A 57671-nucleotide genomic window follows, 5' to 3' on the forward strand; every position below is an offset into this window, starting at 1 on the left:
TCCGTGGAATCCAGCTGGATTGCATCGGCCGCCGGCTTGAGCGGGGCCACTGCACGCTGGGTGTCGCGCTCATCACGCGCACGGATCTCATCTAGCAGACTCGACAGACTAACATCTTCGCCCTTGCCCTTCAACTGCAGGTAACGGCGACGGGCACGCTCCTCGGCACTGGCGGTAAGGAACACCTTCAACGGCGCGTCCGGGAATACCACAGTGCCCATGTCGCGACCGTCGGCAATCAGCCCGGGGGCTTCACGGAAAGCACGCTGGCGCTGCAGCAGCGCCTCGCGCACCGCCGGCAGCGAGGCGACCATCGAGGCCCCGGCACCGACTGTCTCGGTGCGAATGGCATTGCTGACATCCTCACCCTCGAGAATGATCTGCTGCAGCTTGCCCGGCTCCGCCGCAACGAACTGCACGTCCAGATGCGCGGCCAGCGCCTTGAGCAGCTCTTCGTTGGTCAGGTCGACGCCATGGTTAGTGGCGTTGAACGCCAGCAGGCGGTACAGGGCACCGGAATCGAGCAGGCGCCAGCCCAGCTCGCGGGCCAGCAGGCCCGCCACGGTACCCTTGCCCGAGCCGCTCGGCCCGTCGATGGTGATGACCGGTGCTTGCAAATTCACGACTTGCCCTCTTCGGCGACGCGGATGCCGACTTCCTTGCACAGCGCCAGGAAGTTGGGGAACGACGTGGCGACGTTGGCGCAGTCATGGATCACGATCGGCGCGCTGGCGCGCAGCGAGGCGATGCTGAAGGCCATGGCGATGCGATGGTCGCCGTGGCCGTGCACTTCGCCGCCGCCGATCTGGCCGCCATCGATGATGATGCCGTCCGGGGTCGGCTCACACTTCACGCCCAGGGCGATCAGGCCGTCAGCCATCACCTGGATGCGGTCCGACTCCTTGACCCGCAGCTCTTCGGCGCCACGCAGCACGGTACGCCCTTCGGCGCAGGCGGCAGCGACGAACAGCACCGGGAACTCGTCGATGGCCAGCGGCACCAGCTCTTGCGGGATGTCGATGCCCTTGAGCTTGGCGCCACGCACGCGCAGGTCGGCCACCGGCTCGCCGCCGACTTCACGCTGGTTTTCCAAGGTGATGTCGCCGCCCATCAGGCGCAGGATGTCGATAACGCCGGTGCGGGTCGGGTTGATGCCAACGTGCTCCAGGACCAGTTCGGAACCCTCGGCGATGGACGCCGCCACCAGAAAGAACGCCGAGGAGGAAATATCCGCCGGCACTTCGATGCGGGTGGCCTTGAGTTTGCCACCGGACTGCAGGGAGGCCACTGGACCGTTCGACTCGACCGCGTAGCCGAAGCCGCGCAGCATGCGCTCGGTGTGGTCACGGGTAGGCGCAGGCTCGGTGACGGTGGTGGTGCCTTCGGCGTACAGGCCGGCCAGCAGCAGGCAGGACTTGACCTGGGCACTGGCCATCGGCAGCGTGTAGTTCAGCGCCTTGAGCTTGTGCCCACCGCGGATGGTCAACGGCGGACGACCTTCAGGGCCGGTCTCGACCACAGCACCCATTTCACGCAGCGGATTGGCCACGCGATTCATCGGGCGCTTGGACAGCGAGGCGTCGCCGGTCATGGTGGTGTCGAACGACTGCGCTGCCAGCAGGCCGGACAGCAGGCGCATCGAGGTGCCGGAGTTACCCACGTACAGCGGGCCGGGCGGCGGCTTCAGGCCATGCAGGCCAACACCGTGAATGGTCACGCGACCATGGTGCGGCCCTTCGATGACCACGCCCATGTCGCGGAAGGCCTGCAAGGTCGCCAGGGCGTCTTCACCCTCGAGGAAACCTTCGACCTCGGTCGTGCCCTCGGCCAGCGAGCCGAGCATGATCGAGCGGTGGGAAATCGATTTGTCGCCAGGTACGCGGATCCGTCCGGACACGCGGCCACCCGGTTGGGCCAGGAAAATCAGATCGTTGGCGTTCATAGCGTCCACATAGGCCCGACGGGCAAGGATTTTACTGAAATGCTCGCGGGCAACCCGGGCGCGGGTGAACACGCCCAGCAGTTGGTGCCCGTCCCCAGCATCGACCGCGTCGCGCAGAGCGTCGAGGTCGCTGCGAAATGTATCGAGAGTGCGCAGGACCGCCTCGCGGTTGGCGAGGAAGATGTCATGCCACATGATTGGGTCGCTGCCGGCGATTCTCGTGAAATCGCGGAAGCCTCCCGCAGCGTACCGGAAGATCTCCAGGTTTTCATTGCGCTTGGCCAGCGAGTCGACCAGGCCGAAGGCCAGCAGGTGCGGCAGGTGGCTGGTGGCGGCCAGCACTTCGTCATGGCGCTCCACCGACATGTGCTCGACATCGGCATCCAGCGCTCGCCAGAGGCGATCAACCAGGGCGAGCGCGCCCGGCTCGGTTTCCGCCAGCGGAGTGAGGATCACCTTGTGCCGACGGAACAACGCCGCATTGGAGGCCTCCACCCCACTCTGCTCGGACCCGGCGATCGGGTGCCCCGGCACGAATCGCGGCAGGCGCTCGGCAAACGCCTCGCGCGCGGCACGCACCACATTGCCCTTGGCACTGCCCACGTCGGTGATCACCGCATTACCCAGGTCGAGCTGGGCCAGGCGAGCCAGGACTTTCTCCATCGCCAGGATCGGCACAGCCAACTGGATGACGTCGGCGCCAACACAAGCGGCCGCAAGGTCTGCCTCGCAGCGATCGACCACGCCCAGCGCCACGGCTTGTTTGCGCGACTCGGCGTCGAGGTCGACGCCGACCACTTCGCGGCACAGGCCACTTTCGCGCAGGCCCTTGGCGAAGGAGCCTCCGATCAGACCGAGGCCGACCACGACCAGGCGACCGACAACCGGTGCGGATTTGTTTGTTACAGCATCAACCACGAGTGCAAACCCTGTTCAGAAATCAAGACAGCCTGTAAGTCCATCGCGGGACAAGCCCACTCCCACGAGACCCGCGATGAACCTTGAAACATACGTCAGAGCACCGCTTTCGGATAAGAGCCCAACACCTTCAGCGCCACAGCCTCCTGGCTGATCTGCTCCAGCACCGCCTTGATCAGCGGATCACGGTGATGGCCGACAAAGTCGATGAAGAACACGTAGGTCCACTTGCCGCTGCGCGACGGACGGGTCTCGATGCGCGTCAGGTCGATGCCGTTTTCGTGGAACGGCACCAGCAGCTCATGCAGAGCACCCGGTTTGTTGCTCATGGAGACGATGATCGAAGTCTTGTCATCGCCGGTCGGCGGCACTTCCTGGTTACCGATCATGAGGAAACGCGTGGAGTTGTCCGGGCGGTCCTCGATCTTTTCGGCCAGACGGGTCAAACCATACAAGTTGGCCGCCATGTCACCGGCAATCGCCGCCGAGTTCCACTCGCCCTTGACCCGCTTGGCCGCCTCGGCGTTGCTCGACACAGCCACGCGCTCGACGTTCGGGTAGTGGGCGTCCAGCCACTTGCGGCACTGGGCCAGCGACTGGGCGTGGGAGTAGATGCGGGTGATGCTGTCGGTCTTGGTGTTCTCGCCCACCAGCAGGTGATGGTGGATACGCAGCTCGACCTCGCCGCAGATCACCATGTCATGCTCGAGGAAGCTGTCCAGCGTGTGGCTGACGGCGCCCTCGGTGGAGTTCTCCACCGGCACCACGCCAAAATTGACCGCACCGGCCGCCACCTCGCGGAACACCTCGTCGATGGCCGCCATCGGGCGGCTCACCACAGCATGACCGAAGTGCTTCATGGCCGCCGCCTGGGTGAAGGTCCCCTCAGGACCGAGGTAGGCCACTTTCAGCGGCTCTTCGAGCGCCAGGCAGGAAGACATGATCTCGCGGAACAGCCGCGCCATCTCTTCGTTATCCAGCGGTCCCTGGTTACGCTGCATGACGCGCTTGAGTACCGCGGCCTCGCGCTCGGGACGGTAGAACACCGGTGCCTCGCCTTCCGGCAACGATGCAGTCTTGACCTTGGCCACTTCCTGGGCGCAACGGGCGCGTTCGCTGATCAGCTCGAGGATCTTCTCGTCGAGGCTGTCGATGCGCACGCGCAGGGCCTTGAGCTCCTGATCGGACATCAGCCGTGCTCCTTCTCGAATTCACCCATGTACTGCACCAGCGCCTCGACAGCCTCCAGGCCCAGGGCGTTGTAGATCGAGGCACGCATGCCACCGACCGAACGATGACCCTTGAGGTTGAGCAGGCCACGGGCATCGGCACCGGCCAGGAAGGCCTTGTCCAGACGTTCGTCGGCCAGACGGAACGGCACGTTCATCCACGAGCGGGCGTTGACGCTGATCGGGTTGGTGTAGAACTCGCTGGCATCGATGAAGCCGTAAAGGCGCTCTTTCTTGGCGCGGTTGCGCTGCTCCATTGCCTCGACGCCGCCCTGCTCCTTGAGCCACTCGAACACCAGGCCCGAGAGGTACCAGGAATAGGTGGCCGGAGTGTTGTACATCGAGCCGTTGTCGGCCGACACCTTGTAGTCGAGCATGGTTGGGCAGCTGCTGCGAGCGCGACCCAGCAGGTCTTCGCGCACGATCACCACCACCAGGCCGCTCGGGCCGATGTTCTTCTGCGCGCCGGCATAAATCAGGCCGTACTGCGACACGTCGATCGGGCGCGACAGGATGTCCGAGGACATGTCGACCACCAGCGGGACGTCACCGGTTTCGGGCACCCAGTCGAACTGCAGGCCACCAATGGTCTCGTTGGACGCATAGTGAACATACGCGGCGTTGCGGGTCAGCTGCCACTCGTTCTGGCCCGGGATGGCCAGGTAGTCGTAGGGCTTGGCGCTGGCAGCAACGTTGACAGTGCCGAAGCGGCGCGCTTCCTCGATGGCCTTCTTCGACCAGATACCGGTCTCGACGTAGTCGGCGGTGCCGTTTTCTGGCAGCAGGTTCAACGGAATCTCGGCGAACTGCTGGCTGGCGCCGCCCTGCAGGAACAGCACCTTGTAGTTGGAGGGGACGGACAGCAGGTCGCGCAGGTCCTGCTCGGCCTTTTCGGCGATGGCCACATAGTCGTCGCTGCGATGGCTCATTTCCATCACCGACAGACCCTTGCCGCGCCAGTCCAGCATCTCGGCCTGGGCGCGCTGCAGCACGGCATCAGGAAGCGCGGCAGGGCCTGCGCAGAAGTTAAAGGCTCGTTTGCTCACATCCACTCTCGCTCTGCCAAATAGAACAAAATCGTAATTCGCTGCCGACCAGTCAAGACTGCGTCGCCGGCACCGGGGCTGCCTTGCAGCGCCAATGCCCCACCTTCATCAGTCAAACGGGGCGACCTTGGTCGCCCCGCTCGGGTTGTTGCATCGATTATTCCTGAGGCGCCTCTTCGGTGCCGGCATCGTCGTCGCCCACCGCATCGAGCGGGGCGCCCTCCTCGTCCGTCTCGATCAGTTCATCGAGCTCTTCCTCGGAGGGTTCCTGGACGCGCTCAAGCCCCACCAGCGTCTCGTCGGTGGCCAGCTTGATCAGCGTGACACCCTGGGTGTTACGGCCCAGGCTGGACACCTCGCCGACCCGGGTACGCACCAGCGTGCCCTGGTCGGAGATCAGCATGATTTCCTCGCCTTCCTGCACCTGGATAGCGCCGATCAGCAGGCCATTGCGCCCCTTGGTACCCATGGCGATCACGCCCTGGCCGCCACGGCCGCGACGCGGGAACTTGGACAGCGGGGTGCGCTTGCCAAAACCACGCTCGGAAGCGGTGAGGATCTGCGCGCCGGACTCCGGAATCAGCATGGAAATGATCTGCTGCCCCTTGCCCAGCTTCATGCCGCGCACGCCACGGGCGGTACGGCCCATCTCGCGCACCACGCTCTCGGCGAAGCGGATCACCTTGCCGGCGTCGGAGAACATCATGACTTCCTTGGCGCCATCGGTAATGGCGGCGGCGATCAGGGTGTCACCTTCCTTGAGCTTCAGGGCAATCAGGCCATTGGAACGCGGACGGGCGAACTGCACCAGCGGAGTCTTCTTGACGGTACCGGCAGCAGTGGCCATGAAGATGTAGGCGCCGGTCGCTTCGGCGACCCACTCAGGAGTGTCGCCGTCTTCCTCGTCGATCTCCTCGGCCTCCACCAGCTCGCCTTCGATCACGCTGTCGTCGCTGTCTTCCAGTTCTTCCTCTGGATCTGCGTGCTGCTGCAGCGCCTCCAGGTCGATCTGCAGCATGGCGGTGATGCGCTCACCCTCCTCCAGCGGCAGCAGGTTGACCAGTGGGCGGCCGCGGGCGGCGCGGGAGGCCTCGGGAATCTCGTAGGTCTTCTTCCAGTACACCTTGCCCTTGCTGGAGAACAGCAACAGGGTGGCATGGCTGTTGGCGACCAGCAGGTGCTCGATGTAGTCCTCGTCCTTGACGCCTGTGGCCGACTTGCCCTTGCCACCACGGCGCTGGGCCTGGTACGCGGACAATGGCTGGGTCTTGGCGTAGCCACCGTGGGAGATGGTCACCACACGCTCTTCTTCCGGGATCATGTCACCGTAGTTGAGGTCGTGGCTGGCATTGAGGATTTCGGTGCGACGGGCATCGCCGTACTCGGCGCGGATCGCTTCAAGCTCCTCGCGGATCACTTCCATCAGGCGCTCGGCGCTGCTGAGGATGCGAATCAGCTCGCCGATCTGCTCGAGGATCTCCTGGTACTCGGCCAGCAGCTTCTCGTGCTCCAGGCCGGTCAGGCGGTGCAGGCGCAGCTCCAGGATCGCCTGGGCCTGTTCCGGCGACAGATAGTACTTGCCTTCGCGCAGGCCGTATTGCTCCGGCAGGTCTTCCGGACGGCACGACTCGGCACCGGCACGCTCGACCATGACCTGCACCGCGCTGGACTCCCAGGCCGTGCTGATCAGTGCTTCCTTGGCTTCGGACGGCGTCGGCGAGGCCTTGATCAGGGCAATGACCGGGTCGATGTTGGACAGCGCGACCGCCTGGCCTTCAAGGATATGGCCACGCTCGCGGGCCTTGCGCAGCTCGAACACGGTGCGGCGGGTGACCACCTCGCGACGGTGGCGAACGAACGCCTCGAGCAGGTCCTTGAGGTTCAGCAGGCGCGGGCGACCGTCGATCAGGGCAACGATGTTGATGCCGAACACGCTCTGCAGCTGGGTCTGCTGGTAGAGGTTGTTGAGCACCACCTCCGGCACCTCGCCGCGGCGCAGCTCGATGACGATACGCATGCCGTCCTTGTCGGACTCGTCGCGCAGCTCGGTGATGCCTTCGATCTTCTTCTCTTTGACCAGCTCGGCGATCTTTTCGATCAGGCGCGCCTTGTTCAGCTGGTACGGCAGCTCGGTGACCACGATCTGCTGGCGGCCGCCGACCTTGTCGATGTCCTCGATCTCGGAGCGGGCACGCATATAGATGCGGCCACGGCCGGTGCGATAGGCCTCGATGATGCCCTGGCGACCATTGATCAGGCCCGCTGTCGGGAAGTCCGGCCCCGGGATGAACTGCATCAGTTCATCGACCGTGATGTCGGAGTTGTCGATCAGCGCCAGGCAGCCGTCGATCACTTCGCCGAGGTTGTGCGGCGGAATGTTCGTCGCCATGCCCACGGCGATACCGCTGGAACCGTTGACCAGCAGGTTGGGGATCCTGGTCGGCATGACCGCCGGGATCTGCTCGGTACCATCGTAGTTCGGCACCCAGTCGACAGTTTCTTTGTGCAGGTCGGCCAGCAGCTCATGGGCCAGCTTGGACATGCGCACTTCGGTGTATCGCATGGCCGCGGCGTTGTCGCCGTCCACCGAACCGAAGTTGCCCTGGCCATCGACCAGCAAATAGCGCAGCGAGAATGGCTGGGCCATGCGCACAATGGTGTCGTACACGGCGATGTCGCCGTGCGGGTGGTACTTACCGATCACGTCACCGACCACACGGGCGGATTTCTTGTACGGCTTGTTCCAGTCGTTGCCCAGTTCGCTCATCGCATACAGAACGCGGCGATGCACGGGCTTCAAGCCGTCACGCGCATCGGGCAGCGCTCGCCCGACAATAACGCTCATCGCGTAGTCGAGGTAAGACTGTCTCAGTTCGTCTTCGATATTGACCGGGAGGATTTCTTTGGCCAGTTCGCCCATGAGAAGCCTGATTCCTTTTTCTGGTGAAACTTCGCCTGATCCCTCGAAGGACGAACGAAGCTCGCCGCCGCAGCGCAATTGGGGTGCGACGACTTACGACAAATCAATGAGTTGTGCCATGGATCTGCGCAATGAAGACCGCGGTAAAGAGCGGCCTTGGAAACTGCCGGATGGTATCACAAACGCTGCGCGCATGGGAGATATGGCAGGTTGCCGTACAGTACCATCCGCACGGATGGAAAAACGCCTCAATGGAGGCGTTTGCGGCACATCAACTGGGCAATTTTTGCGGTATCCGGGCGCTCGACCACGCCCTTCTCGGTGACGATCACGTCGATGAGGTCGGCCGGCGTGACATCGACCACCGGGTTATAGGCTTCGACATCAGCGGTTACCTGGATCCCAGACACCTCCAACAGCTCTTCCTCGCCGCGCGTCTCCAGCGGGATATCGTCCCCGGTGGGCAGGTTCAGATCGATGCTGGTGCTAGGCGCCACCACCATGAAGCGCAGCCCGTGGTGCATGGCCGCCACCGCCATCTGGTAGGTGCCGATCTTCGCCGCCACATCGCCATTGGCGGCAATGCAGTCGGCGCCGACCACCACCCAGGTGATGCCCTTGATCTTCATCAGGTGCCCCGCCGCCGCGTCAGCGACCACAGTCACCGGCACACCGTCGGCGGCCAGCTCCCAGGCGGTCAGGCGCGAACCCTGCAGCCACGGCCGCGACTCGCAGGCATAGACCTGCTCGACCATGCCCTCCAGGGTGGCGGCGCGGATCACCCCCAGGGCAGTGCCGAAGCCTCCAGTGGCCAACGCCCCGGCGTTGCCATGGGTAAGCAGGGCCTGCTCGCTGCCCTGGTGCCTGCGGATCTGCTCGACACCGAACTGGGCCATGGTCAGGTTGGCCTCGCGATCACTCTGGTGAATCGCCACCGCCTCGGCCTCCATCACCTTCAGCACGTCCTCATCCGGGCGCATGCGCTGCAGACGCTCACGCATGCGGTTGAGCGCCCAGAACAGGTTGGCCGGAGTAGGCCGCGCCTCGCCGAGCATCATGAAGTCTTCTTCGAGGCTCTCTTCCCAGCTCTCGCCTTCCGCCAGGCGATGGCGCAGCGCGAGCACCAGGCCGTAGGCGGCGCAGATGCCGATCGCCGGAGCGCCACGCACGGCCATGTCGCTGATCGCCTCAGCCACCTCGGCCGCCTCGGTACAGGCCAGCCAGCACTGCTCAAGCGGCAGCAGGCGCTGGTCGAGCAGGTGCAGCACGCCGTCGCGCCACTCGATGCCCGTTACCGTCTCCGCCGCCATCAGTTGCTCGCGCATCGCCTCTCCCCGTCGCCCTGGCATCAAAAGCCGGCGATTATAGCGAGCCTGCGTCGCGGACGCTCGGGTATACTGCGCGTTTAGCCGAACCGATCCAGGTATATATCGCGCATGCCCATCGCCACTCCCCTCCTCGACCTGCTGCTTGTGCCGGACTGGCTGGTCCCCGTCGAGCCGGCCGGTGTCGTGCTGGAGGGCCATGCGCTGGGCATCCGCGACGGTCAGATCGCCTGGCTCGGCCCACGCGAGCGGGCGCCACAAGCGCGGGAAGTGCGAACGCTGCCCGACTGCCTGCTGACGCCCGGGCTGATCAACGCCCACGGCCACGCTGCCATGACCCTGTTCCGCGGCTTGGCCGACGACCTGCCACTGATGACCTGGCTGCAGGAACACATCTGGCCCGCCGAGGGTCGCTGGGTGACCGAGGCCTTCGTAGCCGACGGCACCGACCTGGCCATTGCCGAACAGCTCAAGGGCGGCATCACCTGCTTCGCCGACATGTATTTCTATCCACGCGAGGCCTGCGACCGTGTGCACCGCAGCGGCATCCGCGCGCAGATCGCCGTGCCGCTGCTGGATTTCCCCATCCCCGGCGCACGCACCCCGGACGAGGCCCTGCACCTGGCCATCGAACTGTTCGGCGAGCTGCGCCACCACCCGCGCATCACCATTGCCCTGGGCCCGCACGCCCCCTACACGGTGAGCGACGAGAACCTGGAGAAGATCCGGGTAATCGCCGATCAGCTGGACGCACCGCTGCACATGCACATCCACGAGACCGCCAGCGAAGTCGAGCAAGCGCTCAAGGACAACGGCGAGCGGCCACTGGCGCGCCTTGCGCGCCTGGGCCTGCTGGGCCCGAACCTGCAAGCGGTGCACATGACCCAGATCAGCGACGAAGACCTGGCGCTGCTGGTAGAAAGCAACACCAGTGTGGTCCACTGCCCCGAATCCAACCTCAAGCTGGCCAGCGGTTTCTGCCCGGTGGAGCGCCTGTGGCAGGCCGGGGTGAACGTGGCCGTCGGCACCGATGGCGCCGCCAGCAACAATGACCTCGACCTGCTCGGTGAAACCCGCACCGCCGCGCTGCTGGCCAAGGCCGTCGCTGGCTCGGCCACCGCTCTGGACGCACACAGGGCGCTGCGCATGGCCACGCTCAATGGCGCCCGTGCCCTAGACCTGGAAGCGATCACCGGCTCGCTCGAGGTGGGCAAGGCCGCCGACCTGACCGTCTTCGACCTGTCGGGGCTGGCGCAGCAACCGGTGCACGACCCGGTCTCGCAACTGATCTACGCCACCGGGCGCGACTGCGTGAAGGATGTCTGGGTCGCCGGACAGCAACTGGTCGAGGACCGCCGCCTGAGCCAAATGGACGAAGCCGCGCTGGCCGCCAACGCCCGCGCTTGGGGAGCCCGCATCGGTGGGCGCAACGAATGAATGGCCGGCAGTTGCGGCTGCCGCCCCGCGACACTATTTATCGAAGATTCAGAGGACTGTTCCCATGAGCAACGTCGACCACGCCGAAATCGCCAAGTTCGAAGCCCTGGCCCACCGCTGGTGGGACCGCGAGAGCGAGTTCAAGCCGCTGCACGACATCAACCCGCTGCGGGTCAACTGGATTGACGAGCGTGTCGGCCTGGCCGGCAAGAAGGTGCTGGACGTCGGCTGCGGCGGCGGCATCCTCAGCGAGGCAATGGCCCAGCGTGGCGCCACCGTCACCGGCATCGACATGGGCGAGGCACCGCTGGCGGTGGCCCAGTTGCACCAGCTGGAGTCGGGCGTTGCGGTGGAGTACCGGCAGATCACCGCCGAAGCCCTGGCCGAAGAGATGCCTGGCCAGTTCGACGTGGTCACCTGCCTGGAAATGCTCGAGCATGTGCCCGACCCTTCCTCGGTGATCCGTGCCTGCTACCGCATGGTCAAGCCCGGCGGCCAAGTGTTCTTCTCGACCATCAACCGCAACCCCAAGGCCTACCTGCTGGCCATTATCGGCGCAGAATACGTGCTGAAGATGCTGCCGCGCGGCACCCACGACTTCAAGAAGTTCATCCGCCCTTCCGAGCTGGGCGCCTGGAGCCGTGCCGCAGGCCTCGAGGTCAAGGACATCATCGGCCTGACCTACAACCCGCTGACCAAGCACTACAAGCTGTGCAACGACGTCGACGTCAACTACATGATCCAGACCCTGCGCGAGGAATGAGCATGCGCCTGCGAGCAGTACTCTTCGACATGGACGGCACCCTGCTGGACACGGCGCCGGACTTCATTGCCATCTGCCAGGCGATGCTCGCCGATCGCGGCTTGCCGGCCATTGACGACGCGCGTATCCGCGAGGTGATCTCCGGCGGCGCCCGCGCCATGGTCGCAGCAACCTTCGCCATGGACCCCGATACCGACGGCTTCGAGCCCCTGCGCCTGGAGTTCCTCGAGCGCTACCAGCGCGACTGCGCGGTGCACAGCAAGCTGTTCGACGGCATGCCGGAGCTGCTGGCCGACATCGAGAAAGGCAACCTGCTGTGGGGCGTGGTCACCAATAAACCGGTGCGCTTCGCCGAGCCGATCATGCAGCGACTCGGGCTGGCCGAGCGTTCGGCGCTGCTGATCTGCCCGGATCATGTGAAGAACAGCAAGCCCGACCCCGAGCCACTGATCCTGGCATGCAAGACGCTCGATCTGGATCCGGCCAGCGTTCTGTTCGTCGGCGACGACCTGCGTGATATCGAGTCCGGCCGTGATGCCGGCACCCGCACTGCGGCGGTGCGCTATGGCTATATACATCCAGAGGACAACCCCAACAACTGGGGTGCCGACGTGGTGGTGGACCACCCGCTGGAGCTGCGCAAGGTGATCGACAGCGCGCTGTGCGGCTGCTGATTTCAAGTCGCAAGCGTCAAGCTTCAAGCTTCAGGAAAGAGCAGCCCCAACACTGATCCGCTCTCTCATGTCGCTTGCTGCTTACAGCTTGCAGCTCATATCCAAGGACAGACCTATGTTCGACTACACCGCCCGCCCCGACCTGCTCAAGGGCCGAATCATCCTGGTCACCGGCGCCGGCCGCGGCATCGGCGCCGCTGCCGCCAAGGCCTATGCCGCCCTGGGCGCCACGGTGCTGCTGCTGGGCAAGACCGAAGCCAACCTGAACGAGGTCTACGACCAGATCGAAGCCGCGGGCCACCCACAACCGGTGGTAATCCCGTTCAACCTGGAAACCGCCCTGCCCCACCAGTACGACGAACTGGCGGCGATGATCGAAGACCAGTTCGGCCGCCTCGACGGCCTGCTCAACAACGCCTCGATCATTGGCCCGCGCACGCCGCTGGAACAGCTGTCGGGCGACAATTTCATGCGCGTAATGCATATCAACGTCAACGCCACCTTCATGCTGACCAGCACCTTGCTGCCGCTGCTCAAGCTGTCTGAAGACGCCTCGGTGGTGTTCACTTCCAGCAGCGTCGGACGCAAGGGCCGGGCGTACTGGGGCGCCTACGGGGTGTCGAAATTCGCCACCGAAGGATTGATGCAGACCCTGGCGGACGAGCTGGAAGGCGTCGCGCCGGTGCGCTCCAACAGCATCAACCCAGGCGCCACCCGCACGGCAATGCGCGCCCAGGCGTATCCGAGCGAGAACCCGCAGAACAACCCGCTGCCCGAGGACATCATGCCGGTGTACCTGTACCTGATGGGTCCGGACAGCAAGGATGTGAACGGGCAGGCGCTGAACGCGCAGTAATCTTCAGGTAGCCGGGGCCGCCTTGCGGCCCTTTCGCCGCATCGACAAACCGCGGCGAAAGAACCAGCAAACGATGATTTCAGCCCGCCGCCAAGGCCGGGCGCAAACGCCCCTGCTGGCGCCCTTCGAGCTGCATGCAACGCTCCAGGAACAGGAACATGCAGTCGTAGCTCTTGCAGATCGCCCGGCGCAGCTCGGTGCGCAACCCCAGGGTCGGGTTCTCGCCCGCCAGAGTGCAGATGATTTCCAGCGCTTCCCACGGGTGCGCGTCATCATACTGCGCATGCATCTTCAACCATTTCATGGCGCGCTTGCGGCTGTCTTCGGGGAAGCCCTGGGCGTAGGTATCTTCGGCGCAGACCACTGCCGACCATTCGCCGGTGGCACCTTCGATGGCGTAGTTGGTGGCCGCCATCGCGATGGCCAGCGACTCGGTGGCGCATACCCGCCAACACCAGTCGTTCAAGCCATTGAGCTCGGGCGGCACTTCCTGAGACTGCAATTCATGCAAGTGGATGCCATGGGCCTGGCACCAGTGCACCCAGTAGTCGGCATGATTGAGCTCGACGCGGATGTTGCGCATCAGCCAGCGGCGCGCCATGTCCTCCCCGGGGTGCCGGGCGTAACGGGTCTTGGTGAGGTTGTGGGCCATGTAGAGGGAGAACTGCTCGACCACCGGCCAGCCACCGATCAGGTACTGGCGGATGGTCGACTGCTTGAGCCGGCCATCGCGCAGGCGCTGGTAGAACTCATGCTCCACCACCCGACGCTTGCTTTCGCGGCAATCGTCGATCAGTTGTTGGGCCCACTGTGGATAACTGGCCGGATCCATCAATGGTCCGATCCTTACGAACGCGTCGATCACTGTCAGCTCCTTGATTCCCTGTGATTTCCGGGCGTTGTTCAGCGAAAGGTCCCCGGCGCCCGGTGCAGAAGGGGCCTCGCGGCAATCCGTTGGCGCTGCAGGCTGTCGCAGGTGAACACCTGCGGACGTTCGATGAGATACCCCTGGGCGTAGTCCACGCCGATTTCCTGCAAAGCCTGCTCGATCAGTGGCGTTTCGACGAACTCAGCAATGGTCCGCTTGCCCATGACGTGGCCAATGTGATTGATCACTTCGACCATCGCCCGGTTGATCGGGTCATCAAGCATGTCCTTGACGAAACTTCCGTCGATCTTCAGGAAGTCTACAGGTAAATGCTTCAAATAGGCGAATGACGACATTCCGGCGCAGAAGTCGTCCAGCGAGAATTTGCAGCCCAATCCTTTCAATTCATTGATGAACCGGATTGCACTACCCAAATTGGCGATGGCGCTGGTTTCAGTAATTTCAAAACAGATCAACCGGGGCGGGATGTCGTACTCGCCAAACAGGCGCTGCAGGTACTCGAGGAATTTGTCGTCGCCAATGCTCGAGCCCGAGAGATTGATGGCGCACATGGCCAACGGCCCCTCCCGGCCCTCGTCAAGGCATTGGCGAATCACCTGGAACACGCTGCGTACCACCCAACGATCTAGTGCGGTCATCAGGCCATAGCGCTCGGCTGCGGGAATGAAGCTGTCGGGCAGGATGGTACGCCCGCTTTCATCGTGCAGGCGCAGGAGGATCTCGATATGCCCCAGCCCATCGTGGGGGTGCAGCGGAGCGATTTCCTGGGCGTATAGGCAGAAGCGATTCTCCTCCAGCGCTACGTGCAGGCGCTGGATCCAGGCCATTTCACCAAAGCGCATGGACAGCTCGCTGTCGTCGGCGTGATAGACCTGGACGCGATTGCGCCCTTTCTCCTTGGCCATGTAGCAAGCCATGTCCGCCGCGCGCAACGATGCCTCCAAGGTACTGGGCACCTGGGCGATATGCACCAGGCCGATGCTGACCGTGGTGACGAAGGGCCTACCCTTCCACACGAAATGCAGGCTCTGCACGGCTTGGCGCAATTGCTCGGCAATGCGCTCGGCCTGCTCCGGCGGGCAGTTCTCGAGCAGCACGCCGAATTCGTCCCCCCCCAGGCGCGCCAAGGTGTCACCTTCGCGAAGGCCCGACTGCAACACCGCGCAGATATGGCGCAGTAACTCGTCGCCGGCGGCATGCCCACACGTGTCATTGACCAGCTTGAACTGATCGAGGTCGAGGAACATCAATGAATGCCGGCCGGCCTGGCGCGCCAGGGCATTGAGCGCCTGCTCCAGGCGGTATTCGAACTCGCGGCGGTTGGCCAGACCGGTCAGCGCGTCGTGAGTGGCCTGCCAGGACAGGTTGGCGATGTACTGGCGCTCCTGGGTCATGTCGTGCAGTACCACGACGATGCCGCTGACCTGCCCTTCTGTAAGAATGGGCGAGCCCACCAGGTTGACCGACACCGTACTACCATCCAGGCGCTGGATCAGCCGGGCGTGCTCGGCGCCGCCCTTGAGGCTGCCGCTGAGCACCTGCTCGACCAGCGTCAGGCTGTCGCCTTCGGCATTCTCGTCGAGCAGGCTGAACAGCGCCGCCAGCGGCAGCCCCTGGGCCTGCATCGCCTGCCAGTGCGTCAGCTGTTCGGCAGCCGGGTTCATGTAGCTGATGCAACCATCGACATCGGCGGTGATCACCGCGTCGCCGATCGACTCCAGGGTGATCTGCGCCCGCTCCTTCTCCTCCTGCAACGCACTGGCGAATGCCTGGCGCTGGGCCAGCAGCTTGCTCGAGCGCCGCCAGGCCATGGCGATAAGGAACAGCGCGGTGGCCAGGTTGGTGAGCATCAGCACCTTGAGCAGCATCCGCGAACCTTCACCCAGGGCATCGCTGAATGCCTTGGCGGCGGGCGTCACGCCATCATTGATGGCCACGATCCGCGCCTTCCAGTTGGCTACCTGATGGGCATCGGCCTTGCCGCCGGCAAACCCCTCGCGCATCTGCTGGGCCAGCACGTCGAGCTGGCGCAGGTAGTCGTCACCGATGTCCCAGTAATCGATGGCGGTTTCCATATAGCTGATATGGCGAAAGTTGCGGTAGAACCAGATGATCCGGGCGACATCCTCGGGGTGATTGCCGCCTTGCAGCACGCCCTGGCGCGCCGCCTCCAGGTCCGGCTCGGGCCGATCCAGGGCCAGGCGCAGGTTGTGATCGCCCTGGGGCACCAGGATGGCCCGGCGGTAGCGGGCATAGGTCAGCGGATCGCGATCATCGGCATAGAGGTTGAGGTAGTAGATGGCGTCCTTCTGCGCCTTGGACCACAGGCTCTCGCCCGCCACATAGGCGCGCACGGCGGACAATGCATAAAGACTCAGACTGCCAAGCAGTACCTGGAAAACCACAACGGCAACGAAGGGCCAGATGATGCCCAGCAGCCTTGGCGCTTCGAGAGTCCGATTTCCCTTCATGTAATCCCTGTCATGGCGGCAGATAAGGCACGAATCGACCTAGACAAGCACAGCGTAGGCCATTTGCCATGAAGGAGCGACAAGCTACAAGCGGCAAACGACAAGAAAAAGTGCGCTAACCCCAACTTGCCGCTTGCAGCTCGAACCTTGAGGCTGTTTTCAGGTTTGCTGCAGGTGTCCGTAGAGCTTGGCGTACAGGCCACCTTCGGCGATCAGCTGCTGGTGGTCGCCATCTTCGGCGACATGACCGCCATCGAACACCAGCACCCGGTCCGCCTGCTTCACCGCCGACAGGCGGTGGGCGATGATCAGCGTAGTGCGCCCGCTGAGGAAACGCGCCAGGGCCAGGTGCAGGTTGTATTCGGTGGCCGCGTCCAGCGCGGAGGTGGCCTCGTCGAGGATGACCACCTTGGGTTCGGCCAACACCATTCGGGCGATCGCCAGGCGCTGGCGCTGGCCACCGGACAGGCGCACGCCTGAACGCCCGACGATGCTGTCCAGGCCCTGGGGCAGCGCGGCGATGGTGGCGTCCAACTGGGCGATGCGCAGCGCCTGCCAGCAGGCGTCGTCGCTGCAGTCACGACCCATGGTCAGGTTGGCGCGCACACTGTCGTTGAACAGTGACGGGTGCTGCAGCACCACCGCGACATTTTCGCGCAGGGTCTCCAGGCCGATCTCCTGCAGGCTGGCGCCTGCGAAGCGGATGGTCCCGGCCTGGGCGCTGTACAGCCCAAGCAACAACTGCACCAGGGTACTCTTGCCGCCGCCGCTGGCGCCAACGATGGCGACCTTCTCGCCCGGGGCGATGGTCAGGTTGAGCTGGTCGAGCACCGGCTCGTCGGCATAGGCGAAGCGCAGGTCGCGCACCTCGATACCGACCGTGTCGCGCCCAGCGAACGGGTCGGCGGCCGCCGGATACTGCGGCTCGTCGGCCCGCGCCAGCAGCTCGTTCAAGCGGCTCAGCGCGCCGCCGGCGGCGTAGTAGGCATATTGCAGGTTCAGCAACTGCTCCACCGGCCCGATCATGAACCACAAGTAGCTGAACACCGCCAGCATCTGGCCGATCGACAGGTCGGAGAACAACACCGTGAGCATGGCAGCGGCACGGAAGATATCGATGCCGAACTGGAACAACAGGCCACTGGCGCGGCCACTGGCGTCGCTCTTCCACTGCGAGGCCACCGCGTAGTCACGCACCTCGCGGGCGCGCAGCCCCAGGCGGCCGAGGAAGTAGCCCTGGCGGTTGCCGGCGCGGATCTCCTGGATCGCGTCGAGGGTCTCGGTCAATGCCTGGGTGAAACGTGCGGTGCTGTCGTTCTCGAGCTTCTTCAGGTGCTTGACGCGCTTGCCCAGCTGCACGGTGAAATAGATCACCAGCGGGTTGAACAGCAGGATCAGCAACGCCAGCTGCCAGTGCATCCAGATCAGGATGGCGGCAGTGCCGGTCAGGGTGAGCACGGCCACCAGGAAGCGGCTCAGGGTTTCACCGACGAACTTGTCCAGGGTGTCCAGATCAGTGACCAGGTGGGTGGTCACCGTGCCGCTGCCCAGGCTTTCGTATTCCTTGAGCGAAATGCGCTTGAGTCGCTCGATCAGACGGATGCGCAGGCGGTAGACGATATCCTTGGCCAGGCCGGCGAACAGCTTGGCCTGGACCACGTTGAACGCCAGCGCCGCCAGGCGCAGGCCGAGGGTGGCGCACAGCATCAGCCCAATGTAACCGGCGGCCACCTGCCAGCCTGTGGGCAGAAAATTGTTCATCCACTTCAGCGCTGCGTCGCCATGCCCCAGCAGCACTTCGTCCACCAGCAGCGGCAGCAGCAAGGGAATCGGTACGCTGCACAGGGCGGCGAGCACGGCCACCAGGTTGGCGGTCCACAGGGCTTGCTTGTGGTGCAGGGCCAGGCGGCGGATCTCCGCCCAGCTCAGGCGATCGGGCACAGCGGGGGACTTCCCTGGCACAGGGTCTGGCGACCCTGGCAGGTCAAGCACAGGCGGCCTGCTGCAGCCAGCGGCCGAGCAAGGGTTGCAGGCTGTCCAGCGGCTGGTAGCCATTGGTCAGCAGGGCCAGCTGGCCATTGCGCTCGGCCAGCAGCGTGGGGAAGCCAGCGATGCCCAGGTCCTGCACCCAGGCGAAATCGGCACTGGTGGCGACACGGGTGTCAGGGAGGGTGAAGCGCTGGGAGAACTGCTCGCGGTCGAAGCCGGCCTGCTCGGCCAGCTCCACCAGTTGCGGGGCGCGGGTGACATCCACGCCCTGCTGGTAGAACGATGCCTGGATCAGTTGCAGCAGGCGCCAGGCCTGCTTTTCATCCAGCTCGCGTGCGGCCACCAGGGCGCGGCACGCCGGCTCCGTGTCATAGACGAAACCGTCCGGCATCGCATCGTCGAAACGAAACGGTTGCCCGGTGGCATCATGCACCGCCTGCCAGTGCTCGAGGATGTACTTGCGGGTCGAGGCGTCCAGGGCGCTGCCACCGGTGCGCAGGCCGCCCGGCACCAGGCGGGTCCCTACACCCGCCTCACGGGCCTGGGCGATCAGCGCCTCGGCCACCGGGGCAAAGCCCCAGCACCAGGAGCACATCGGGTCCATCACATAGAGCAGGCGTGCGGACATGCATCAGGCCTCGGCTTTGTAGTTGAAACCGATCGGGTGCGGCTGGTTGCGCGCCTTGGCCAGCTCGATCTGCTTCTGGCGATCGATGGCGCTGCGCCGGGTCTTCTCGCTCAGGCTGTCCCAGCAATGTGGGCAGCTCACGCCTGGCGAATAGTGCTCCGACTCCCGGTCCTTCACGTCGATCGGGTGGCGGCAGGCATGGCACTGGTCGTACTCGCCCTCGGTCAGGTCGTGGCGCACCGTGACCCGGTTGTCGAAGACGAAGCAGTCGCCGTCCCAGAGGCTTTCTTCCTGGGGTACTTCCTCGAAGTATTTCAGGATGCCACCCTTAAGATGATAGACCGCTTCGTAGCCCTCACCGAGCATGTAGCTGGAGGCCTTTTCGCAACGGATGCCACCAGTGCAGAACATGGCGACCTTCTTATGCTTGCTCGGGTCGAAGTGGGCCTTGATGTAGTCGGGGAACTCGCGGAAGGTCTCGGTCTTCGGGTCGATGGCGCCCTTGAAAGTGCCGATGGCCACTTCATAGTCATTGCGGGTGTCGATCAGCAGCACTTCCGGGTCGCTGATCAGGGCGTTCCAGTCTTTCGGATCGACGTAGGTGCCGACCGCCTTGTTCGGATCCACGCCAGGCACGCCGAGGGTGACGATCTCTTTCTTGAGCTTGACCTTGGTGCGGTAGAACGGCTGCTCGTCGCAGTATGACTCTTTATGGTCGACGTCCACCAGGCGTGGGTCGTTGCGCAGCCAGGCCAGCAGCGCGTCGATGCCTTCGCGGGTGGCCGAGACGGTGCCGTTGATACCTTCGTTGGCCAGCAGCAGGGTGCCTTTGACGCCGTTGTCGAGCATGGCCTTGAGCAGCGGCTCGCGCAGTTCGACGTAGTCTTCGAGGGTGACGAACTTGTACAGCGCCGCCACGACGATCGGTTGGGTCATTGCGTTGAATCTCCAGGTGGTTGCCCTCGTAAGGGGCGGACCGGGTTTGGCAAAAGCATGGGGCCGCTGCGCAGCCCATCGCCGGCAAGCCGGCTCCCACACGCTCAGCGCAAGACTCGAAATTTGCGCAGGACCTGTGGGAGCCGGCTTGCCGGCGATGGGCCGCAAAGCGGCCCCGAGGGAATAACGCGAATTGTATCAGAACGACGGAAAGGATTCAGTGCTTGCCGCCGCCGGCGCACACCGGCGAGGCCGGCGCCACACCGACCACAGCCCATTCCTCGGGCGTGTAGGTGTGAATCGCCAGGGCGTGGATCTGGCCCATCAGCTCACCCATGGTGGCGTAGACCCTCTGGTGGCGCTTGACGCTGTTCAGCCCGGCGAACTGCTCGCTGACCAGCACCGCCTTGTAGTGCGTTTCCTGGCCACGGCTGTGCATGTGGCTTTCGTTGTGCACTTCGAGGTGTTGCGTGCCCAGCGGCGCCAGCTGCTGTTCGATGCGTTGCTGCATGCTCATCGCGTCACGCTCACTTCTTCGCCGGGGCCTTGCCGGCGCTTGGGTCGAGTTCCTTGGTCATGTCGTCGAGCAGCTTGTTGACCACCGGTACCGCCGGCTCCAGGCTCTGCTGGGTCAGCTGGGCGGACTGCTGGGTGACCTTGGGCATTTCACGCAGGACTTTCTTGCCCAGGGGCGATTCGTAGAACTTGACCAGGTCGTTCAGCTCGGCCTCGGTGAAGGTCGCGGTGTAGAGGTCGACCATCTTCGGCTTGAGCTTCTTCCAGCCGATGGCGTTGTCCAGGGCGGCGTTGGCCTTGGCCTGGTAGCTGTCGAGCACGGTTTTCTTGGAGGCCGGCGCCTTGGTTTGCTCGAAGCGCTGGGCGAACATCTGCTGGACCTGCATGTACACCGGGGTGCCCAGCTTGTCGGCATTGGCCAGGGTCAGGAATTTCTCGGCGGCAGCGTTGTGCGCTGGAGTGGCAGCGAGTACCTGGCCGCTGGCGCAAACCAGGGCAACGGCGGCACAGAGGACACGGAGACGGGTCATTGCATTTCCTTCAAGAAAGGGAGGCGGGTACCTCAGAGTAGAGCATTCTGCGCTGTGATGGCGAAGTGCTCAAGTGGCACGACGAGCGACGGAACCGCTCTATCGAATCAGGGCCTAAACTGCGATTTCGAACTACAAAGGAGTGAGCGCAGCATGAGCCGTATCGAGACAGACAGCCTGGGCCCGGTCGAAGTTCCGGAGGACGCCTACTGGGGTGCGCAGACCCAGCGTTCGCTGATCAACTTCGCCATCGGCAAAGAGCGCATGCCGCTCGCGGTACTGCATGCCCTGGCGCTGGTCAAGAAAGCCGCTGCCCGGGTCAACGACCGCAACGGCGACCTGCCCGCCGATATCGCCCGCCTGATTGAGCAGGCCGCCGACGAAGTGCTCGACGGCGAGCACGACGACCAATTTCCGCTGGTGGTGTGGCAGACCGGCAGCGGCACCCAGAGCAACATGAACGTCAACGAGGTGATCGCCGGGCGCGCCAACGAACTGGCCGGCAAGGGCCGTGGCGGCAAGGTGCCAGTGCACCCCAACGATCACGTCAACCGCTCGCAGAGCTCCAACGACTGTTTCCCCACCGCCATGCACATCGCCGCGGCTCAGGCGGTGCATGACAAACTGCTGCCGGCGATCGCCGAACTGTCGGCCGGGCTGGCCGAGCTGTCGGCGCGCCACACCCACCTGGTCAAGACCGGGCGCACGCACATGATGGACGCAACGCCCATCACCTTCGGCCAGGAGGTCTCGGCCTTCGTTGCCCAACTCGACTACGCCCAGCGCGCCATTCGCGCGACCTTGCCGGCGGTTTGCGAGCTGGCCCAGGGCGGCACCGCCGTGGGCACCGGGCTCAATGCCCCGCACGGTTTCGCCGAAGCCATCGCCGCTGAGCTGGCGGCCTTGTCCGGCCTGCCGTTCGTCACCGCGCCGAACAAGTTCGCCGCCCTGGCCGGCCATGAGCCGCTGACCAGCCTGGCCGGCGCGCTGAAGACCCTGGCCGTGGCCCTGATGAAGATCGCTAACGACCTGCGCCTGCTGGGTTCCGGCCCGCGCGCGGGGATTGCCGAGGTACGCCTGCCAGCCAACGAGCCAGGGAGCTCGATCATGCCCGGCAAGGTCAACCCGACACAGTGCGAGGCCTTGTCGATGCTGGCCTGCCAGGTGCTGGGCAATGACGCGGCGATCGGTTTTGCCGCCAGCCAAGGGCATCTGCAATTGAACGTGTTCAAGCCAGTGATCATTCACAACCTGCTGCAGTCGATCGAACTGCTGGCCGATGGTTGCAGCAACTTCCAGCAGCACTGCGTGGCCGGCATCGAGCCGGATGCCGAACAGATGGCGGCGCACCTGGAGCGTGGGTTGATGCTGGTAACCGCGCTGAACCCGCACATTGGCTACGACAAGGCGGCGGAAATCGCCAAGAAAGCCTACGCCGAGGGCAAGACCCTGCGCGAGGCGGCGCTGGAGCTCAAGTACCTGACCAACGAGCAGTTCGACCAGTGGGTGCGGCCAGAGAACATGCTGGCGCCCGGCGGCAAGGGCTGATCCGGCGGCCTCATCGCAATGCGACTTGCACCGCGATGAGGCCATCAATCAACCTGTACCCGACGCGCTTTCCAGCCAGCCATCAGCGATGGCCCCAGCGCCACCAGCGCCGAGCCCAGTACCACGGTCACCGCCCCGACATACCCCAGGCCATTGATCTGCTCGGCATGCACGTAGTCCGGCCAAAGCCAGGCAGCCAGCGCTACCGCGACGAACGTCACCAGCGGCGTCAGCGCCAGGGTCGCGCTCACCCGCGAGGCCTCCCAATGCGCCAATGCCTCGGCGAACGCGCCATAGGCCACCAGTGTGTTCAGGCAGCAGGCCAGCAACAGCCAGCCCTGCAACGGGCTGAGCTGCAACGCCTCCAGCGGATGCACCCAAGGCGTCAGCAGCAGCGCGCAGCAGACGTAGATCACCATCATCACCTGCTGCGAGTTCCACACCGTCAGCAATTGCTTCTGGCTCAGGGCATAGAACACCCAGATACTGGTCGCCAGGATGATGGTCAGCACACCGGTGGTGTAGTGCCGAGTGACGTGAGCAGTTCTTCCAGGCGCTGGTTGAAGAACAACGCGAAGCCCAACAGCAGCACCAACAGGCCCAGGCCCTGCCCCAGGCTGAAGCGCTCCTTGAAGACGAAGACACTGGCCACCAGCAACAGCACCGGCCCCAGCTGTACGACCAGTTGCGCGGTGCCAGGGCTGAGCAGGTTGAGCCCGACCAGGTACAGCACGTAGTTGCCGACCAGCCCCGCCACCGCGACGGCTACCAGGCCCTTGCCCTTGACACCGAGACCGCTGAAAGACGGCAGCCGCCGATTGGCCGCCAGCCAGGCGAACAGCAGGCCGCCGGAAACGCTCAGGCGGTACCAGGTGACGGTCACCGGATCCATCACCTGCAGCACCTGCTTGAGCTTGATCGGCAGGATGCCCCAGAGAAACGCGGTCAGCAGCGCCAGCAGCAGGCCCTGGACCCAGCGTCCGGAAGAAATGTGCATGGTGTCCTCGAATCAGGCCTTGGCGGGGGAAGCTGCAGTCTAAAGGCTTGCCGGGAAGGATGTGGTGGGAAAAGATTTCATCAGGTCATTCCCTGGATGCATGCTCAATGCATGGGCGGGCTTTCGTGGGAGCGGCGGTGCGCCGATGCGACTTGCCCCGGCATAGGGCCAAGCCAACACCCATGCACGATCCGCCTACTTCTTGTCCTTGGCGAACGCCGCCTCCAGCGCCTGGTTGATTGTGCGCAGTACCTTCACCCGCGCCCAGCGCTTGTCGTTGGCCTCCACCAGGGTCCACGGCGCGATCTCGGTGCTGGTGCGGTCGACCATGTCGCCCACCGCTTCGGAATAGACATCCCACTTGTCGCGGTTGCGCCAGTCTTCCTCGGTGATCTTGTAGCGCTTGAACGGGATCTGCTCACGCTCCTCGAAACGCTCCAGCTGGGTCTGTTGGTCGATTGCCAGCCAGAACTTGACCACCACCACCCCGGCGTTGCTCAGTTGCTCCTCGAAGTCGTTGATCTCGCCGTAGGCGCGCATCCAGTCCGCCGGGCTGCAGAAGCCCTCGACCCGCTCCACCAGCACGCGGCCATACCAGGAGCGGTCGAAAATGGTGAACTTGCCACGGGCCGGGATATGGCGCCAGAAGCGCCACAGGTACGGCTGGGCACGTTCTTCCTCGGTGGGTGCGGCAATCGGTACGATGCGGTACTGGCGCGGGTCCAGCGCCGCCGCCACCCGACGAATGGCCCCGCCCTTGCCGGCCGCGTCATTGCCTTCGAACACCGCCACCAGGGCGTGCCGGCGCATGCGCTTGTCGCGCAAAAGGCCGGCCAGGCGTGCCTGTTCGGTGACCAGTTGTTCCTGGTAGTCGTGCTTGTCCAGGCGCAGGGTCATGTCCAGGGCGCCGAGCAGGCTCTTCTGGTCGATGCTGCGCCCCAGGGGCGCGACATTGCCCTGGTGCTTGCCCTTGGGATTATTGGCCAGCGCGGCCTGCAGGCTTTCGAGCAGGATGCGCCCGACCGCCAGGCTGCGGTAGTGCGGATCGACGCCTTCGACGACATGCCAGGGCGCATAGTCGCGACTGGTACGGCGCAGCACCCGCTCGCCGAAGCGCACGAAGCGATCGTAGGTTTGCGACTGCTGCCAGTCCAGCGGGCTGATGCGCCAGTTGTGCAACGGGTCGTCCTTGAGCGCCTTGAGCCGCGCCTTCATCTGCTTCTTGGACAGGTGGAACCAGAACTTGATGATCAGCGCGCCCTCATCGCACAGCATCTGCTCCAGGCGCTCGGCCCCGGCGATGGCCTGGTCGAGCACGGCGTCCTTGAACTGGCCGTGCACCCGCCCTTCGAGCATCTGGCTGTACCAATTGCCGAAGAACACGCCCATGCGTCCCTTCGGTGGCAGCGCCCGCCAGTAGCGCCAGGCCGGCGGGCGGGCCAGCTCTTCGTCGGTCTGCTGGTCGAAGGTGCGGACCTCGATCAGCCGTGGGTCCATCCACTCGTTGAGCAGCTTGACCGTCTCGCCTTTACCGGCGCCCTCGATGCCGTTGATCAGCACGATCACCGGGAAGCGCGCCTGCTGCTTGAGTTCGTACTGGGCTTCAAGCAAGGCCTCGCGCAGGGCGGGCACTTCGGCTTCGTAGGTGTCCTTGTCGATGCTGTGACCGATTTCGGCGGATTCGAACATGGCGGGCTCCTTCAATGGATAAGCAAGATTAGCGGATCGAGCAGGATTTTTGCGCCCTTTGCGCTCACCATCGCGACACCAGGCCGCTGCCAAGAACGACGCAAGCGTCTGCAGATCGCTTAAGATCCCCCCTTTGCTGCAACCGAGCCGACCATGTCCTACACCCTCCTCCCTACACAGGCCCAGATCGACTGGGATGACCAGGGCCGCCCCCACTCCCGGCAATACGACGATGTCTACTTCGCCATCAACGAAGGCATCGACGAGACCCTGCATGTGTTCATCGAGCAGAATCACCTGCGCCAGCGCTTCGCCGAGCTGCAGCCGCATGCCTGCCTGGTGATCGGTGAGACGGGCTTTGGCACCGGCATGAACTTCTTCTGTGCCTGGCAACTGTTCGCGGAGCTTGCGCCCGCCGACGCACGCCTGCATTTCGTCAGCGTCGAGAAGTACCCGCTGGCCCGCGACGACCTGGCCCGCGCCATGCAACTATGGCCGGAACTGGCCGCCTTCACCCAGCCGTTGCTGGAGCAGTACGTGGCGGTCCATCCGGGCTTCCAGCAATTCAGCCTCGACGGTGGCCGCGTCACCCTGACCCTGATGATCGGCGACGCGCTGGAACAGTTGCCTCAGCTCGACGCCCGCATCGACGCCTGGTTCCTCGATGGCTTCGCCCCGGCGAAGAACCCCGACATGTGGACGCCGGAACTGTTCGCCCAGCTGGCGCGGCTATCTCACCCCGGCACCACCCTGGGTACCTTCACCACCACCGGCTGGGTGCGTCGCTCGCTGATCGAGGCCGGCTTCGCCATGAAGAAAGTGCCGGGCATCGGCAAGAAGTGGGAAGTGATGCACGGGGTCTACAGCGGTGCGCCCGTCGCTCGCGCAGCGCCCTGGTACGCCCACCCGGCACCCGCATCGGGGCCACGCGAAGCGCTGGTGATCGGCGCCGGCCTGGCCGGCAGCGCCACGGCCCAGAGCCTGGCAGCACGGGGCTGGCAGGTCAGCGTGCTGGAACGCCACGACGGCCCGGCCCGGGAGGCCTCGGGCAATCCACAAGGCGTTCTGTACCTCAAGCTTTCCGCCCACGGCACCGCCCTTTCGCAGATGATCCTGGCCGGCTTCGGCTACACCCGCCGCTGGCTCGAGCACCTGCAGCGTGGCCAGGACTGGGATGCCTGCGGCGTGTTGCAACTGGCTTTTGATGATCAGGAAAATGCACGCCAGGCCAAGCTGGCAGCAGCCTTCGACAACAGCCTGCTGCAGCGCCTGGAACGCGCCCAGGCCGAAGCCATCGCCGGGGTCGCGTTGCCCAGCGGCGGCCTGTACTACCCCGAAGGTGGCTGGGTGCACCCGCCTGCGCTGTGCCGGGCCCAACTGGACCACCCGCGCATCCGCCTGCTTACCCACGCCGATGTGCTCGAGCTGCGCCGTACCGATGGCTTGTGGCAGGCCTGGGAGGGTGAGCGGCTGCTGGCCAGCGCACCGCTGGTAGTGCTGGCCGGCGCCGCCGATATCCGCCGTTTCCCGGCGTGCGCCGGGCTGCCGCTCAAGCGCATTCGTGGGCAGATCACCCGCCTGCCCGTGACCGAAAGCAGCCGTGCGCTGCGCACCGTGGTCTGTGCCGACGGCTACGTGGCGCCCCCGCGCGGGGACGAGCACACCCTTGGCGCCAGCTTCGACTTCAACAGCGAAGACCTGACGCCAACCGTGGCCGAGCATCAGGGTAACCTGGCACTGCTCGATGACATCTCCACAGACCTCGCCGCCCGCCTGCGCACCGCCGAGCTGGACCCGGCGCAGTTGCAGGGCCGGGCGGCGTTTCGCTGCACCAGCCCGGATTACCTGCCCATCGTCGGGCCGATGGCCGATGTCGAAGCGTTCAACGAGGCCTACGCCATGTTGGGCAAGGATGCGCGGCAGGTACCGGATGTGGCCTGCCCGTGGCTGGAGGGGCTGTATGTGAACAGTGGGCACGGCTCACGAGGCCTGATCACAGCGCCGCTGTCTGGCGAACTGATTGCGGCGTGGGTCAGTGGTGAGCCGCTGCCGGTGCCCAGGGCGGTGGCCGAGGCGTGCCATCCCAACCGCTTCGCGCTGCGTCGGCTTATCCGCGGCAAGTAGCACCGGGATTGGGCGCTGCGCTCCCGAAAGCGCGCCCCTTGAACGCAAAAGGCCGCCGCATCGATTGGATGCGGCGGCCTTTTGCCTTGTGGTCAGCGTCGACGCGGCTGGCGCTTGCGCTGTTCTTCGTCGGTCGGGATCGGCACCGGCTGCAACGGTGGCGGGAGCAGGCCCAGGGCGACGGCGAGGTCATGGAGCCAGTTGTACATGCGTTCGTTCATATTGCCCCCTTGACGGGTCAGCCTCACGGTCAATCAATCTTGCGATGCGTCATACAGATCATAGTCCGATGTCTTGTATTGCGCATGCCTCTGTTCTTACAGATATGGGCGATTCTGACCCGGATCAAGCGCAGATGGCAGCTTCCGACGGTCGGTCAATCGTTTCGCTTTGTTGCAAATCGATCCAGGCCTGTAGATTGGCCCCGCGTTTGCCCTGGCGCCACATCAACCAGGTCATCGCATGATCGAACGGTGACTGCAAGCGGTGGGCACGCACCTGGTCGCGCCCCGGCAGGCTGTCGAGCATCGACTGCGCCATGAGTGCCACACCTGCCCCGGCGATCACGCAGGCCAGCATGCTCTGGTAGGACTCGATCTCCATCACCCGGCACATGGGCGTGTGGGCATGGGCATACCAGGCTTCCAGGCGCATGCGGTACGAGCAGCCCTGGCGGAAGGTGAACACCGCCTTGCCGGCAACGTCACTGGCGCTGTGCACCACCGGGTGTTCAGGGCTCGTGATCAGTACCAGCGTTTCCTCGCACAGTGGCACGCCATCCAGCCCGGCCAGGTTGAGCGGGCCGTCGACCAACGCCGCATCCAGCCGATGGCTGAGCACGCCTTCGAGCAGTTCCGCACTAGGCGCCGCCTGGACCTGCAGGTTCACGGCTGGATAAGCCTGGTGATAACGCGCCAGTAGCGCTGGCAAATGAATGGCCGCAGTGCTGTACATGGTGCCCAGCACGAAATCCCCCGCTGGCTGGCCGCCCTGCACCGCCGCGAGCGCTTCGTCGCGCAGGTTGGCAAGGCGGTTGGCGTAATCGAGCAGCACCTTGCCGGCCGGCGACAGCTGCAAGCGCTGGCGCTCGCGCAGGAACAGCTCCACCCCCAGTTGCTCCTCGAGCTGACGCAGGCGCGTCGACAGGTTCGACGGCACCCGGTGCAAGCGCTCGGCGGCGCGGGTAACCGAGCCCTCCTCGGCCACGGCCTGGAAGATGCGCAGTTGGCTGAACTCCATGAGATTCTCCAAAACAGAACCACTTCATCATCATTATTCAATTTTATTGAAAGTCAATGCGCCCTACCCTGCCATCCATCGCATCCCTTCGTGCAGGAGACTTACCATGTCGCCCTTCGTACAACTGCTGGCCAGTGCCGTGGCACTGATGATGGCCATGGGCATCGGCCGCTTCGCCCTGACCCCACAACTGCCCCGTCTGATCGCCGAGGGCCAGTTCGACCTGACCGCTGGCGGCCTGGTCGCCGCCGCCAACTATCTGGGCTACTTCCTTGGCGCGGTGGACGCCATGTTCGCCCGCCAGCCACGCCAGGTACGCCTGCGCCTGCAGGGCGGGCTGTGGCTGTGCGTATTGCTGACCCTGGCGTCGTGGGCGGCCGACGGGTTCTGGAGCCATTTGCTGCTGCGCTTCGGCACCGGCGTGGCCAGCGCCTGGGTGCTGGTGATGATCGCCAGCCTCAGCCAGCAACTGGCCAGTGCCCATGGCCGCCAGCGCCTCGGCGCACTGGTGTTCGCCGGGCCCGGTGTCGGGATTGCGGTGACAGGCTTGCTGGCCTTGGCTGCGCACCTGCTGGGGCTGGATTCGGCGGCCCTGTGGCTGGTTTATGGGGTCGCCGCACTGGTCATGCTGCTTGCGGTGCTGCCGTGGCTACCGCGAGCGCTCGAACCCGTCACCTTGCCCCTTGGCAGCGACCGCGGCCCCAACAATGGCATCGGCCGCCTGGGCCTGGTCTACGCGCTCTACGGGATCGGCTACATCCTGCCGGCCACCTTCCTGTCGCAGATGGCCTGCCAGCAGTTCCATGGGCAATGGCTGGCCGACCTGTTCTGGCCGGCGTTCGGCCTGGCCTCGGCGCTGGGTGTGATGATCGTCAGCCTGCGCCGCCCGGGCCGCACCTCGACCTGGCTGAGCATCACCCTGTGGTTGCAAGGGCTGGGTGTACTGGCCTGCCTGCTCGACGGCGGGGTTGGCCTGGCATTGGGCGTGCTGCTGTGCGGCGGGCCGTTCCTGGCCTGCATGCAACTGGTGATGCAGCGCTCGCGGGAGCTGGCGCCCCATGCCACGCAGCGCAATGCCGGGATGTTGACCGCTTGTTTCGCCCTTGGGCAATTGAGTGGGCCGCTTTTGGCGGCGTTGAGCAGCCATTTCAGTGGGGGACTACAGCCCGCACTGGTACTGGCTGCGATAGGGATGGGATTGGCCGGGATGTTGGCCGGGGGCTTCTCGGGTCCACCAACCTGTGCCAGCCTGAGACAGGCAGGCTGACCCTGTGATGAGGCAAGCCCTTATGGGAGCTGACTTGCCTCGCGATAGGGCCGCAACTGCAGACCGCTTACCCCACCAGTTTGCGCAACTGCTGCCGCACCCACGCCTCGGCGCTGACCATGATCACCCCGAGCAGCACCATCACCGCGCCGATCACGAAGTTCAGGCTCAGCGGCTCGTCCAGCAGCAGCACGCCAAAGGTCACCCCGAACAGCGGCGTGATGAAGGAAAACACCGCCAGGTTCGACGCCAGGTACTTACGCAGCAACCAGAACCAGGTCAGGTAACTCACGAACGACACCACGATCCCCTGAAACAGCACGCTGCCCACCGCCAGCGGGGTCAGCGAAAAGTCGGCGATCTGTCCGCTCACCAAGGCGATCAGCACCAGCCCGACAAACCCCACGGCCAGCTGGTAGAACAGGGTCAGGGTCGCCGGCGCCTCGGACAACCGCGAGCCGCGCACCACTACCGTGGTAGCGCCCCAGGCCAGGCCCGCCAGGATCGCCATGGCGTCGCCCAGCAACATGCGCCCATCGAGGTGCTCCAGGGAAACACCGCCCGCGAAGGCCAGGGCAATCCCTGCAAATGCCAGCAGTATGCCCAGCCACTGCAACAGCCGCAGCCGCTCGCTGGGCATCATGAAATGCAGCCCCAGGGCGGTGAAGATCGGCGCGGTGTAGAGGAACACCGACATGTGTGCCGCCGAGGTCAGCTTCAGACCCTCGGCGATGAACAGGAACTCCAGCCCGAACAACGCGCCGGCCAGCAGCCCGGCACGCCAAGTGCTGCCCACCAGGCTCCAGCCCCCGCGGAAGCAGACCAGCAGCCCCACCAGCACCGCGGCGATACCATTGCGAAACGCCGCCTGCATCACTGGCGCGATATCCACCGCGGCGGATTTGATCAGCACCTGCTGGCAGCCCCAGATCAGGCACAGCCCCAGCATGACCTGGAAAGCAAAAGCGTCGGGGTTCTTGCGGACCGCGGTCATGGGCGGCCCCTCTGCGGGTTGAACGACATGGCAAGGCTCGGCGGTGAGAATGGATCCCGATTATCGGGGGACCGGCCTTGCCGATGCCAGTCTAAATTGCCCCACCGGCGATCTGCGCCTTGGCCGAGACGTGCTCGAAGGTGGCTTCATCCAGGGCATCGGGCTGTTCATCGAGCACCTGGCGTGGGTGTTCGAAGCCCGGAATGCTACTGTCGATCAGGCTGAGCAGGCGCGAACCGCGCGGGCTGAGGACGAAATTCTCGCCGTTGCCGCCTTCCGCTTCAGGGCGGCTCTCGATGAACCCCCGTTTCAAGAGGATCTTTTCGTACTCGCAGGCCTGGGCCTTGAGCTGGTTCAGATCGCCCGGCGCCTCGCCATCGGCGGCCAGCGCGGCGGCATGCTGCTCGGCATAGGGGCGCGGCGTAAAACTGTGACCGGCGCCGTTCTGCACTTCGTGCAGCAAGCGTTCGATCAGGTCCCAGTCGTATGTGCTCATGGGGTAAGCCTCCTGCTGTGGACAAGTAGGTACACAGCGTGGGACTGACAGAGGTTGCCAGGTGTTCAATCAGAAACCGAAGGGCCACCCCATTGCTCCTCGCAGGCTACAAGTCGTTCAGCATTTCACGAATGTACTCGGAAAAACTGTCCGCCACTTGATGCGCCTCACGGCTTACCGGGTCGATATCGACAACCACCCAGCCATTGTTCGTATCGAACCCCGAGCAGTACCCCTGCATGTCATCCCCGAACAGCAGGATGCCGTCCAGGGGACGTTCATCATCTTCATCGTAGACCTGGTCTGGGGTCAGCAGGCCCTCATACAACATGTAGGCAGCCTCACCCACTTCACCCCAGCCAAGCTCCTTCATGAAGGCAACATAATCGGCCGGCACTTGCGAATGATCGGCAGTCAGTTCAGCGAGCACCTGCGCATTGGCTATCTCCAGTTTTGCAAGCAGGCCGGATGCCTTGTCCGGCTGCAGATCTTCATACCTGTCCACGACTGCTCCTTCCATGTCACGAATCAGCCGAAACTCGATCACGACAACGCCGGGGTGGCGAACATACTTTTTGCCCCAAGCTTAGCGCCTATACAAATCGCAAAAATACTCGTTGATACATTTCCCACTCAACACTTGTTTCGAATTGAAATCCAAGGTTTGAGAGACGACAACTCCTGGTCTCAGGCTCTCTGGAAAATCTTCAATCGATGCATACTCCCCTGGCACCAGAAACCTGAAGTAGTCGCCCATACTCGTAGGCCCATCAAACCCAACGGGGAAATCCTCTCCCTCTCGAGAACCTTCGACAGCGTGATAGACAAAGAACCCTTTGTTGAAGGCAAGGCTGGCTTCACTGTAGATTCCTCGCACTTCGAGATCGCGCAACAGCTCATCCAGCACGAAAGCCTTGTCTCTTCCTTGCCAGCGCCATGCCGAATACAAGTCCACCGTAAAGCCACATTTCTTCAAAGGTGGGTACGACCGAAAGACCTCAGACTCCTCCCACATGAATTCACTGAGGGTGTCCAGCATTTCCTCCGCTCCGTTCAGTGCCAGGAGCACTTTCGGAATATCACCAAAACAATTGTTCACCATGACCGCAATTCGACCAACTCTATCCATGGCCAACCATGTGTATATGGTACCGAAGCCAGGTTCCCATTGTTCATCAAGGCTCATTACCGGCTCCCCTTAGGCCATGTCACCGCGCAATTTTCGCAAGTTTTTATGATGGCGCCGGGAGGAACATCGTCTCGCCGCCAGACATCACGGGGCCTGACAGCTTCAGTAAACTTGATGTTCCCAGGCACAGCACCCTGCCTTACCAGTTGATCCGCCGCCGAAATTTCGGCGCAGGCACCCACCTTATTCTTGCAGAAGTCCGTAAACTCACCAACCTTCACTCCCAACTGCGTTTCTATATAAGCAACCGTGGCAGGATGCAGTGAATCGGCAGTAATCGACGCGTTACTGCTTCCCACCGCAACTTTTCCTGTCAGCGGATCGAAAGCACCTACCATCGTGGCACTTTTCGTCGCCTGGGTCTTGGATGGAATACTATTGATTGCCGTCAGGAGATCATGGGCGGCCTGGTTTTCAAGAGGGTTCTCGGAAAATACAAGCCCGATATCCTGCTGGTGGCTCGGGGTCACATAGACATCTCGCCCGTGCTGCCCATCAAGCTGACTTCCGCCGGTATGCGGCGTCGTGACGACCTGCCCGCCCTCGCCATACCCACCACTGCTAGGGTTCTGCGTCCCGCTCTCAACCAGCAATCCTTCGTACTTCTTCAGCCTCGGATCAAGTATGTGAATAGGCAGCCCTTCATTCTGCAGGGACACCTCGACGATCAGCTTGATCATCTGCGCGCGCTTGTTGAGATCGCTGACATTAGCCTCGATCTCGTCAATCGCCCTCGACACCGCAGCCTGCATTTCCGCCTGACGCTCTGGTGGAAGCTGGCTGGCAGCCAAAGTGGCTGCGAGCGCGCTGATCACTACATACCCAGCATACGCGACCGGGACAAAATTCATCTGGCCAGGCGCTCGATCATCTAGCGCCGCCATACTGGTCAGTACATCACGCGCCTTGACAGGATCCTGGCCTGCCAGATCAGTCAAGTACCGAGCAACAACATCAAAGTCCTTGGTAACTTTCCCCCCAAAAATCTGGACAAGGACTGTACTGACGAGCGCCGCACGGGTCTCTTCATTGCGGCTTCCCAGTTGCCGCATAAACTGACGCATCGCTTCACGCTTATACTGAACGAAGCCTACTGCCTTGCTGACTTCATCCCAATTTTCCCCTTTGCCCACTGCCCGTGCGGTCAGGAAGAGATCACCCAGTTTCTGCAAGGCCTCTTCACTGTTCTCGCCATATTCAGCTGCACTTTGCTGCCACTGCTCCAACGTCTTCTTCGGGCTCAGAACCGCCTTGACAGAGGTATCCGACACATACAAATCAGTCCGCGATTCTCGGTCCCGAGTGATCTCGTAAGCCTTGTCCAGATCCCGATTCAGCCCGGCTACCGAGTCCTTGCCAGTCTCTGCATCCTGGCGCACGGTAACCTCACCAGCACCCACCGTGGCACGGACGATCTGCTCGCGGTCCTTTTCATACTCCCAGCCACTGAGGTTGCCGTGGGTTTCGGACTTGCCGCCGCTTGGCTGCGACCAACTGCCGCCGACGTTGAGGTAATAACCGTGCTCTTTGTCCTTGCCAGCGATATCGCTGTAGCCCAGCGTGCCGGTGTCGAGCTTGAGGTTGCCGTTGTCGGCGGCAATCAACGCGCCATCGAGCTGGGTGTGGTGTTCGGTGCGAATGTCGACCTTGTTCCCACCGGTGATGCGTGTCTGCTCCTGGACCCAGTTGGTCTTGCCAGTCGTCTGTCCGTAGCCCACCGAACCGCTGACACTGGCGCCGACACCTACGGAGACCGTTGCACTCAGGTCGAACTCCTTGCCCTCGACCTTGCCGGTATCCGCTACGGAAGCAACCTTGAGATCGCCTCCCACACGGCCGATCACCTCATCGCCACGCAATTGCGCTCCGGCGATGGTGGTGTCCTTGCCACTGCTGAACTTCAGCTGGTCCCCGGCATACAGGAACGCCTGTTGCTGCTGCTCGGCTTCACGCTTCAGGTCGCCCTTGCCGATATCGACACTGGCGTAGAAACCGACCTTGCCTTCGCCAAACGCCAACCCTGCCTCGCCACCACCGTTATGACGAGTGTTTTGGCTGTTGCTGTCGTTCTGCGCCGAGCGGATGTTGACGTCGTTGGCAGCAGCGACGTCAATGTCGCGTCCGGCACGGACCTGCCCGCCGATGATGTTCACGTCATGGCTGGCATCGAGTTTGACGTCACGACCAGCGTTGAGTTGGCTCGCTGACGAAGTACCCTGCATGCTGTCCTGATCAGCGACGCCATAACTGCCACCCGCTCCCAGCTTGATCCCGCCAGTGGTCCCGCCATGGATCCCACTCCAGCTCTTGGTCTGCTGGTTTTCCTGGCTGAAGCTGCCTTTGGCTACATCAAGGTTGATGTCTCGACCGCTGATGCTGATGTCCCGCCCCGCCTGCAACTGCCCGCCCTTGATGGTGACATCGTTGCCGGCCTTGACGTTGACGTCGTGCCCGGCATCCAGCGTGGAGCCACGCTGGCTCTCCTCGACCACCCGCTCGCGGCTGCCTTGCTTGGTGGTACCCAGTTTCACATCGGCGGTAGGCCCGGCGAAGAACTGACTGACAGCGTCGACCGCGCGCAAGGTGCTGGAAGTCTGGCTGACGCCGTTCTCACCTTTACCCGCGCCCTTGATCGCGTCCTTGGTGTTGCCCAGGTTGTGGTTGATCGTGACCCCGATACCCTGGCTCTTCTGCTCGCGCTCGTGCTCCACCAGCAGACGCTCGCGGGCGGCATCGATGTTGATGTCGCGACCGGCTTCAAGATTGATGTCGTGCTTGGCCTTGAAGTCGGAACCGGTCTGGTTGATATCACGCCCGGCGCGAACATCCAGGTCCTGGCCTGCCTGGATCTGACTGGCGGCGGCCAGTTGCTGCTCCAGGCGATCCTTAGCCTTCTGCTGCTCGCTGCCGAGGAACAGGCTGACGCCATTGTCATCGCCGGAGACGCCGAAACCTGTGCGTTTCTCGCTCGACCACTGGTGCTCGCTGTGCTCGTTCTGCGCAGCTGCCACGTTCACGTCGCGCCCGGCGTTAAGGCTGACATTGCGTCCTGCCGCAATGCCACTGCCGGTCACATTGATATCGCGTTCGGCGGTCAGGCTGGCATCCTGCACGGCGGTCAACTGGCTGCCCACACTAGTACTGCTCTGCGCCTCTTGGCCGGCCTTCTTCGCCGAGCCCACGGAGATGAAGCCCCCTGACACCGAGAGCCCGGTCTTTTTCTTGTACTGCTCCGAGTAGCTGTAGGCGGTATCGTTGGCCGACACCAGGTTGATGTCACCCTCCTTGTCCACCAACCCCGCACGCAGCTCGACGTCCTTGCCGGCATTGGCCTCGCTGGCGCGCAGGCGCACATCGCTGCCAGCCGCAACAACGATGTCGTTGCCCGCATCCAACTCGCTGCCCACCTGCGTGGCGCGGGTCTGCAGCTGGCTCTTGCCGCTCTTCGACAGGCCCAGGAAGCCGGACTTGGTCTTCTTGCTGTACTCGCCGTGCTCCTCGACGCCGGACAGCACCGCCACATCGCCAGTGGCACCGAGCATGACATCACCGCCGGCCTTGAGTTGGCTGCCGATCACCGAGACATCGCGGCCACCGTCAATGGCGATGCCACCATCGGCCTGCTTGCTGACGTTGACCGTGAGATCGCCACCGGCCTCGATCACCGAGGCGACGTTGGTGCTGTGGTAGCTCTCTTTCTGCGTCGAGCTGCTGCGACCGAACGAACCCTTGCTCTTCTTCAGGTAGTAGGACGCGCTTTCGTTCTGGTCGGAGGCGATGGTCAGGTCGCGCTCGGCGTCAATGTCGACATCGCCCTTGCCCTTGACCTGGCTGGCAATGATGGCCATGTCCTGGCCGGCAGACAGCGATACGTCGCCGCCAGCCTTGAGCGTGGTCGAGACCTGGGTGACCTGGTCCTTGGACTGGGTGACCTTCTTGCTGCGGCTGAAACTGTGCGCTTCGTTGGCGGCGGAGCTCAAGTTCAAGTCTTCGCCCGCAGCCAGGGTGAGGTTGCGGCCCGCGTCGATCTGGCTGGCCACGGCAGTGAGGTCGCGGCCGGCGCCGATGCTCAGGTCGCGACCAGCGGTGACCGTGGCGCCGTGCTGCTGCACCGTGTTGTTGCGGTGCCGGTCGCTGTAGAAGCCTTCGCGCTCCTCGACCGACAGCATGCTGACATCGCGCCCGGCGTTAAGGGACAGGTCGCCGCCGCTCTGGATCACGCTGGCGACGTTCTGGATGTCCTGACCCGCATTGAGGCTGAGGCTGTTACCGGCTTCGATGCGTGCGGCGCTGTCCAGATAGTCCTGGTGCTGGCTGGTGCCGCCGAAATTGGTGACGGCGCGCACCTGGTCGCGCTGGTTGAGGATATCGCCATTGACCGCCGTCAGGCTCACATCGCGCCCGCTGATGATGCCGCCAGCACTGTTGCTCAGGTTGTTGCCGGCCAGCAGCTCCAGCCGCTCTCCGGCCTGGACCAGGCCGGTGTTGACCAGGTTGTTGCCAGCGGTGGCGGACAGGTTGCGGCTGGCCTGCAGGGTCCCGACGTTGGTCAGGTTCTCGCCAGCGATCAGTTGTACGTCCTGGCCGGCAATCAACGCACCGTTGGGGGCCAGGCGGTTGTTGGCCTGGGCCAGGTAAAGCACCGGGACCAGGACCTCCTCGCCGTTGACCTGGTGTTTTTCCATCCACACGATGTCATGGGTCAGCGCCGCCACCTGGGAGGCCGTCAGGCCCACACCCAGGCTCAGCTGGAGCTGGTCCTTGCTGCGGATGGCGTTGTCCATCAGGTACTTGAACAGCTGATCGCCAGAGGTCTGGCCATCGATGAACTGCTGGCCGGTACGCGCCACCACCGCTTGCTGGATCAGGCGCTGCTCGTAGAGTCCATCACCCAGGCGCTTCCAGCTCTGGTCCGGGTCGTAGCCAAGGTTGCCCAGCAGATAGTCCGAGCTCATGAACTGCTTGAGGTCGGTGAGGACCGGGTTGGTCTCGATCAGGTACTTGTGGGGCTTGCTGTTGTACTGGCTGTCCGGCATCCGAGTGACCCCAGGGATGTCAGGACGAGCACTGATTCCCAAGTTGCCACCGGCAGCCAGCTCGCGAACATCGGTACCGGGATGTCGCTGCGGGAGGGCTACATCAACCGGCGCGCCATTCGGCGCGTTGACACCGATGGCACTGACATTGCCACCGACGGCGCCACTCTGGTGGGCGATTCGGTCGATTTGTTGATGATTCTGTTCTAATGCTCTGGCATCCATGGCCTGCAGCGCCCCAGGCTGGGTGCCGGACACCATCGCCTGACGCTCCTGGATCGTGACGTCTGCGCCGCCTAGCTTCCAGCTTTGGGCCGGGCTACCCGAAGCGCTCCCACCCTGTCCACTCAGACGGAACAGGCCATTCTGGCCGGTGGGTAACGTGAAGCCGCCCAAGGCAAGCGGATTGACCTGCTGTTGTGCAAGGTCAGGGGGAAGTTGGGCATGGATATTGATAAGCGTACTGCCCGACGCCCCTGGCAATTTCGGATCGAACGCCTTGCCTGCTGGGGCATTAATCGTCACCCCCTCCTGGATGACGCTGTTGCTCAGATCCTTGGTCGCGTTGATGCTGACCCGACCGCCAGCCTGGACCACGGCATTCGCCGAACCAACCTGGGTGTCATGCACGATAGTGCGCTTGTCGAAGAACGTGACACCTTGGATCTGCGAGGGCAGCGGCGCCCTCACATCAGGGTTGTATGCCGGCGCAATATTAAGCGCACTGATCGCGAAATCGTCGGACCAACTCTTCCAACCGATGGTGACGACTGTGTTGTAGTTTGCGGTACCGCCGAGACGAGTCGTAGGCCTGCTCCGGGACTCGTTCCAGTTGGCATCCCACAGACGGATCGTACCTACCAGATTTCTAGGATTGTTACTGGCGACCCTTGTATACCCTGGGTCGTTGGCTGCGTTGTAGCGCATCACTGCTGCAAAGTACGGAATAGCGTATTTGACCCTGTCGACACCCGAAAGCGCGAACGACTTCAACTCCGTATAGGTACCAAGAGCCTCGCCTTTGTTGAGGAAGTCCTGGACATTGACCGCGATGTCACGTTGAGCGGTGATTACCGAAGCCGAGTTTTCCAACCGGCCACCAAGCACGAACATATCGCGACCAGCTCGGATGGCCCCGGCAGGCGAATCAATCTCTACCTTTCTCTCGAAATACTCCTCAAGCACCATGTGGCCAGCGCCAGAACCCGTCTGGCGCATGCCAATCGAGCTCCACGTCGGTGTCCCCGTGGTCTTGAAAATTTCTTTTCGGTTCTCGATGGCCTGCGCATTCAGGCGCATGTCCCCGGCACTCTCGAGGCTGCCGGAAATGTTCTCCACCTTGTTCGCCAGCCCGCCCGCGGCATTGCCGGCCACCGTCAAGCCACCCAGGCTGTAGACGTCGCCATAGAAGTTGGTCAAGGCGCCGGTATACAGCTGCATGTCCCCGCCGCTAAACAGCAGCCCACGGTCATTGCGCAGGCTGCCGCTGGTCACCCGCACCAACTGGTTGCCACCCAAAGTCCCCAGGTTGTTCACGCTACCGGCGTTGACCAGCAGATCCCCCGCCGAACTCAGCCGCCCCTGGTTGGTCAGCAGGCCCACCACATTGACCGTGGTGTTGCCTACGCCCGTGATGCTGCCATTAGCGCCAAGGGTCATCTGCGCCGCGCTCAACCCCAGTGTGCCCTGGCTGCTGGCCCGGCCATTGCCGTCGTAGCTGCCGCCCAGGTTCAGGCTAAGATCGCCGTCACTGGCGATCAGGCCATCGTTGCTCCAGTTGCCACCATTGCCCACCAGGCTGTCGAATGCCAGCAACTGGCCGCCGGCGGTCTGGGTGAGGTTGTTGACATTGACCGTCAGGCGCCCGGCCTGGATGGCGCTGCCGTTGGTCCAGCTGTCTGCGGTCAGGGTCAGGCCGCCGCGGGTGCTGAGGCTGCCGCCGGCACGGGTAAGGTTGGCGGTGTCGATGTCGAACACGCCCTTGCCGGCGTGCAGCACCTTGCCACCGACGTTCTGCAGCAGGCCGGCGCCGAGGGTCAGGTCACTGTTGCCGATCTCCACCTGGCCATTGCGGTTGTCGAACAACCCGCCAATGGCGAACTGGCTCTTGCCGCTGGTACCCACGGCACGCAGTTGCCCGCCCTGGTTGTCCAGAGTGGCGGCCGTGATGGCGAGGGTACTGGCGCTTTCGATGATGCCGGAGTGGTTGTCCAGGGCGCCGCTCAGCCCAAGTTCGATACGCTGGCCGACCATCTCGCCGCGCGCGTCGCCGCCGTTGAGCAGGCTGGCGCCGGTGACCTTGAGCAGGCCGCCGGCGGAGATGCCGCCATCGCGGTTGTCCAGCTGCCCGGTGCGGATCACGGTATCACCGCCGAGCGCGGCGATGCGCCCGCCGTGGTTGTCGAGGCTGGCGCTCTGCACGTCCAGGCTCAGCGCCTGGAGGATGCCGCGCTGGCCAGTGGCGTCGCTGCCGTTGCGCAGCACGCCGGTGGTGTGCACGCCCAGCGCCTGCTTGAGGCTGGCGAGGATGCCGCCGCGGTTGTCGAGGGTGTCGGCGGTCACGGTCAACGCGCCATCCTGGGCGATCAGCTTGCCACCCTGGTTGTCGAGCACGCCGGTGGTCTGCGCGGTGATCGCGCCCTTGGCCTGCACGGTGCCCTTGGCGTTGTTCAGGCTGGCCGCCTGCAGGCCTACGTCGCCCTGCTGGCTGTAGATCAGGCCATCGCCCGAGTTGTTGAGCGCCCCGCGGCTGTCGAGCGTGAGCGGGCCATTGGCGGCCAGCGTGCCGCGCTGGCTGTTGTCGACGCTGGCGGCCAGCACCTTGAGCAGGCCCTGGCTGGCGATCTGGCCAGCCTGGTTGTCGACCAGGCCGGCGCGCTGGATCAGCAGGTCCTTGCCGGCGAACAGCGTGCCCTGGCGGTTGAGCAGCTCGCCGAGCAGGTCGAGGGTCAGCGCGCCCTGGGCGGCGAGGTTGCCGTCGTTGTTGTTCAGGCTCGCGGCGGTCAGGCCCAGGTCCTGGCGGGTGGCCACGCGGCCGCCGTGGTTGTCGAAGGAGCCGCTGGTGATGACCAGCTTTTCCCCGGCATCGACCAGGCCGCCGTCATGGTTGTCCAGTGCCGCCGTGATGGTCAGCTGCTGGCCGCTGCCGCTGGAGAGGATGCCCTTGGCGCTGTTGTCCAGGCTGGCGGCCTTGACGTCCAGGCGTTGCTGGGCAACCAGCGCGCCGCCGTCGCTGTTGCGCAGCGCGCCGGTCACGGTCGCCTTCACGGCGCCGGAGCGGCTCGACAGGGTGCCCTGCTGGCGGTTGTCCAGGCCCTGGCCGGTCACGCTCAGGCCCTGCCAGCCCGAGACCAGGCCGTTGCGGTTGTCGATGGCGCCGCTGGTGATGGCCAGCGTCTGTTCGCTGATCAGCTTGCCGTCACGGTTGTCCAACTCGCTGACGTCCAGCTGCAGGGCCTGGGCGGTGGAAATCTCGCCGCCCTGGTTGTCCAGTTTGGCCAGGTTGACCAGGGTCAGCGGCCCGGCGGTGGTGATCAGGCCCGCGCCGTTGTCCAGGTCGGCGCCGCCCAGGTCCAGCGCGAGGCTGCTGCCGAGCAGCTTGCCGGCGTGGTTGTCCAGGCCCTTGCTGGTGAGGGCGAGCGCGTCCTTGGCTTCGATGCGGCCGCCGTCGCGGTTGCTCAGCGCGCCGGCATGAATCTCCAGCGACTGGGCGCCGATCAGGCCCTTGAGGTTGTCCAGGCGCTGGCTGACCCGCAGCAGCAGACGCTGGTCGCTGAGCAGGCGGCCGTTGCCGTTGTCCAGTTGCTCGGCAGCGACGGTGAGGGCCTGGGCACTGGAAATCTCGCCGCCCTGGTTGGCCACGGTCTTGAGGTTGTCCAGCTGCAGCGACGGCGCATTGATCAGGCCGCCACGGTTGTCCAGGTGGCCATGGCCCAGGTCGAGGTGGACCGAGGTGTCGCTGAACAGCTTGCCGCCCTGCTGGTCGAGGCCGGTGACCGTGGCGGTGAGTGCTTCGCGGCTGCCCACGCGGCCACCGTCGCGGTTATCGAGCTGGCCCGCGTGCAGGTCGAGGGTGCGGTTGCTGCTGATGCTGCCCTGGCGGCTGTTGTCCAGGTGGCCGGTGCTGAGGGTCAGCGCGCCCTTGCTGGCCAGCGCGCCTTTGTCGGTGTTGTCCAGGCTGGCGCTGGCCAGGGTGATGTCGCTGTCGCTGAGCAGCTCGCCGCCCTGGTTGAGCAGCGCGCCGCCCGTGGTCAGTTTCAGGCTGCCGGCGCTGTCCAGTTTGCCGGTGCTGTTGTCCAGGCTGTGCGCGGCCAGCACCAGTTGGCCCTCGGCGCTGAGCAGGCCGAGGCGGTTGAGGGCCGCGCCGGTCAAGGTCAGGGTCATGTCCCGCTGGCTGGTCAGGCGGCCACCGTCGTTGTCCAGGGTCAGGCCGGTCAGGGTCAGGCCGGTCTGGGCCTCGAGGCGCGCTTTGTTGCGGTTGAGCAGCGATTGCAACGCCAGGGTCATGCCGGTGCCGGCGACCAGCAGGCCGCCGTCGCTGTTGTCCAGCGAGGTGCCGGTGACCGCGACAGCGGCCTTGCCGGTGATCTCGCCGCCACGGTTGTCGATGCGGTCGACCTCCAGGGTCAGCGCGCCATTGCTGCCGAGCAGCCCCGCCTCACGGTTGTCCAGCTCACCACCCTGTATCCGCAGTTGCTCGAGGCTGACCAGCGAACCGGCGTGGTTGAGCAAGGTGTCGGCCTGGACCTCGCCCTGGCCTTTGCCCGAGACCTTGCCCTTGCTGTTGTCCAGCGTCCCGGTCACAAGGTTGAGGGCGGTGTCGCCCACCAGGGTGCCCTGGCGGTTGTCCAGGCGACCGTCGACGGTCAGCACCAGGCCGGCGCGGCTGCTGACGGTGCCCCCGCGGTTGTCGAGGCTCGCGGCATGCAGGTCCAGGCCCTTGGCCGAGACCAGGCCCTTGGTGTTGTCCAGCGCCTGGGCGATACGCACCGTCAAGGCCTGCTCGCTGAGCAGCTTGCCCTGGCGGTTGTCCAGGGAGTCGGCCACAAAGGTGAAGCCTTGCGGGCTGGTGATTTCGCCGTTCTGGTTGTCGACGCGGCCGAGGTTGTTCAGCACCAGCACCGGGGCCTTGATCAGGCCGTGGTTGACCAGCGCGCCCTGGCCCAGGTCGAGGGTGATCGAGGCCTTGCTCAGCATCCGTCCGGCCTGCTGGTCGAAACCGCTGGCGGTCAGGTGCATGGCGCCATCGCTGTCGATGCGGCTGTCGCTGCCCGCGTTGTTGACCTGGCCGGCCTTGAGCGTCATCCGGTCGTTGCCGACCACATGGCCGCTGTCACGGTTGTCGAGGGTGCCGGTGACGATGTCGATGGCCCCCTGGGCGCCGACCTCGCCGGCGCGGTTGTCGAGGCTGGCACTGCGCAGGTCGAGGGCGCCGTCGGCGGTGATCGAGCCGCGCTGGTTGTCGACCTTGCCGGTGGTGGCCAGGGTCAGCTTGCCGGCGCTGCTCAGCTCGGCGTCGCTGTTGTCCAGGCTGGCGGCGCCGATGTCGAGGTCACCCTCGCTGGTCAGCAGGCCCTTGCCGTTGTCGAGCGCCTGGCTCAGGCGCAGGCGTGCGCCCTGCTCGGCGGAAACACGCCCGTCGCGGTTGTCCAGGGTCTGGCCGTCGAGGGTCAGTTGGCCCTTGCCGCGCAACAGACCCTGGGCCTGGTTGATGACCTCGGCCACCGTCAGCGCCAGGTCGGTATCGGCCAGGACCTGGCCGCCGGTGTTGTCCAGGCGCTGCCCGGTGAGGCTGAGCGCCTTGGCCGCGGACAGTTCGCCGCCGCGGTTGTCGACGCTGTCCACGGTCAGGCGCATGCCCTGCCCGGCGCCGATCACGGCGCCCTGGCGGTTGACCAGTGCGCTGCCCTTGAGGGTCAGCTTGCCGTCGGCGGACAGCTTGCCGCTCAGCTGCTCCAGGCGCGTGACCTGGCCATCGAGATCGCCGCCGCTGGTCAGGCTGCCACCGCTGTTGTCCAGGTGCGCGGCGACCAGGTCGAGGTTGCCCTTGGCGCCCAGGATGCCGAGCTGGTTGAGCAGCTCGCTGCCGCTGTAGCGGGCCCCGGCCTGGCCGCTGACCAGGCCCTGGTCGCGGTTGTCGAGGTGGTCGATGGTCAGTGTCAGTGCGCCGTCGGCCTCGATCTTGCCGCCGCGATTGTCCCAGCGCTGGCCCTGCAAGGTCAGCAGGTCCTTACCCACCAGGCGGCCACCGCGGTTGTCCAACTGCCCCGCGTCGATATGGGTGGCGCCCACGCCGTTCACCAGGCCCTTGGCCTGGTTGTCCAGCAGCCCGCTGACCTTGGCGGTGAGCGTGCCGTCGCTGAGCAGTTTGCCTTGCTCGCGGTTGTCGAGGCTGGCAGCGTTCAATGTCAGCGCCTTGTCGGCAGCCAGCACGCCTTGGCGATTGTCCACCGCCTGGGCGATGGCCAACGCCAGCGCCCCGCCAGTGACCGTACCCTCACGGTTGTCGAGGCTGTCTGCCGTTACCTGGCCGAGGCCGGTGCTGGAAATCTCGCCGTGGCGGTTGTCGATGGCTGCGCCCGTGACCAATGCCAGGCCCGACTTGCTGGTGACCACGCCGCCCTGGTTGTTCAGGGTCAGGGCGCGGATATCCAGGCCGTCGGCCGACACCAGGCCATCGAGGTTGTCGAGCAACTGGTCGAGGCGCACGGTCAGGGCCTGTTCGCTGTAGAACTTGCCGCCCGTGTTGTCGAGGCTGCGGCCCGCCAGGGTGAAGGCGCCCTTGCCGAAGATCTCGCCATGCTGGTTGTCGATATCGGCGATCTGGCGCAGGCGCAGCTGGTTGGCGGCGATCTTGCCGTCGCGGTTGTCCAGCTGGCCATGGTTCAGGTCCAGGGTCAGCGCGGTGACGCTGCTCAGGTGACCGCCCTGCTGGTCGAGCCGGCCGACATTGACGCCGACTGCCTGGTTGCCGCTGATATGACCGCCCTGGCCGTTGTTCAGGGTCTGGGCGCTCAGGTCGAGGGTGGCCTGGCTGGCGATCCGGCCAGTGCGGTTGTCCACCAGCCCTTGGCTGGTGACGGTGATGCCGCGGTTGGCCAGGACCTTGCCAGTGCGGTTGTCCAGGCTGCCGAGGTTCAGGGCCAGGGTATCGAGGCTGGACAGTTCGCCGGCCTGGTTGTCCAGATGGGCCCAGGTGGCGTTCAGCGCGCCCTGGCTGGTGATCTGGCCACGGTCGCCGTTGAGCAGTTGGCCACCGGTGAGGGTCATGCTCCCGTCGGCGAGGACCTTGCCCTGCTGGCGGTTGTCCAGGGTCGCGGCGTTGACGCTGAGGTCGCGCCCGGCACTGAGGCTGCCGCCCTGGTTGTCCAGGCGGCTGCCGGTGGAGACGCTCAGGTCGCCGCTGGCGATCAGGCGCTGGTTGCGGTTGTCCACCGCACCGGCGCTGATCTTCAGGTCGGCGCCGGCCACGCGCTGACCATCGATGTTGATACCCGCCTGGATACCGCCAAGGTTGCTCAGTTGACCAGCCGCGTCTAGTTGTACCGAACCTGCAGCGGTCAGCCCCTGCCGGTTGACCAGCTCGCCGCGACTGTCCAGCTGCAATCGCTGGCCGGCATGCACCGGGCCCTGCGCATCGATAGCTGCCGCCTGCAGGCGTACATCGCCAGTGGCGCTGGCCTGGGCCATGCGCAACTGGCCGTTGGCCTCGAGCTGGATATCGCCGCCGCTGGCGATCATCCGCCCGTCCAGGCGCACGCCCACCCCGGCCTCGGTACCCACCAGCCTGACCGCGCCGGCATACATGCCGCCCAAGGCGCTGGAGTCGATGGCCAGGCTCGGCTTGGTACTGCCGTCGTCCTGGCGCGCCGTGGCCGCCAGGGTGCGTGCATCGACATCGTTGCGCCCGGCGACGATGGCCAGGTTGCGCGCCTGGATCTCGGCGTTGATTTTCGTGCTGCGGGCAATCAGCTCGAAGCTGTCGACATTGCTGGCGTTGAGCCCCGCGCCTTCGATGGCGATATGGCCCTGGTCGACCTGGTAACGGCTCAGCTGGCCGTTCTCGAGCACCGGCTTGCCGGTGCTGAGCGTGGCCTGTGGCGTGTTGATGAAGCCGCAGCCATCGCAGGTGATGCCGTGGGGGTTGGCGACGATGACATGCGCCCCGCGCCCGGCCACTTCGGTGTAGCCGCGCAACTGGCTGGCGTTGGCGCCGTTGACCTCGTTGAGGATGACGTTGGCCGCGGTGCCCTGCAGGTTCGGGTTGCCGAGGATGATGCCGCCCAGTTGGGTGGCCTGGGTGCGGTCGGTGGCGTTGTTGAGGATCAGCCCCTGCTGGCCGACGTTGTAGTCGCTGAACTGGTTGTGCGACAGGCCGCTGCCGTTGGGCGCGGCGATATTGACGATGGGCACGCCGTTGCCCGCTTGCCCCAGGCTGGTGCCCGGCCCGCTGACCACCACGCCTTCGGCGGCCTGTGCCCAAAGCGGCTGCCAGAACATGGCGTTGGCCAGCAGCAGCGCCAGACCGCGCTTGGGCAACCCGCAGAACTGCTCGCGCGGCTGAATTTTGGCCGAGCGTTGGCGGGCCAGGAAGGCAAACAGGCGGACGTCCATGTCAGGTCTCGTGAATCAGGCGGTCAGGTACTCATGCTTGCCAGCGCTACGGCAAGCATGGGCGAAAAAGAGCGTGAGATACTATTTAGCCATCACTGAAGCGTCAAATTAATATCGTCAAAAAATAGTATCTGGATGACGGCACCTGTCCCGCCAGTCGCCCGCGCTGAACTTCCGGCCAGCCAGCGATCTCCACCGCAGGAATCGACTGACAAGGGAACCAAAGGATGAAACCGCTACCCTGCATCCTCTGCGCGACAGCCCTGCTCTGCGCGCAGCCCATCTGGGCCTGCACACCGGAAGAGGCCACACAGAAAAGAGAGCAATTGGCAGGCCTGGTGAGCCAGTTGACCGAGCAGAACGCTCAAAAGGCCAAGGAGATCAATGAGGAGCTCCAGCACATGGACCTCGGCACCGCCAGCAAGGACCTGCCGGACAAGTGCCAGTTGATCGACAAGCGCATCCAGGAGCTGAAGGAGGCGGAAAGGAAAACCTGACCGCGCCCGGATCAACGCCGCTGCTGGGCCTGCATGTACTGACGAAGCAACTGGTTGATGCGGGTCTGGTAGCCGGCGCCCTGCTCCTTGAACCAGATCAGTACATCGGCATCCAGGCGGATGGTCACTGTCTGCTTGGCCGGCACCCGCAGTTCGGCGCGGCGGAAGAAGTCATCGTCGAGTTCGGGGATGTCCGAGGTATCGACCGGGGCTTGGTCTTGCTCACAGCTTCTGGACGGTTTCGACATAGCGCGTTACCTCACGTCGAGTGGCTCTTCTGGCGGAAATGATGCGGATCACATCACCCTGCCGTTCGGTGTAGGCGACCACGCTGACCCAGGCATTGATCCAGCCCATGCCGATCCAGCGTGCCTCCGGGTACTCGAATCGCTCATCCCGCAGCGCCAGCATCGGCTGACGGAGCATCTCGGGCACATCGTTGAAGTCGATACCGTGCTTGCGGATGTTGAGCTGGTTCTTTTCCTCGTCCCATTCAAATCGCACGGGACAATCGTATTTACAGCTGTACATACGCTACTCCTCCTTGACTGCACATGCCAGAGGAGTGTGGCGCTCGGGCGACAAAATGCCCGGGCTGGAAGAGGGTTTGGGAAATGGGCTACGCGCCCTGGGGAAGGAGGTGAAGCAACCCGCCACCGTTGCAGTGGCGGGCTCATTGCAGGAAGTGCTTACTCAGCTGCCGGCTTGCGCTTTTTCAGCGGTGCCAGGCCATCGGCGCTGGCCAGCGGCGCATTGGCCTTCGGCTTGGCGGACGGCTTGCGCTTGGCGGCGCCCTTCTTGTCGGCGCCCGCCTTCTTCTCAGTCTTTTTCTTCTTGGTGCCGGCAGCCTTGCCCGACGCCTTGACCTTTTTCGGACCGTTGTAGGTACCCTTGACCTCCTTGATGACGCGGCGCTCGAACTGCTGCTTGAGGTAGCGTTCGATGCTCGACATCAGGTTCCAGTCGTTGTGGGTGATCAGCGAGATCGCCAGACCTTCGCCGCCGGCACGGCCGGTGCGACCGATACGGTGCACGTACTCGTCGCCGCTGCGTGGCATGTCGAAGTTGATCACCAGGTCGAGGCCGTCGATATCCAGGCCGCGGGCCGCGACGTCAGTGGCCACCAGCACCTTGGAGCCGCCGTCCTTGAAGCGGTCGATGGCCAGCTTGCGGTCTTTCTGGTCCTTCTCGCCGTGCAGGACGAACGCCTTGACCTCCTTGGCCACCAGGTGGCCGTAGATACGGTCGGCCAGGGCGCGGGTGTTGGTGAAGATGATTGCCTTCTTGTAGGTCTCGTTGGCCAGCAGCCACTGCACGATCTGCTCTTTGTGCTGGTCGTGGTCAGCGGTGATGATCTGCTGGCGGGTGCCTTCGGCGAGCTGCGAGACGCTGTTGAGCATCAGGTGCTCAGGGTCTTTGAGTACCTTGCCGATGATGTCGCGCAATGCCGCGCCACCGGTGGTGGCCGAGAACAGCAGGGTCTGCTTGCGGTTTTCGCACTCTTTGCACAAGCGTTCCATGTCTTCGGCGAAGCCCATGTCGAGCATGCGGTCGGCTTCGTCGAGGATCAGCACGTCAACGTGGGACAGGTCGAGGTTGCCGGCATTGAGCTGCTCGAGCAGTCGGCCTGGGGTGCCGATCAGCACGTCCGGCACCTTGCGCAGCATTGCCGCCTGTTCCTTGAAGTCTTCACCGCCGGTGACCAGCCCCGACTTGATGTAGGTGAACTGCGAGAACAGCTGCACCTGCTTGAGGGTCTGCTGGGCCAGCTCGCGGGTCGGTAGCAGGATCAGCGCACGGATTTCCACGCTCGGGCCGCTGCGGTCGACCAGGCGGTTGAGCAGTGGCAGCACGAAGGCGGCAGTCTTGCCGCTGCCGGTCTGCGCCGTCACCCGCAGGTCACGCCCTTGCAGGGCCAGGGGAATGGCCGCCGCCTGCACCGGGGTCGGCTCGACAAATTTCAGCTCGGCCACGGCTTTGAGCAGGCGTTCGTGCAGGGCGAATTGGGAAAACACGGGGTAACCTCGGGCAAGTGCGAAAAATTCAGTTGCATAGGGTAACGTTTTCCGTGGCCAGAACCGAATTTCTTTTGGCAACTTTGCGCCGATCCACGCTCTAATAACGCTTCGTACCGCAACACAGACCGTTTCCAAGCCCATGGACATCCAACGCTTCTGGCGTGACGCCCTCGACCTCTGGGGCACGCTCGACCAACACCCGCTGCTGCACGCCGCCCTCGGCCTGGCCGTGCTGCTGCTCGTCTCGCTGCTGATCGGCCGCCTGGCGCGCTTCCTGATCCTGCACTCCACCCGCCTGCTTGGCCGCCAACAGGCACTCCGGTGGCTGGACGACCTGCGTCACAACAAAGTATTCCATCGTCTGGCCCAGACAACACCGTCACTGGTGGTGCAGTTCGGCCTGAAGCTGGTGCCGGAGCTGTCGGCCGCCGCCCAGCATTTCCTCGGCAACGTCGCCCTGGCCGTGACGCTGCTGTTCATGACCCGCGCCCTGTCCTGCCTGCTCGACGCGCTGCTGGACATCTACGCCCGCACCGAACATGCCCGCACCCGCTCGATCAAGGGCTACATGCAACTGGCCAAGATGATGCTGTGGATCTTTGCCGCCATTGTCATCGTCGCCACCCTGATCGACCGCTCGCCACTATTGCTGCTGTCCGGTCTGGGCGCCATGTCGGCGGTGCTGCTGTTGGTGTACAAGGAGAATCCAAAGAACTCCCGAAATTCCAGGAATGCAAAGATCGCGATATGGACAGCCACCTGTACCCATTCCCCTGCTCCGAGATAGCCCCAGATTTCTGCGAAGATTGTCAGGTATCCCCGGAAGGGCAAGCCCGTCACAATCTCTCAAGACCCCGCTGAGCTTTGCCCGCCTTCGGGCTCCGTGACAGCAAACCGCTTACCCGCCCCCTGCCCCGCCCCCCTAGCCACCGAAAGCCTTTCAGCTCCATCAAAGTTAATGAGGGTCGCCGACTTGCGTGTACGAATGGGCGTGACCCGCCTAGCCCAAAGAAGTGCTGACGCGACTGGACTAGGGCTGCGGCATCAGTGGACGCCGGCCTGACTCATGCGAGGTGAGTTGCCCCGCAAGTACGAAAGCCTTCTTCGAGCGCGATACGCAGAAATCTTCATGGCTTCGTTGCAAACCGGCAATACGCGTCGAAATCTTCCAGCGGGTAAATGTGGAAGCTGGCGACCGAGTTCTCGTAACTCACCAGTTCCAAGAGGCCATTTCTGACCATGATGTGAACCGGGGGTAAAGAAACCGCCTGGCCAAATACGTTGATGCTTTTGCGCTCCGTCGCGTCGAATTCTTTGAAGCGATACCGCTGATTTCGAAACCGGCTGACCTCGTCTTCATCCATTTTCGCTGCGCTTCGAATAGGGAATTTGATGCTCTCCAGCGGCTTGTAGTACCCATCAATGGCATCCACGCTGTCTTTCAGCTCAACGTAATCTTCATCGGCGAGACCAGAGGTCAGGTCGACATTGAGCGATGTACCCAAGAACTCCGTGAGGCGTCTGGCCCACTGTAAATAAGTCATCAGGGTTGCCAGTCGCTTGAAGCCTTCAGGCCGCAAATTGATCGACATGACGTAAAGTCGCTCACCATCGAGCTCAACTATGAGGGAGACCTTCCAGCCGTTGAGCGCAGCTTCAGCAAACTGAGCGATTTTCGAGAACCAGGGCAGTTGGTCAACCGGGCGCGATTGCCAATTCTCAACGCTGATGTTGAAGTTCACGTTGGAAACCGCGCCCCCGTCGCCGACTTCAGCGACGAGCTTGAGCATGCCAGCCATGGATTCGCCCCTGAGGCAGAACGACTTGGTGCCCCACACGATTTCTCCAGGCATGTCGTCCAGCACCAGCGTTTCCAAGGTGTCCGGATTCGTGAGCATGATCTTCTGGATCACACGGGTAGGAGGGCGAAAAATTTGCATCTTACCCCCAGCGCCCTTGGTCATGTCCACGATCGCATCGAACAGGGGCGACCCCTGAATGGCGACGTTGGTCATGTCCAGCTCCAGGCTTTGCCCATGCTCGAACAGCGCGTCGAAACCAGTGGCAGCCATGCGGGCATCTCTTCCACCGACAGTCATGGCAAGCTGGACGTTTTCCTTCGCGTTCACCTGGAAAACCGTGCCGTGGTGAGGATCGTACCGGGTGACTACATCGAAGCGAGGGTCAGCCTGTGACAATACTTGCGCTGTCGCTCTATGGGCATTCTGGATCGCCGAGGGCAAGAAGCTTTTCGGCATTCCAGTAAGGGCCATGGCCAGAAGATCTGGCGCATCTTGAGCGGCGGGCTGACGTTTGCCGAGCTCGGCCTTGGCAGCGGCTTCGGCTTGTTTCTTCCAGCTTCTGAGCGTCTCGACTGTGTAGGTGTTGAAGTCCCGGTCAATCTCATCTGCATGAATCGCGCAGAGCCAAATGCCATTCGAGAAGGCCTTTCTCTCATTGCTGGTCATGCTGGCATCGTAGCGGGCACCACCGGGCGAGGCAGCGCATATGTGGGCGGCCTTACCGACATTGGTCACCCCTTCTTCATCCTGTGGAGCTGACGTGGCGACTCTGCAGTTCGGGTTCGAGCACCGGTGTGCGACCCTATCCCGCAGTTTTTTGATGGTGCTCTGTTTGAAGTCATCGCGCGCCATAGGATCTCGCCACTCAAAAGATAAAAAGGTCAAAGAAGTCGGACAGTGAGTGCTCAGACAAGGGCCTGGCTCAACCTGGTTTGCCCCCGGCAATAGCAGCCCATCTGGCATCGTCAGAATTCGTAAGCAGTTTTCGCCTTTTGCTTTGGCTTGTTTTCCGACAATGGCTCGTCAGCCGTTTCGTACGCCACAAAGCGCACGTCATGGTAGATGAGACTGTCAGCCACGTACTCAATGCAAGACCCGCTGGATGGCTTGGCCCCCATAACGCCCATTGCCCCATCCACGCTCCAGAACGTAGGTGTTGGCGCACACGCCACATGAGAGAACAGAACAATGTTGTTGCCCAATGGTGCCTGAACAGATTTGAAGATGAGGCCGTCGATGCGAGGTTTGCAGTGCGTAGCAAGGTATTCGGCGACGGCTTGGGAAGTCAGGTAGTTGCGCTCGGAACCTGGAAGCACCGGGACGGTGATCAGGTTGTGGAGGTACTTCAGGAATTGACGACGGCCACGTTTTTCAAAGTAGTTGGACTCAAAGAAACTAGGTTCGGGCCCCAGGTCAGCCTTCTCGAACCGGCCAAAATCCAGAACCTTGATCGGCTGGGTCAGTTTGAACTCACCACTGACAACGCTGCCGCCCACTGGGGGGCGTAACTCAGCAACGCAGGTTTTGCGCTCAAACGCACCATAGAAGGCCGGTACGCCGGCAGGGTTCATTCTCCCTTCTCCTGCGATCTCCTTCGGCGGTGCCGACAGGTTGCTGGCAGGGTCAGCGCTGATCTTGCTGACGTCTTCGGCGTTGGCACAAGAGCGGGCGCGGTAGATCGACGGTGCGTCTGCAGGCGACAAAATGCGCACCACAGCATGGTCGCTGGATGAGGCGGAGTACTTCGCCAGCTCCTTAAACAGCCAGTCCAGAAACGACTTCGCGCTTTCATTGAAGAAGCGGCTTCCGTGTGACAGTCCCTCTTGAAACTCACCCCACTTGTATCTGAAGTCGCTGGGCAAGTAGGGCAAGTGGGCGTAGTTCACGTCGTCGCTATATTTGTTCAGATGCCGACAGACAAGCTGTACAACAGGATCAATGTTGTCACAACCGAAGATCTCTCCCACCCAGACGTCAATGAGCTCGCCGTACTGACGCTGAAACGAGCCGTGAGCATCGTTCCACGTAAAATGGTGCTCCCCTGGGCAGACATAACTCTCAAGAATCTTTTCCACGCGGCTCACCAGCTTCGATAACGAAACCGCCTTGCGCTTGGTTCCACAGAGACAACATGCGATGGATGTGCCGTTGCGTTGTATCTGCCGAGCCAGGAAAGGCTCCGAGGCACATTTGAAGCACACGTATTGCTCGGCTGTCATGGCAGTCTGATCGTCCTTCTGCATAATGGTGGCAAAGTACAATGGCGCGGTGGCCAGTGATGATCGCTGATCATCAGAGGGAAAACCAACACCTCGTTCAGCACCTATGAATAAACACTGCGCGGCCACGCTCACCATTTCCCATACACGTCGGAGGACACGTCATGAGCTCGATCAAGGACTACTTTTTCGAGGTGCAACAGGAAGCCTGTATCAACTGGATTGCCCAGACCTATGGATATGAGATCGATCCGGACGAAGACCCAGAACTATGGGAAAAGCTGGCAGCCGAATATTCAGACATGCTCGACGCCAGAGCCGAGATCCAATGGCTGAATCGTCACTCTCACCAGGAATTTTTCATTGAATTTGAAGCTGAGCTAGCGGCCACGGCTAGCCTGTTGGCTGCTGCAGCCCTCACCCCCAACGCCAATACGGTCTTCAAGCTCGTGTATGCGCATACCGTCACCCTCATGGAGACGCTGATCAGCTCGGTGGTACGCAAGCTCGTTGTAAGCGACGAAAACCTACTGATGTCGCTGGCTGCGGGTTACAAGAAGGTGAACGTTGTCTCCGTCACTCTGAAGGAGATTGCTGAGCAGCCAAAGGTGGTGGAAACCATCGTGCTTAAAATCTTGGCCGATCAGACCTTCCACAACGTCGCGACCATCAAGGAAGTCTTGGGCGTGATGTTCGGCGAACACATGATAGACCTCAACCTGGCAGGAGTTGGCCGCATCTGCAGCAAGCGGCATGACATCGTTCACCGCAACGGCAAGACGGTCGATGACAAGCCCATCGAGCTGTCACCGGCAGAGGTGGAACAGGCCATCAGTACCGTGAATGACTTTGCCATGGACGTACGGAGCAGGATTGAGGCCGCGCTCAGGGAAGAAAGCCCCATCCCTTTTTGACGACCCCTTACCCCACCAAAGGCCCTAAGCGCTCGCCCCGGCTAGGTGAGAGTAACTGTACGGGGTTCGGTGGCGATGCCCATCCAAAATTTGGATGCTGGAGTTCTACCCTCCTGTAAGGACGCAGCATGTACACCCACGAAATGGCACAGCCCACCGATACGATGCTCTTGAACGACATCCTCGACATGGAAACAGGTCAGAATGTCGACCCTCAGGTGTTCCTACGCCGCGAGCTGAGCCTGGTCATGAAAGACCGCGCCGAACTGATGGCCCGCTACACCCGCGATCCTGATGCACCTTGGCTCGTCTGCGAGCTGTGCTCAGCGCCTGTGATCCTGGTGCGCACGAAAGATCGGTACTTTCATTTCCGCCATCACCAGAGTGAAGAAGCGGAGCAGAAATGCTCGATCTCGACGCGAGGAGAGCTGAGCGCCGATCAGATCAAATGCATCAAGTACAACGCGGCCAAGGAAAGCTCGGCGCACCTAAGACTCAAGGCCATCATCCGCGACAGCCTGATAGCTGACGAAAAATGTACTGAGCCGCTGGTGGAAGCCGTATGGAAAGGGCTGCGTTTGGCTAAGCGAGCACAGTGGCGAAAGCCGGATGTCCAAGTCGAACTTGCGGGTCAGCGCCTGGCGTTCGAGGTACAGCTATCGACCACGTTCCTAAGCGAAATCGTAGGCCGGCGCGAGTTTTACCGGCGCAACAACGGCGCAATGGTCTGGGTCTTCCAGAGCTTCGATCCATATACGACGCGAACTGCCGAAGAGGATATTTTCTACCTCAACAACCACAACGTTTTTTTGGTGAATGAGGAAACGCTTGAGCGCTCCCGGCAGGCCAAGCGCATGGCTTTGGATTGCTGGTATCCCACACCGGAGTTGCAAGGCAAGACGATATTCAACCGCTGGACGATGGCCCACGTTTTCCTCGATGAGCTCAAGATCGACCCTCAAGAACAAAAGGTGTTTTTCTACGACTATGATGCTCAGCGAGCTGAACTCGAACGCTCTTTGGACACCTCCCTGGCTCGCCAGGCTTTCTACGATTTCTGGAACGAGCGCGCTGCCACCGACTGCAGGGAAACGGATGCCGCCTGGACAACCTTGCGGGAACAGATGCGGATCGCCATGCCTCGCCTGCATCTGCCGGCAGATTACCGGACAGGGAAATTCCATGGTGCCATCTCGCTTATGCTAAGCGCGCGCTTTGGGCGCCCGGTGGGCTACAACCTGCCTCGACTGATAAACGTCGCCAACACCGCATTCGATCACTACAAGGACTTCCTGTACGCCTTTGGCTGGACGCTGCGGCTGTGCGGCCACGAAGACTTACTCAAAGCGCAAGACAGTAAAGGGACGTGGCGTCGGCGCGCCAAGCTGATCAAAGATGGTATGCGCAATCATGATGAGGGTTTCCGCCAAGATCCTAGCCTCAACCATCTGATCGCATTTCTTGTCCCTGAGATCACCGAGAAGCTGGCTCAAGTCAGAGACTGGTAGCAGCGTGTGAGTGCCTCCGAAGCCAAGCGACGTCAAGCGATCTGGCGACTGCTTCCAAGGCCGAATCTGTGCTGATCAGCGAAGGTTTTCCACTTTCTGTGGTTGACATCGTAACCCTCGTTGCTCAAAAATGATCACGAGGGCTCAATAAGAGCAGGGCTGATCTGGATCATGGCGATATTGGCAGATCAGTGTGGATTGCGCAGGTCGCCACCTGTGCGGTAGCGGCAACCGGCAACAATGGTTAGCTTCCGACCCCTTTCGGGCAGTAATGCCTGGACGTGCTAAGCAAGCGCTGCGACTACCAGCCCTCAATGACTTCTCGAAAAAGGCGCCTACGGCGCCTTTTTTGCTTTCAGCGTGCCGACTTTCATCGCACTCTGCTTTTTCAGCACCTTGTAGGCCGTGACGACTGAATAGAAATTCTCTCCGGCAGCATCGAGCTGCGGTGATAGGATTACGACCCCTTTCGCGCCCCTCACGATCGTCAACCGATAGCCATCACGGGTCTGGTACCCCTCGCAAAGAATTTGCGCCCCTTGAGACAAGATTCCCGCAACGAACGCGGGAACGTCTTCAATCGTCTGGCAGCCCGCGCTGACAAGCTCATGGCCATGACCTTCCCAAATGTGGCGGACACCAAAGCCTTTACTGAAACCATGGTGTTTGCCGACTCGCAGGTAGATGTCACCACCAGGCAACGTGAGGTTACGACTACTGTATGGCTCGATATAGCCATAGCTGAGCAAACCGGTGACCGGATGCGGTACGCAGACCTCTTTGTCTAAGATCGCGTAATCGAACAACGGCTCAAGGGGCATCAATGCGGACAATTATTCTTCTTCCAATGGTGGAAAGTCCCCAGCGGGTACGGCATTTTGCCACAGAAATTGAGCCGCTATCGTGCAGGCGCCAAGTCGCGGTGGGCGGGCGTCGGAAGCCCTTTGTCAGGGCCCTTTGAAGCTCTGTCTTGGGCCCAATGAGTGTCCCCCTCGACGTCCATTGTCGTGCCAGAGCCATTGTCGTGCCAGAGGACAGCCCTTGCTCGGGATATCGACTTGCCCCAACCTGCAGCATATAGCCAGTGACAGCGTTCGGCTTGGAAGCCCAGAAGCTGATAGAAGCCCAGAGGCTGATAGAAGCCAGGCTTAAGGAGTAGAGGGGATGTACCTTTGAGCGCTGACTATCCGTATTTTCCGCCAGTTTGGCGATCTGCCCCCAAGTATTTGCCATCCGCCAAAACGAGGGCGCCACTGCGCTTGTAGGGGAGAATGATGCCGGCAAGACCGCACTGATCCAGGGCGTGGCCCGTTACATCGTTTCAACCGGCTTTGATGGCCAAGCCAAAAAGCCTGTATTCAAAAGCTCCGGATTTGGCGGGTCGTCGGTAACTCGACCGGTGGCCTAGTCAGAACCTGTCGTATCCGGAGGGTCGATTCCTTAAGCACCCAGACCGTGCTCCAAACGCGCCAGTAACTCCAATGCATCCTCAGTGGTCGCATCCACCGGCCTTTTGTCGACTAAAGCGCGTGATGGGGTCATCAGCCAATGCATTGCAAGCGACTCATTACCGAACACTCGAATTGCGGCCTCTAGAAGTACAGGATCAATTTTTTCCATTTGTACACCTTGAAGGAGCGTCGCCTTGCTCGTTGACGTATGCCGACTGTCGAGAGCCTACGAGAGAAGTTGAGAGCCCGAAATGCGCCATTTGCGGATTGAGTGGTCAGCAAGCCTGAACTCACCAGGGTTGGCAAGCACTGCGTGCCCGGATAGCTACCGGGCACAGGCGCTCACCACCCATCACCGCAAGTCAGTTTTTGCTGCCGTAGAAAGGGTTCGACCAGTTGTTGACTTCCTCACACACTTTTTCGTAGTGAGCGCCATGAATCGGGTTTTGAAGGGTTTGATCCCACGTTACGAAATCGCCGCCCGAGAGCACTGACATAATCTCGGCACACTGCTTCATCGCCGTTGAAATGATGCGGTGAGCTGTGTGGGGTTCGAGTCCATTTATACGATGCTCCAGTGCTGTGCTCTGAATCGTGCGAAGCCTGAAGGCATGCCCAGGATATGAGTTTTTCTGGTGCGACTCATCCATGGGGATGACAACGCTGAAGCCCCAGAGTGTTGCCGATGCCGCAATGAGCGCGAAGGTGAAGCACGCTTCGGTAATTTCAATGTGTTTCTGTGGATGGTAGTGCGGCTCGTCGGCAAAAAATCTCTTCTTAAGCTCATCCATCAGGAACTGCATCGCATAGGTATCGGCGATGACCTCTCGCGCGTGCTTCTCCAGTCGTTCCCGGTCATCTGCCGCTTCGGCTTCCGGTGGTGCACCTCGCTCCGCACGGCGAACCGCGTGGAGGTTATGAAAATGACCGACCTCGTGCAGGAGAATGAAACAGAAGATAGCGAACGCGAATGTTTCGAAGGTTGCCCGGTATTCAGGATC

Annotated in this window: 39 protein-coding genes and 2 pseudogenes (2 of these 41 cut by a window edge); 11 read left to right on the forward strand and 30 right to left on the reverse strand. The window is 63.1% G+C overall.

Annotation, left to right across the window (positions count from 1 at the left end; translation table 11 throughout):
• The 6 genes from cmk to mtnA form a co-directional block, all read right to left on the reverse strand.
• A protein-coding gene (cmk, locus tag C3F42_RS08825) for a (d)CMP kinase (protein ID WP_023630826.1) crosses the window boundary here: on the reverse strand, positions 1–623 show its 5' portion. 64 nt of this gene lie to the left of the window's left edge; 623 of the gene's 687 nt are visible here — the first part of the coding sequence; the start codon lies at positions 621–623; the stop codon falls past the left edge of the window.
• On the reverse strand, positions 620–2860 hold the full coding sequence (locus C3F42_RS08830; RefSeq protein WP_094010728.1) for a bifunctional prephenate dehydrogenase/3-phosphoshikimate 1-carboxyvinyltransferase: 2241 nt from the start codon (positions 2858–2860) through the stop codon (positions 620–622). Before C3F42_RS08830 ends, cmk begins: the two co-directional genes overlap by 4 nt.
• 95 nt (positions 2861–2955) lie before the next feature.
• A complete protein-coding gene (gene pheA, locus C3F42_RS08835; RefSeq protein ID WP_094010729.1) occupies positions 2956–4050 on the reverse strand; it encodes a prephenate dehydratase in 1095 nt (364 codons plus the stop codon).
• Positions 4050–5135: a 3-phosphoserine/phosphohydroxythreonine transaminase gene (gene serC, locus C3F42_RS08840; RefSeq protein ID WP_094010761.1), complete on the reverse strand. Its 1086-nt coding sequence runs from the start codon at positions 5133–5135 to the stop codon at positions 4050–4052. Before serC ends, pheA begins: the two co-directional genes overlap by 1 nt.
• Positions 5136–5292: 157 nt before the next feature.
• Positions 5293–8055: a DNA gyrase subunit A gene (gyrA, locus tag C3F42_RS08845; RefSeq protein WP_104444280.1), complete on the reverse strand. Its 2763-nt coding sequence runs from the start codon at positions 8053–8055 to the stop codon at positions 5293–5295.
• A 248-nt stretch (positions 8056–8303) separates the two neighbouring features.
• On the reverse strand, positions 8304–9380 hold the full coding sequence (gene mtnA, locus C3F42_RS08850) for an S-methyl-5-thioribose-1-phosphate isomerase (protein WP_038705632.1): 1077 nt from the start codon (positions 9378–9380) through the stop codon (positions 8304–8306).
• Between the two features lie 111 nt (positions 9381–9491).
• Here mtnA and C3F42_RS08855 point away from each other — a divergent pair, with 111 nt between their 5' ends.
• The 4 genes from C3F42_RS08855 (at position 9492) to C3F42_RS08870 (ending at position 13110) form a co-directional block, all read left to right on the forward strand.
• Positions 9492–10817 (forward strand): TRZ/ATZ family hydrolase, encoded by a 1326-nt coding sequence (locus C3F42_RS08855; protein WP_104444281.1) that lies wholly within the window; start codon positions 9492–9494, stop codon positions 10815–10817.
• A 64-nt stretch (positions 10818–10881) separates the two neighbouring features.
• The gene (gene ubiG, locus C3F42_RS08860) at positions 10882–11580 is read left to right on the forward strand and encodes a bifunctional 2-polyprenyl-6-hydroxyphenol methylase/3-demethylubiquinol 3-O-methyltransferase UbiG (protein WP_023630595.1); all 699 of its coding nucleotides are present in this window, start codon (positions 10882–10884) and stop codon (positions 11578–11580) included.
• 2 nt (positions 11581–11582) lie between these two features.
• Positions 11583–12254, forward strand: a complete 672-nt coding sequence (mupP, locus tag C3F42_RS08865; protein WP_023630596.1) for an N-acetylmuramic acid 6-phosphate phosphatase MupP — start codon at positions 11583–11585, stop codon at positions 12252–12254.
• 115 nt (positions 12255–12369) lie between these two features.
• Positions 12370–13110, forward strand: a complete 741-nt coding sequence (locus tag C3F42_RS08870) for a YciK family oxidoreductase (RefSeq protein WP_023630597.1) — start codon at positions 12370–12372, stop codon at positions 13108–13110.
• A gap of 79 nt (positions 13111–13189) precedes the next feature.
• Here C3F42_RS08870 and C3F42_RS08875 read toward each other — a convergent pair whose 3' ends face one another.
• From C3F42_RS08875 to C3F42_RS08905, 7 genes are all read right to left on the reverse strand, one after another.
• The gene (locus tag C3F42_RS08875; protein ID WP_104444282.1) at positions 13190–13975 is read right to left on the reverse strand and encodes a TenA family transcriptional regulator; all 786 of its coding nucleotides are present in this window, start codon (positions 13973–13975) and stop codon (positions 13190–13192) included.
• Positions 13976–14013: 38 nt separating this feature from the next.
• Positions 14014–16470: an EAL domain-containing protein gene (locus C3F42_RS08880; protein ID WP_038705630.1), complete on the reverse strand. Its 2457-nt coding sequence runs from the start codon at positions 16468–16470 to the stop codon at positions 14014–14016.
• A 159-nt stretch (positions 16471–16629) separates the two neighbouring features.
• Complete coding sequence (locus tag C3F42_RS08885; protein WP_104444283.1) at positions 16630–18462, reverse strand: ABC transporter ATP-binding protein; 1833 nt, start codon at positions 18460–18462, stop codon at positions 16630–16632.
• The gene (locus C3F42_RS08890) at positions 18455–19087 is read right to left on the reverse strand and encodes a DsbA family protein (RefSeq protein WP_104444284.1); all 633 of its coding nucleotides are present in this window, start codon (positions 19085–19087) and stop codon (positions 18455–18457) included. The genes C3F42_RS08885 and C3F42_RS08890 overlap by 8 nt, the downstream gene beginning before the upstream one ends.
• Positions 19088–19090: 3 nt before the next feature.
• Positions 19091–20023: a rhodanese-related sulfurtransferase gene (locus C3F42_RS08895; RefSeq protein ID WP_023631440.1), complete on the reverse strand. Its 933-nt coding sequence runs from the start codon at positions 20021–20023 to the stop codon at positions 19091–19093.
• 217 nt (positions 20024–20240) lie between these two features.
• Positions 20241–20540 (reverse strand): BolA family transcriptional regulator, encoded by a 300-nt coding sequence (locus tag C3F42_RS08900; RefSeq protein ID WP_023631439.1) that lies wholly within the window; start codon positions 20538–20540, stop codon positions 20241–20243.
• Between the two features lie 10 nt (positions 20541–20550).
• Complete coding sequence (locus C3F42_RS08905) at positions 20551–21069, reverse strand: DUF2059 domain-containing protein (protein WP_023631438.1); 519 nt, start codon at positions 21067–21069, stop codon at positions 20551–20553.
• 153 nt (positions 21070–21222) lie between these two features.
• Here C3F42_RS08905 and C3F42_RS08910 point away from each other — a divergent pair, with 153 nt between their 5' ends.
• On the forward strand, positions 21223–22617 hold the full coding sequence (locus tag C3F42_RS08910) for a class II fumarate hydratase (RefSeq protein ID WP_038705627.1): 1395 nt from the start codon (positions 21223–21225) through the stop codon (positions 22615–22617).
• Positions 22618–22661: 44 nt separating this feature from the next.
• Here C3F42_RS08910 and C3F42_RS08915 read toward each other — a convergent pair.
• Positions 22662–23614: pseudogene (locus C3F42_RS08915) on the reverse strand (DMT family transporter).
• A 195-nt stretch (positions 23615–23809) separates the two neighbouring features.
• The gene (pap, locus tag C3F42_RS08920) at positions 23810–25303 is read right to left on the reverse strand and encodes a polyphosphate:AMP phosphotransferase (RefSeq protein ID WP_038705626.1); all 1494 of its coding nucleotides are present in this window, start codon (positions 25301–25303) and stop codon (positions 23810–23812) included.
• Between the two features lie 153 nt (positions 25304–25456).
• Here pap and mnmC point away from each other — a divergent pair, with 153 nt between their 5' ends.
• Positions 25457–27427, forward strand: coding sequence for a bifunctional tRNA (5-methylaminomethyl-2-thiouridine)(34)-methyltransferase MnmD/FAD-dependent 5-carboxymethylaminomethyl-2-thiouridine(34) oxidoreductase MnmC (mnmC, locus tag C3F42_RS08925; protein ID WP_104444285.1), 1971 nt, complete (start codon positions 25457–25459; stop codon positions 27425–27427).
• Between the two features lie 92 nt (positions 27428–27519).
• Here mnmC and C3F42_RS29840 read toward each other — a convergent pair whose 3' ends face one another.
• On the reverse strand, positions 27520–27648 hold the full coding sequence (locus C3F42_RS29840; protein ID WP_256206021.1) for a PA1414 family protein: 129 nt from the start codon (positions 27646–27648) through the stop codon (positions 27520–27522).
• A 124-nt stretch (positions 27649–27772) separates the two neighbouring features.
• Complete coding sequence (locus C3F42_RS08930) at positions 27773–28666, reverse strand: LysR family transcriptional regulator (RefSeq protein WP_104444286.1); 894 nt, start codon at positions 28664–28666, stop codon at positions 27773–27775.
• 106 nt (positions 28667–28772) lie between these two features.
• Here C3F42_RS08930 and C3F42_RS08935 point away from each other — a divergent pair, with 106 nt between their 5' ends.
• Complete coding sequence (locus tag C3F42_RS08935) at positions 28773–29933, forward strand: MFS transporter (RefSeq protein WP_104444287.1); 1161 nt, start codon at positions 28773–28775, stop codon at positions 29931–29933.
• Between the two features lie 67 nt (positions 29934–30000).
• Here C3F42_RS08935 and C3F42_RS08940 read toward each other — a convergent pair whose 3' ends face one another.
• The 5 genes from C3F42_RS08940 to C3F42_RS08960 form a co-directional block, all read right to left on the reverse strand.
• Positions 30001–30927 (reverse strand): DMT family transporter, encoded by a 927-nt coding sequence (locus C3F42_RS08940; protein WP_104444288.1) that lies wholly within the window; start codon positions 30925–30927, stop codon positions 30001–30003.
• Between the two features lie 91 nt (positions 30928–31018).
• Entirely contained in the window at positions 31019–31423 is a 405-nt protein-coding gene (locus C3F42_RS08945; protein ID WP_104444289.1) for a transcriptional regulator, read from the reverse strand.
• A gap of 106 nt (positions 31424–31529) precedes the next feature.
• Positions 31530–31928: an SMI1/KNR4 family protein gene (locus C3F42_RS08950; protein WP_104444290.1), complete on the reverse strand. Its 399-nt coding sequence runs from the start codon at positions 31926–31928 to the stop codon at positions 31530–31532.
• Positions 31929–32009: 81 nt separating this feature from the next.
• Positions 32010–32609, reverse strand: coding sequence for a hypothetical protein (locus tag C3F42_RS08955; RefSeq protein WP_104444291.1), 600 nt, complete (start codon positions 32607–32609; stop codon positions 32010–32012).
• The gene (locus tag C3F42_RS08960) at positions 32609–46261 is read right to left on the reverse strand and encodes a hemagglutinin repeat-containing protein (protein ID WP_104444292.1); all 13653 of its coding nucleotides are present in this window, start codon (positions 46259–46261) and stop codon (positions 32609–32611) included. The genes C3F42_RS08955 and C3F42_RS08960 overlap by 1 nt, the downstream gene beginning before the upstream one ends.
• Positions 46262–46488: 227 nt before the next feature.
• Here C3F42_RS08960 and C3F42_RS08965 point away from each other — a divergent pair, with 227 nt between their 5' ends.
• Positions 46489–46758 (forward strand): hypothetical protein, encoded by a 270-nt coding sequence (locus C3F42_RS08965; protein ID WP_046856643.1) that lies wholly within the window; start codon positions 46489–46491, stop codon positions 46756–46758.
• 11 nt (positions 46759–46769) lie between these two features.
• Here the strand turns inward: C3F42_RS08965 and C3F42_RS08970 are convergent, their stop codons facing one another.
• From C3F42_RS08970 to C3F42_RS08980, 3 genes are all read right to left on the reverse strand, one after another.
• Positions 46770–47006, reverse strand: a complete 237-nt coding sequence (locus C3F42_RS08970) for a BrnA antitoxin family protein (protein ID WP_104444293.1) — start codon at positions 47004–47006, stop codon at positions 46770–46772.
• On the reverse strand, positions 46981–47262 hold the full coding sequence (locus tag C3F42_RS08975) for a BrnT family toxin (RefSeq protein WP_094010352.1): 282 nt from the start codon (positions 47260–47262) through the stop codon (positions 46981–46983). The genes C3F42_RS08970 and C3F42_RS08975 overlap by 26 nt, the downstream gene beginning before the upstream one ends.
• Before the next feature lie 185 nt (positions 47263–47447).
• Positions 47448–48773, reverse strand: a complete 1326-nt coding sequence (locus C3F42_RS08980; protein ID WP_023631179.1) for a DEAD/DEAH box helicase — start codon at positions 48771–48773, stop codon at positions 47448–47450.
• Between the two features lie 142 nt (positions 48774–48915).
• On the opposite strand from C3F42_RS08980, the pseudogene C3F42_RS08985 reads away from it, so the two are divergent.
• Positions 48916–49479, forward strand: a pseudogene (locus C3F42_RS08985) (mechanosensitive ion channel family protein); the annotation flags it as partial.
• A 424-nt stretch (positions 49480–49903) separates the two neighbouring features.
• On the opposite strand, the gene C3F42_RS08990 reads toward C3F42_RS08985, so the two are convergent.
• Together C3F42_RS08990 and C3F42_RS08995 are read right to left on the reverse strand one after the other, a co-directional pair.
• Positions 49904–51430 (reverse strand): hypothetical protein, encoded by a 1527-nt coding sequence (locus tag C3F42_RS08990; RefSeq protein ID WP_158659550.1) that lies wholly within the window; start codon positions 51428–51430, stop codon positions 49904–49906.
• 113 nt (positions 51431–51543) lie between these two features.
• On the reverse strand, positions 51544–52935 hold the full coding sequence (locus tag C3F42_RS08995; protein ID WP_371920584.1) for an RES family NAD+ phosphorylase: 1392 nt from the start codon (positions 52933–52935) through the stop codon (positions 51544–51546).
• Between the two features lie 26 nt (positions 52936–52961).
• Between C3F42_RS08995 and C3F42_RS09000 the strand changes: the two genes are divergently transcribed.
• A complete protein-coding gene (locus tag C3F42_RS09000) occupies positions 52962–53711 on the forward strand; it encodes a hypothetical protein (RefSeq protein WP_104444295.1) in 750 nt (249 codons plus the stop codon).
• Between the two features lie 128 nt (positions 53712–53839).
• On the forward strand, positions 53840–55219 hold the full coding sequence (locus C3F42_RS09005) for a DUF6035 family protein (RefSeq protein ID WP_104444296.1): 1380 nt from the start codon (positions 53840–53842) through the stop codon (positions 55217–55219).
• A 335-nt stretch (positions 55220–55554) separates the two neighbouring features.
• Here the strand turns inward: C3F42_RS09005 and C3F42_RS09010 are convergent, their stop codons facing one another.
• The 3 genes from C3F42_RS09010 to C3F42_RS09020 form a co-directional block, all read right to left on the reverse strand.
• Positions 55555–56052, reverse strand: a complete 498-nt coding sequence (locus C3F42_RS09010; protein ID WP_256586281.1) for a hypothetical protein — start codon at positions 56050–56052, stop codon at positions 55555–55557.
• Positions 56053–56659: 607 nt separating this feature from the next.
• The gene (locus tag C3F42_RS09015; protein ID WP_104444297.1) at positions 56660–56839 is read right to left on the reverse strand and encodes an MbcA/ParS/Xre antitoxin family protein; all 180 of its coding nucleotides are present in this window, start codon (positions 56837–56839) and stop codon (positions 56660–56662) included.
• Between the two features lie 193 nt (positions 56840–57032).
• Positions 57033–57671 carry the 3' portion of a hypothetical protein gene (locus C3F42_RS09020; protein ID WP_104444298.1) on the reverse strand. Its footprint extends 393 nt past the window's final position, so only the last 639 of its 1032 coding nucleotides appear in the window; its start codon lies off the right edge, out of view — the gene reads right to left on this strand; it ends in the stop codon at positions 57033–57035.

Origin of the sequence: Pseudomonas sp. PONIH3 (assembly GCF_002934345.1) — a bacterium.
GTDB classification, from domain to species: domain Bacteria; phylum Pseudomonadota; class Gammaproteobacteria; order Pseudomonadales; family Pseudomonadaceae; genus Aquipseudomonas; species Aquipseudomonas soli.

Bases quoted from the DNA above. Each gene is read 5' to 3' on its own strand.
- C3F42_RS08870 (WP_023630597.1), top strand. From the start codon at position 12,370: ATGTTCGACTACACCGCCCGCCCCGACCTGCTCAAGGGCCGAATCATC.
- gyrA (WP_104444280.1), bottom strand. From the start codon at position 8,055: ATGGGCGAACTGGCCAAAGAAATCCTCCCGGTCAATATCGAAGACGAA.
- C3F42_RS08960 (WP_104444292.1), bottom strand. From the start codon at position 46,261: ATGGACGTCCGCCTGTTTGCCTTCCTGGCCCGCCAACGCTCGGCCAAA.
- mnmC (WP_104444285.1), top strand. From the start codon at position 25,457: ATGTCCTACACCCTCCTCCCTACACAGGCCCAGATCGACTGGGATGAC.
- pheA (WP_094010729.1), bottom strand. From the start codon at position 4,050: ATGTCCGATCAGGAGCTCAAGGCCCTGCGCGTGCGCATCGACAGCCTC.
- mtnA (WP_038705632.1), bottom strand. From the start codon at position 9,380: ATGCGCGAGCAACTGATGGCGGCGGAGACGGTAACGGGCATCGAGTGG.
- mupP (WP_023630596.1), top strand. From the start codon at position 11,583: ATGCGCCTGCGAGCAGTACTCTTCGACATGGACGGCACCCTGCTGGAC.
- C3F42_RS08995 (WP_371920584.1), bottom strand. From the start codon at position 52,935: ATGGTGAGCGTGGCCGCGCAGTGTTTATTCATAGGTGCTGAACGAGGT.
- C3F42_RS08880 (WP_038705630.1), bottom strand. From the start codon at position 16,470: ATGAAGGGAAATCGGACTCTCGAAGCGCCAAGGCTGCTGGGCATCATC.
- C3F42_RS29840 (WP_256206021.1), bottom strand. From the start codon at position 27,648: ATGAACGAACGCATGTACAACTGGCTCCATGACCTCGCCGTCGCCCTG.
- ubiG (WP_023630595.1), top strand. From the start codon at position 10,882: ATGAGCAACGTCGACCACGCCGAAATCGCCAAGTTCGAAGCCCTGGCC.
- C3F42_RS08955 (WP_104444291.1), bottom strand. From the start codon at position 32,609: ATGAGCCTTGATGAACAATGGGAACCTGGCTTCGGTACCATATACACA.
- C3F42_RS09000 (WP_104444295.1), top strand. From the start codon at position 52,962: ATGAGCTCGATCAAGGACTACTTTTTCGAGGTGCAACAGGAAGCCTGT.
- C3F42_RS08970 (WP_104444293.1), bottom strand. From the start codon at position 47,006: ATGTCGAAACCGTCCAGAAGCTGTGAGCAAGACCAAGCCCCGGTCGAT.
- C3F42_RS08940 (WP_104444288.1), bottom strand. From the start codon at position 30,927: ATGACCGCGGTCCGCAAGAACCCCGACGCTTTTGCTTTCCAGGTCATG.
- C3F42_RS08935 (WP_104444287.1), top strand. From the start codon at position 28,773: ATGTCGCCCTTCGTACAACTGCTGGCCAGTGCCGTGGCACTGATGATG.
- pap (WP_038705626.1), bottom strand. From the start codon at position 25,303: ATGTTCGAATCCGCCGAAATCGGTCACAGCATCGACAAGGACACCTAC.
- C3F42_RS08905 (WP_023631438.1), bottom strand. From the start codon at position 21,069: ATGACCCGTCTCCGTGTCCTCTGTGCCGCCGTTGCCCTGGTTTGCGCC.
- C3F42_RS08990 (WP_158659550.1), bottom strand. From the start codon at position 51,430: ATGGCGCGCGATGACTTCAAACAGAGCACCATCAAAAAACTGCGGGAT.
- C3F42_RS08895 (WP_023631440.1), bottom strand. From the start codon at position 20,023: ATGACCCAACCGATCGTCGTGGCGGCGCTGTACAAGTTCGTCACCCTC.
- C3F42_RS08945 (WP_104444289.1), bottom strand. From the start codon at position 31,423: ATGAGCACATACGACTGGGACCTGATCGAACGCTTGCTGCACGAAGTG.
- C3F42_RS09015 (WP_104444297.1), bottom strand. From the start codon at position 56,839: ATGGAAAAAATTGATCCTGTACTTCTAGAGGCCGCAATTCGAGTGTTC.
- C3F42_RS08930 (WP_104444286.1), bottom strand. From the start codon at position 28,666: ATGGAGTTCAGCCAACTGCGCATCTTCCAGGCCGTGGCCGAGGAGGGC.
- C3F42_RS08965 (WP_046856643.1), top strand. From the start codon at position 46,489: ATGAAACCGCTACCCTGCATCCTCTGCGCGACAGCCCTGCTCTGCGCG.
- C3F42_RS09005 (WP_104444296.1), top strand. From the start codon at position 53,840: ATGTACACCCACGAAATGGCACAGCCCACCGATACGATGCTCTTGAAC.
- C3F42_RS08900 (WP_023631439.1), bottom strand. From the start codon at position 20,540: ATGAGCATGCAGCAACGCATCGAACAGCAGCTGGCGCCGCTGGGCACG.
- C3F42_RS08890 (WP_104444284.1), bottom strand. From the start codon at position 19,087: ATGTCCGCACGCCTGCTCTATGTGATGGACCCGATGTGCTCCTGGTGC.
- C3F42_RS08855 (WP_104444281.1), top strand. From the start codon at position 9,492: ATGCCCATCGCCACTCCCCTCCTCGACCTGCTGCTTGTGCCGGACTGG.
- C3F42_RS08910 (WP_038705627.1), top strand. From the start codon at position 21,223: ATGAGCCGTATCGAGACAGACAGCCTGGGCCCGGTCGAAGTTCCGGAG.